At 67.2% G+C, this 55,719-nt stretch carries 52 protein-coding genes and 1 pseudogene (2 of these 53 cut by a window edge); 22 read left to right on the top strand and 31 right to left on the bottom strand.

Annotated elements, in window-relative coordinates:
• The 4 genes in view from NGK62_RS20890 to NGK62_RS20875 are tightly spaced (at most 28 nt apart) and all read left to right on the top strand, a layout consistent with a single transcriptional unit that may run on beyond the window.
• Nucleotides 1-1,184, top strand: partial view of a CaiB/BaiF CoA transferase family protein gene (locus tag NGK62_RS20890; protein WP_251880154.1) — the 3' portion only. 13 nt of this gene lie to the left of the window's left edge; only the last 1,184 of its 1,197 coding nucleotides appear in the window; its start codon lies beyond the left edge, outside the window; the stop codon is at nt 1,182-1,184.
• Nucleotides 1,181-1,966, top strand: coding sequence for an enoyl-CoA hydratase (locus NGK62_RS20885; RefSeq protein ID WP_251880152.1), 786 nt, complete (start codon nt 1,181-1,183; stop codon nt 1,964-1,966). The genes NGK62_RS20890 and NGK62_RS20885 overlap by 4 nt, the downstream gene beginning before the upstream one ends.
• Before the next feature lie 28 nt (nt 1,967-1,994).
• The gene (locus NGK62_RS20880; RefSeq protein WP_251880150.1) at nt 1,995-2,897 is read left to right on the top strand and encodes a polysaccharide deacetylase family protein; all 903 of its coding nucleotides are present in this window, start codon (nt 1,995-1,997) and stop codon (nt 2,895-2,897) included.
• On the top strand, nt 2,894-4,267 hold the full coding sequence (locus NGK62_RS20875) for an MmgE/PrpD family protein (protein WP_251880148.1): 1,374 nt from the start codon (nt 2,894-2,896) through the stop codon (nt 4,265-4,267). The genes NGK62_RS20880 and NGK62_RS20875 overlap by 4 nt, the downstream gene beginning before the upstream one ends.
• Before the next feature lie 23 nt (nt 4,268-4,290).
• On the opposite strand, the gene NGK62_RS20870 is transcribed toward NGK62_RS20875, so the two are convergent.
• Both NGK62_RS20870 and NGK62_RS20865 read right to left on the bottom strand, forming a co-directional pair.
• The gene (locus tag NGK62_RS20870) at nt 4,291-6,354 is read right to left on the bottom strand and encodes a TonB-dependent copper receptor (protein WP_118933067.1); all 2,064 of its coding nucleotides are present in this window, start codon (nt 6,352-6,354) and stop codon (nt 4,291-4,293) included.
• A 243-nt stretch (nt 6,355-6,597) separates the two neighbouring features.
• The gene (locus tag NGK62_RS20865; protein WP_059376135.1) at nt 6,598-7,005 is read right to left on the bottom strand and encodes a DUF2946 family protein; all 408 of its coding nucleotides are present in this window, start codon (nt 7,003-7,005) and stop codon (nt 6,598-6,600) included.
• A 228-nt stretch (nt 7,006-7,233) separates the two neighbouring features.
• On the opposite strand from NGK62_RS20865, the gene NGK62_RS20860 reads away from it, so the two are divergent.
• Together NGK62_RS20860 and NGK62_RS20855 are read left to right on the top strand one after the other, a co-directional pair.
• Nucleotides 7,234-7,860 carry a glutathione S-transferase family protein gene (locus NGK62_RS20860; protein ID WP_251880146.1) on the top strand — a complete coding sequence of 209 codons (627 nt, stop codon included), beginning with the start codon at nt 7,234-7,236 and terminating at the stop codon, nt 7,858-7,860.
• 226 nt (nt 7,861-8,086) lie between these two features.
• Nucleotides 8,087-8,677, top strand: a complete 591-nt coding sequence (locus tag NGK62_RS20855) for a YceI family protein (RefSeq protein ID WP_251880144.1) — start codon at nt 8,087-8,089, stop codon at nt 8,675-8,677.
• A 43-nt stretch (nt 8,678-8,720) separates the two neighbouring features.
• Here the strand turns inward: NGK62_RS20855 and NGK62_RS20850 are convergent, their stop codons facing one another.
• Both NGK62_RS20850 and NGK62_RS20845 read right to left on the bottom strand, forming a co-directional pair.
• Nucleotides 8,721-9,209: a DUF6644 family protein gene (locus tag NGK62_RS20850; protein WP_251880142.1), complete on the bottom strand. Its 489-nt coding sequence runs from the start codon at nt 9,207-9,209 to the stop codon at nt 8,721-8,723.
• 11 nt (nt 9,210-9,220) lie between these two features.
• Entirely contained in the window at nt 9,221-9,607 is a 387-nt protein-coding gene (locus tag NGK62_RS20845) for a DUF6152 family protein (protein WP_251880140.1), read from the bottom strand.
• 450 nt (nt 9,608-10,057) lie between these two features.
• On the opposite strand from NGK62_RS20845, the gene NGK62_RS20840 reads away from it, so the two are divergent.
• Together NGK62_RS20840 and NGK62_RS20835 are read left to right on the top strand one after the other, a co-directional pair.
• Entirely contained in the window at nt 10,058-11,356 is a 1,299-nt protein-coding gene (locus NGK62_RS20840; protein WP_059376220.1) for an APC family permease, read from the top strand.
• 61 nt (nt 11,357-11,417) lie between these two features.
• Nucleotides 11,418-12,281, top strand: coding sequence for an SAM-dependent methyltransferase (locus NGK62_RS20835; RefSeq protein WP_251880139.1), 864 nt, complete (start codon nt 11,418-11,420; stop codon nt 12,279-12,281).
• Nucleotides 12,282-12,297: 16 nt separating this feature from the next.
• On the opposite strand, the gene NGK62_RS20830 is transcribed toward NGK62_RS20835, so the two are convergent.
• The 10 genes from NGK62_RS20830 to NGK62_RS20785 all read right to left on the bottom strand — a co-directional run bounded on the left by NGK62_RS20830 (nt 12,298) and on the right by NGK62_RS20785 (nt 23,275).
• On the bottom strand, nt 12,298-13,602 hold the full coding sequence (locus tag NGK62_RS20830) for a type II toxin-antitoxin system HipA family toxin (protein WP_251880137.1): 1,305 nt from the start codon (nt 13,600-13,602) through the stop codon (nt 12,298-12,300).
• Nucleotides 13,603-13,615: 13 nt separating this feature from the next.
• A complete protein-coding gene (locus NGK62_RS20825) occupies nt 13,616-13,960 on the bottom strand; it encodes a helix-turn-helix transcriptional regulator (protein WP_059376116.1) in 345 nt (114 codons plus the stop codon).
• Between the two features lie 120 nt (nt 13,961-14,080).
• Nucleotides 14,081-15,022 carry a S66 peptidase family protein gene (locus NGK62_RS20820; protein WP_251880919.1) on the bottom strand — a complete coding sequence of 314 codons (942 nt, stop codon included), beginning with the start codon at nt 15,020-15,022 and terminating at the stop codon, nt 14,081-14,083.
• A 212-nt stretch (nt 15,023-15,234) separates the two neighbouring features.
• On the bottom strand, nt 15,235-15,960 hold the full coding sequence (locus tag NGK62_RS20815) for an RNA pseudouridine synthase (RefSeq protein ID WP_251880135.1): 726 nt from the start codon (nt 15,958-15,960) through the stop codon (nt 15,235-15,237).
• Nucleotides 15,957-16,106 carry a hypothetical protein gene (locus NGK62_RS20810; protein WP_251880133.1) on the bottom strand — a complete coding sequence of 50 codons (150 nt, stop codon included), beginning with the start codon at nt 16,104-16,106 and terminating at the stop codon, nt 15,957-15,959. Before NGK62_RS20810 ends, NGK62_RS20815 begins: the two co-directional genes overlap by 4 nt.
• Nucleotides 16,107-16,227: 121 nt before the next feature.
• Nucleotides 16,228-17,358, bottom strand: a complete 1,131-nt coding sequence (gene ydiK, locus NGK62_RS20805; protein WP_059376105.1) for an AI-2E family transporter YdiK — start codon at nt 17,356-17,358, stop codon at nt 16,228-16,230.
• Nucleotides 17,359-17,514: 156 nt separating this feature from the next.
• Entirely contained in the window at nt 17,515-18,963 is a 1,449-nt protein-coding gene (locus tag NGK62_RS20800) for an MltF family protein (protein ID WP_251880131.1), read from the bottom strand.
• A 174-nt stretch (nt 18,964-19,137) separates the two neighbouring features.
• A complete protein-coding gene (locus NGK62_RS20795; RefSeq protein ID WP_251880129.1) occupies nt 19,138-20,172 on the bottom strand; it encodes a DNA-binding protein in 1,035 nt (344 codons plus the stop codon).
• Between the two features lie 633 nt (nt 20,173-20,805).
• The gene (locus NGK62_RS20790) at nt 20,806-22,089 is read right to left on the bottom strand and encodes an MFS transporter (RefSeq protein WP_251880127.1); all 1,284 of its coding nucleotides are present in this window, start codon (nt 22,087-22,089) and stop codon (nt 20,806-20,808) included.
• 7 nt (nt 22,090-22,096) lie between these two features.
• Complete coding sequence (locus tag NGK62_RS20785) at nt 22,097-23,275, bottom strand: M20 aminoacylase family protein (RefSeq protein ID WP_251880125.1); 1,179 nt, start codon at nt 23,273-23,275, stop codon at nt 22,097-22,099.
• 376 nt (nt 23,276-23,651) lie between these two features.
• Between NGK62_RS20785 and NGK62_RS20780 the strand changes: the two genes are divergently transcribed.
• Genes NGK62_RS20780 through NGK62_RS20770 form a run of 3 tightly spaced genes read left to right on the top strand, consistent with a single transcriptional unit; the run spans nt 23,652 to nt 27,227 of the window.
• A complete protein-coding gene (locus NGK62_RS20780) occupies nt 23,652-24,602 on the top strand; it encodes a LysR family transcriptional regulator (RefSeq protein WP_251880123.1) in 951 nt (316 codons plus the stop codon).
• A complete protein-coding gene (locus tag NGK62_RS20775; protein ID WP_251880121.1) occupies nt 24,547-25,629 on the top strand; it encodes a site-specific integrase in 1,083 nt (360 codons plus the stop codon). The genes NGK62_RS20780 and NGK62_RS20775 overlap by 56 nt, the downstream gene beginning before the upstream one ends.
• A gap of 47 nt (nt 25,630-25,676) precedes the next feature.
• Nucleotides 25,677-27,227, top strand: coding sequence for a sensor domain-containing diguanylate cyclase (locus NGK62_RS20770; RefSeq protein WP_251880119.1), 1,551 nt, complete (start codon nt 25,677-25,679; stop codon nt 27,225-27,227).
• Between the two features lie 47 nt (nt 27,228-27,274).
• Here NGK62_RS20770 and NGK62_RS20765 read toward each other — a convergent pair whose 3' ends face one another.
• Nucleotides 27,275-27,412: a hypothetical protein gene (locus NGK62_RS20765; RefSeq protein ID WP_165867865.1), complete on the bottom strand. Its 138-nt coding sequence runs from the start codon at nt 27,410-27,412 to the stop codon at nt 27,275-27,277.
• 381 nt (nt 27,413-27,793) lie between these two features.
• Here NGK62_RS20765 and NGK62_RS20760 point away from each other — a divergent pair, with 381 nt between their 5' ends.
• The 3 genes from NGK62_RS20760 to NGK62_RS20750 all read left to right on the top strand — a co-directional run bounded on the left by NGK62_RS20760 (nt 27,794) and on the right by NGK62_RS20750 (nt 30,557).
• Nucleotides 27,794-28,306: a GFA family protein gene (locus NGK62_RS20760; RefSeq protein ID WP_059376095.1), complete on the top strand. Its 513-nt coding sequence runs from the start codon at nt 27,794-27,796 to the stop codon at nt 28,304-28,306.
• 250 nt (nt 28,307-28,556) lie between these two features.
• On the top strand, nt 28,557-29,027 hold the full coding sequence (locus NGK62_RS20755; RefSeq protein ID WP_059376093.1) for a tripartite tricarboxylate transporter TctB family protein: 471 nt from the start codon (nt 28,557-28,559) through the stop codon (nt 29,025-29,027).
• A gap of 3 nt (nt 29,028-29,030) precedes the next feature.
• Nucleotides 29,031-30,557 carry a tripartite tricarboxylate transporter permease gene (locus NGK62_RS20750; RefSeq protein ID WP_118933058.1) on the top strand — a complete coding sequence of 509 codons (1,527 nt, stop codon included), beginning with the start codon at nt 29,031-29,033 and terminating at the stop codon, nt 30,555-30,557.
• 55 nt (nt 30,558-30,612) lie between these two features.
• On the opposite strand, the gene NGK62_RS20745 is transcribed toward NGK62_RS20750, so the two are convergent.
• The gene (locus NGK62_RS20745; protein WP_059376089.1) at nt 30,613-30,933 is read right to left on the bottom strand and encodes an Rdx family protein; all 321 of its coding nucleotides are present in this window, start codon (nt 30,931-30,933) and stop codon (nt 30,613-30,615) included.
• A 73-nt stretch (nt 30,934-31,006) separates the two neighbouring features.
• Here NGK62_RS20745 and NGK62_RS20740 point away from each other — a divergent pair, with 73 nt between their 5' ends.
• Together NGK62_RS20740 and NGK62_RS20735 are read left to right on the top strand one after the other, a co-directional pair.
• A complete protein-coding gene (locus NGK62_RS20740; RefSeq protein WP_251880117.1) occupies nt 31,007-32,206 on the top strand; it encodes a multidrug effflux MFS transporter in 1,200 nt (399 codons plus the stop codon).
• A gap of 53 nt (nt 32,207-32,259) precedes the next feature.
• Nucleotides 32,260-33,054, top strand: a complete 795-nt coding sequence (locus tag NGK62_RS20735; protein WP_059376087.1) for an enoyl-CoA hydratase — start codon at nt 32,260-32,262, stop codon at nt 33,052-33,054.
• 34 nt (nt 33,055-33,088) lie between these two features.
• Here NGK62_RS20735 and chrA read toward each other — a convergent pair whose 3' ends face one another.
• Nucleotides 33,089-34,339 (bottom strand): chromate efflux transporter, encoded by a 1,251-nt coding sequence (chrA, locus tag NGK62_RS20730; RefSeq protein ID WP_059376209.1) that lies wholly within the window; start codon nt 34,337-34,339, stop codon nt 33,089-33,091.
• Between chrA and NGK62_RS32440 the strand changes: the two are divergent.
• The 3 genes and pseudogenes from NGK62_RS32440 to NGK62_RS20720 all read left to right on the top strand — a co-directional run.
• Nucleotides 34,338-35,330, top strand: a pseudogene (locus NGK62_RS32440) (HAMP domain-containing protein); the annotation flags it as partial. The gene chrA and the pseudogene NGK62_RS32440 sit on opposite strands and share 2 nt — an antisense overlap.
• Nucleotides 35,331-35,543: 213 nt before the next feature.
• Nucleotides 35,544-35,861, top strand: a complete 318-nt coding sequence (locus NGK62_RS32435) for an ATP-binding protein (protein WP_373429150.1) — start codon at nt 35,544-35,546, stop codon at nt 35,859-35,861.
• A gap of 109 nt (nt 35,862-35,970) precedes the next feature.
• Nucleotides 35,971-36,450 carry a carboxymuconolactone decarboxylase family protein gene (locus NGK62_RS20720; RefSeq protein WP_118933056.1) on the top strand — a complete coding sequence of 160 codons (480 nt, stop codon included), beginning with the start codon at nt 35,971-35,973 and terminating at the stop codon, nt 36,448-36,450.
• Here the strand turns inward: NGK62_RS20720 and pdxR are convergent.
• Nucleotides 36,447-37,877 carry a MocR-like pyridoxine biosynthesis transcription factor PdxR gene (gene pdxR, locus NGK62_RS20715; RefSeq protein ID WP_251880113.1) on the bottom strand — a complete coding sequence of 477 codons (1,431 nt, stop codon included), beginning with the start codon at nt 37,875-37,877 and terminating at the stop codon, nt 36,447-36,449. The genes NGK62_RS20720 and pdxR overlap by 4 nt on opposite strands.
• A 66-nt stretch (nt 37,878-37,943) precedes the next feature.
• Here pdxR and NGK62_RS20710 point away from each other — a divergent pair, with 66 nt between their 5' ends.
• From NGK62_RS20710 to NGK62_RS20700, 3 genes are all read left to right on the top strand, one after another.
• The gene (locus tag NGK62_RS20710; RefSeq protein WP_502802976.1) at nt 37,944-38,417 is read left to right on the top strand and encodes a GNAT family N-acetyltransferase; all 474 of its coding nucleotides are present in this window, start codon (nt 37,944-37,946) and stop codon (nt 38,415-38,417) included.
• Nucleotides 38,414-39,052, top strand: a complete 639-nt coding sequence (locus NGK62_RS20705; RefSeq protein WP_251880111.1) for an FMN-dependent NADH-azoreductase — start codon at nt 38,414-38,416, stop codon at nt 39,050-39,052. Before NGK62_RS20710 ends, NGK62_RS20705 begins: the two co-directional genes overlap by 4 nt.
• 218 nt (nt 39,053-39,270) lie before the next feature.
• Nucleotides 39,271-39,711, top strand: a complete 441-nt coding sequence (locus NGK62_RS20700; protein WP_251880109.1) for a hypothetical protein — start codon at nt 39,271-39,273, stop codon at nt 39,709-39,711.
• A gap of 44 nt (nt 39,712-39,755) precedes the next feature.
• On the opposite strand, the gene NGK62_RS20695 is transcribed toward NGK62_RS20700, so the two are convergent.
• From NGK62_RS20695 to NGK62_RS20635, 13 genes are all read right to left on the bottom strand, one after another.
• On the bottom strand, nt 39,756-42,311 hold the full coding sequence (locus tag NGK62_RS20695) for a fused MFS/spermidine synthase (protein WP_251880915.1): 2,556 nt from the start codon (nt 42,309-42,311) through the stop codon (nt 39,756-39,758).
• 74 nt (nt 42,312-42,385) lie between these two features.
• The gene (locus tag NGK62_RS20690) at nt 42,386-44,023 is read right to left on the bottom strand and encodes an arylsulfatase (protein WP_118933052.1); all 1,638 of its coding nucleotides are present in this window, start codon (nt 44,021-44,023) and stop codon (nt 42,386-42,388) included.
• 46 nt (nt 44,024-44,069) lie between these two features.
• Nucleotides 44,070-45,068 (bottom strand): HAD family hydrolase, encoded by a 999-nt coding sequence (locus NGK62_RS20685; protein ID WP_251880107.1) that lies wholly within the window; start codon nt 45,066-45,068, stop codon nt 44,070-44,072.
• Nucleotides 45,065-46,498, bottom strand: coding sequence for a hypothetical protein (locus NGK62_RS20680; RefSeq protein ID WP_251880105.1), 1,434 nt, complete (start codon nt 46,496-46,498; stop codon nt 45,065-45,067). The genes NGK62_RS20685 and NGK62_RS20680 overlap by 4 nt, the downstream gene beginning before the upstream one ends.
• Nucleotides 46,495-48,090: a VWA domain-containing protein gene (locus tag NGK62_RS20675; protein ID WP_251880102.1), complete on the bottom strand. Its 1,596-nt coding sequence runs from the start codon at nt 48,088-48,090 to the stop codon at nt 46,495-46,497. Before NGK62_RS20675 ends, NGK62_RS20680 begins: the two co-directional genes overlap by 4 nt.
• Nucleotides 48,075-49,097 carry a VWA domain-containing protein gene (locus NGK62_RS20670; RefSeq protein ID WP_251880100.1) on the bottom strand — a complete coding sequence of 341 codons (1,023 nt, stop codon included), beginning with the start codon at nt 49,095-49,097 and terminating at the stop codon, nt 48,075-48,077. Before NGK62_RS20670 ends, NGK62_RS20675 begins: the two co-directional genes overlap by 16 nt.
• Nucleotides 49,084-49,584 (bottom strand): DUF4381 domain-containing protein, encoded by a 501-nt coding sequence (locus NGK62_RS20665; RefSeq protein WP_251880098.1) that lies wholly within the window; start codon nt 49,582-49,584, stop codon nt 49,084-49,086. The genes NGK62_RS20670 and NGK62_RS20665 overlap by 14 nt, the downstream gene beginning before the upstream one ends.
• Nucleotides 49,581-50,540 (bottom strand): DUF58 domain-containing protein, encoded by a 960-nt coding sequence (locus NGK62_RS20660; RefSeq protein ID WP_251880096.1) that lies wholly within the window; start codon nt 50,538-50,540, stop codon nt 49,581-49,583. The genes NGK62_RS20665 and NGK62_RS20660 overlap by 4 nt, the downstream gene beginning before the upstream one ends.
• Nucleotides 50,541-50,547: 7 nt before the next feature.
• Nucleotides 50,548-51,519 carry an AAA family ATPase gene (locus NGK62_RS20655; RefSeq protein ID WP_251880913.1) on the bottom strand — a complete coding sequence of 324 codons (972 nt, stop codon included), beginning with the start codon at nt 51,517-51,519 and terminating at the stop codon, nt 50,548-50,550.
• 37 nt (nt 51,520-51,556) lie between these two features.
• Nucleotides 51,557-52,720, bottom strand: coding sequence for a formylglycine-generating enzyme family protein (locus NGK62_RS20650; RefSeq protein WP_251880094.1), 1,164 nt, complete (start codon nt 52,718-52,720; stop codon nt 51,557-51,559).
• A gap of 80 nt (nt 52,721-52,800) precedes the next feature.
• Nucleotides 52,801-53,766, bottom strand: coding sequence for a SphA family protein (locus NGK62_RS20645; RefSeq protein ID WP_251880092.1), 966 nt, complete (start codon nt 53,764-53,766; stop codon nt 52,801-52,803).
• A gap of 36 nt (nt 53,767-53,802) precedes the next feature.
• Entirely contained in the window at nt 53,803-54,570 is a 768-nt protein-coding gene (locus NGK62_RS20640; RefSeq protein WP_251880090.1) for a hypothetical protein, read from the bottom strand.
• A gap of 309 nt (nt 54,571-54,879) precedes the next feature.
• Nucleotides 54,880-55,719, bottom strand: the 3' portion of a protein-coding gene (locus NGK62_RS20635; RefSeq protein ID WP_059376066.1) for a TerC family protein. Its footprint extends 738 nt past the window's final position; the window shows 840 of its 1,578 coding nt (coding positions 739-1,578); its start codon lies beyond the right edge, outside the window — the gene reads right to left on this strand; its stop codon occupies nt 54,880-54,882.

Here is a 55,719-nt window from a genome sequence, read left to right as displayed (position 1 = left end):
ATGCCTCCCCCACTCTTGCGCGCTTTCGCGTGCTGGACCTCTCGCGCGTGCGCGCCGGCCCGACCTGCGTGCGCATCCTGGCTGATTTCGGCGCGGACGTGATCCGCATCGAACCGCCAGCCGGGATCGATCCCAATGAAGCCATGTTCGCCGCCGACCGTACCGGCGGCGACTTCCAGAACCTGAACCGCAACAAGCGGTCGATGACGCTGAACCTGAAGAAGCCCGAAGGCCTGGCCGTGTTCAAGCAGCTGGTGGCCACGGCCGACGTGGTGGTCGAGAACTGGCGCCCCGACGTCAAGACGCGCCTGGGCGTGGACTACGACGCCCTGCGCGCCATCAATCCCCGCATCATCCTGGCCAGCATTTCCGGCTTTGGGCAGGACGGCCCCTATGCGGACCGGCCGGGCTTTGACCAGATCATCCAGGGCATGGGCGGGCTCATGTCGGTCACGGGCTTTGCCGGCGGCGGTCCGCTGCGCGCCGGACTCGCGGTCGCCGATTGCGGCACGGGCATCTATGCCGCGGTCGGCATCCTGCTGGCCCTGCTGGAGCGTGAACACTCCGGCACGGGCCAATGGGTCCACAGTTCCCTGCTGCATACGCAGATCGCGCTGATGGACTTCCAGGCGGCGCGCTATCTGAACGACGGCGACACCCCGGTGCAGGCGGGCAACGACCATCCGACCAGCAGTCCGATGGGGTTGTTCGAGGCCAGCGACGGCGCGTTCAACCTGGGCGCGTCCGGCGAAGGCAACTGGCGCCGCCTGTGCGAGTGCCTGGACGCGCCGCAATGGCTGGAGGACCCGCGCTATGCGACCGAGAAGCTGCGCGTGGCCAACCGGGCCGCGCTCAACGCATCCCTGGCGCAGCGCTTCCGCCAGCAGGGCGTCGCGCACTGGGTCGGGCTGCTGAACCGCGCCGGCGTGCCGGCAGGCCCGGTCTACAGCATTCCGCAGGTATTCGAGGACGAACAGGTGCGCCATCTGGGCGTGGCGCAGAGGGTTGCGGACGAGACCGGGCACGAATACCGCGTGATCTCGCAGCCCGTGGCCTTGACGCGCACGCCCGCCCAGATCGCGAGGCCCGCCCCCGGCTGGGGCGAACACACCCGCGAGATGCTGGCGGAGTTGGGCTATGCCACGGGCGACGTCGAGCGCCTGTATGAAGAGGGCGTGGTATGAGCGGCGGCCAGATCCAGTTGGATTTCCAGGACGGCATCGCAACCCTGACGGTCTGCCATCCGGAACGGCGCAATGCGATGACGCTGGCCATGTGGCAGCAACTGGCCGCGGCGCTGCGTGAGCTCGAAGGCGCCGAGGTCCGGGTGCTGGCGCTGACCGGCGCCGGTACCCGGGCCTTCGTGTCCGGGGCCGACATCAGCGAGTTTGACCAGGCTCGCGACGGCGCGGCCGCGGTCGCCCGGTACAACCAGGCGGTGGCCGATGCGCAGCAGCTGCTGGCGGACTTCCCCGCGCCTACGGTCGCGCTGATACAAGGCGCCTGCATGGGCGGCGGCATCGGCCTGGCGCTGGCTTGCGACCTGCGCTATGCCAGCGCCAGCGCCCGCTTCCGCATGCCGGCGGCAAGACTGGGGCTGGGCTACTCCTATGCCGACATGCGCAGGCTGGCGGGCGTAGTGGGTGCGGTGTCCGCCTTCGATCTGTTCTATACCGCCCGCATCCTTGACGCCGAGCAGGCCGAACGCCGCGGCCTGGTCCACGAACGGTACGCCGACGACGATTTCGTTCGCCAGACGCAGGCCCGGGTGCGCGCCATTGCCGCCAATGCGCCCCTCTCCCTGCGCGCGGCAAAGGCGGCCATACTGGCGACCATGAATCCGCCCGCGCCCGCGCAGCTCGATGCGATCGACGCGCTGGTGGCCCAGTGCTTCGCCAGCGAGGACTACGCCGAAGGCCGGCGGGCGTTCGCCGAGAAACGCGATCCGGTCTTCCTTGGCCGCTGAGCCGTCTTTGAACCATGAGCAAGATGCCATGAACAATCCACGCATTCCTTTCATGCTTTCCAGCCAGCGCCCGCCCCTGGCGGCGCTGGACGGCCGGGCCATCCTGGTGCACCTGGTCGTCAATGTGGAGCATTGGCCGTTCGACCAGCCCATGCCCCGCACCCTGCTGACCGCGCCGCATGGGCGCGAGACGGTGCCGGACGTGCCCAACTACAGCTGGGCCGAGTACGGCCTGCGCTGCGGGCTGCCGCGGCTCATCGACGCCATCCGCGGCCGCGGCCTGCCTGCCTCGGCCAGCCTGAACGCCTCGGTCATCGATGCCTACCCCGAGGCGGCCCAGGCGCTGCTGGAGGCCGGCTGGGAATTCATCGGCCACGGCATCCACCAGCGCGCGCTGTCGCAAGAGGACGGCGACGGCCAGGCGCGCACCATCGCGGCGGCGCTGGACCGGATCGAGCGCTTCAGCGGCCGCCGGCCGCGCGGCTGGCTCTCGCCGGGCCTGCGCGAGACGCGGGATACGCCGGATCTCCTGGCCCAGGCCGGCATCGACTACCTGTTCGACTGGTGCCTGGACGATCTGCCCAACTGGATGCGGACCGCCGGCAGGCCCCTGCTGGCGTTGCCCTATGCGCTGGAGCTGAACGATTCGGTCATCCACGCCGTGGAAAAGCATGCCACCGGAGAGTTCGGCCGGCGCCTCGAGCGGACGCTGGACCTGTACGCCGACGAGGCCAGGACCGCCGGCCGTCCGCGCGTCCTCACGCTGGGACTGCATCCCCACCTGATGGGCGTGCCGCACCGCTACGCCGACCTGCTGGCCATGCTGGACCTGCTGCAAAAGCACCCCATGACCACCTTCGTCACCGGCGCCGCGATGCATGATTGGTACGCCCGCCAGGTTCCCGCCCAGCACGATGGAGCCGCCGCATGAATGCCATCGATACCCTGGTCGCGCATTTGCTGCGCACCCAATACGAGCACCTGCCGGCAACGGCGGTGGACGCGGCCAAGACTTTCATTCTGGATGCGGTCGGCGTCGGTCTGTCCGGCTCGCGCCATCCCCGCATGCCCTCGCTGCGCCAGGCGGCCCAGGCCCTGGGCCAGGGCGCGGAAGCAACCGTCTGGGGCAGCGGCGAGCAGCTGCCCCTTGCCAGCGCAGTCATGCTGAACGCATACCAGGTCTTCAATCAGGAGTTCGACGCGATCCACGACCAGGCCGTGGTGCACGCGTTTGCCTGCATCGTGCCGGCGGCGCTGGGCTACGCCGAACGCGAAGGCGGCGTCGACGGTCCCCGGCTGATCACCGCCGTCGCCGCCGGATTGGACTTCGCCATCTATGTCGCGCTGGCCCAGCGCGCACCCATGCGCTTTTTCCGGCCGGCCATGTGCGGCGGCCTGGGCGCCACGGCTACGCTGTGCAAGCTTGGCCGGCTGGATGAGAGCGCCACGCGCGATGCGCTGGGGCTGGCGTACAGCCATCTCTCCGGCACCATGCAGGCGCATATCGAAGGCTCTCCCGCGGTCGGCCTGCAGGTCGGCCTGAACGCCAGGGCGGCGGTTACGGCCTTCGAACTGGCGCGCGCGGGCTTCCCCGGTCCGCGCGACATCCTGGAAGGCCCATACGGCTACTTTGCGCTGTACGACGCCGGCCAGGCCGACTGGGACGCGGTCCGCGCGGACGTGGGCCGGGTGTTCCAGATCAGCCGCATGAGCCACAAGCCCTACCCGACCGGCCGGGCCACCCATAGCGGCATCGGCGCCGTGCTGGACCTCATGCGCGTTCATGCGCTGCAGCCGGGGGACGTGGACCGGATCACGGTTCGCGCGTCGTCGCTGATCGTGCGCCTGGTGGGACGGCCGGCCCACCCGGGCATGGATTCCGCCACCGCCCGGCTCTGCATGGGCTATGCCATCGCCACGGCCCTGCTGCGCGGCCGGGTCGGCATACCCGACTTCGATCCCGACGCGCTGGCCGAGGCCAGGACTTTCGAACTGGCCGCGCGCGTTCAGGTGCTGGATGACGGCAATCCGGACCCCAACGCCATGAGCCCCCAGCGCGTCGAATTGCGGCTGAAGGACGGCCGCGAATTCACGGTCGACATGCCGGCCTTTCCTGGCAGCCCGGAACGCCCCCTGGGCGTGGCGGAACAGGACGCCAAGTTCGAAGCCTGCTGCGCGTCCGCGCAGCCGCCCTTGCCCGCCGCCCAGGTGCGGGAGCTGGCGCGACGGCTGCGTGGACTGGAGGCCGAACAGGACCTGCGCGCCATCGTCCGCCTGCTGACGACTGGGCGTCCGTCCTAACCGCGTATGCCGGACTGGGCGCGTCAGTACTTGAAGCTCACGCGCGCCCAGACGGTGCGGCCCGGTTCATTGACTGCGGTGTTGGCGGCATAGCCGAAACCCGCATTTCCGGCCAGGTTCAAGTGTTCGCTGTAGGTCTTGTTGAACAGATTGTCCACACCCAGCGACAGGCGGACCTGCTTGTTGACCGCGTAGCCGCCGTTGACGGAGAAAACGCCGAAGCCCGCGCTTGGGCCGAAGTCCTTGCCCACGACGTTGCCCTCGTTCAAGGCGTAGCGCCTTTGCGCGGCCACGATGCGCCACAGCGCCCCGGCCGACCAGGTGCCGTCATCGTAGGCGGCGCTTAGCCTGGCCTCCAGCGGCGGCATCTGCGGCAGCGCCCTGCCGTCGCTGCGGTTCTCGCCCCAGGCATACGCGAGCGTGGCTCCCAGCTTCCACGCGGGCGCGGGCTTGTATGAGACGCCGAGTTCGCCGCCAGCAATGCGCGCATCGACATTGCTGGCCTGCGACGCCGGACCCATCATGCCGCCCGAGGTGTAGCTGAACAGGATGAAGTCATTGACGTAACCCGCGTAGCCTGAGAACCAGGCGTCCAGTGCTTCGGTCTTATACTGCGCGCCGAAATCCAGCTGGGTGGTTTTCTCGGGCTTCACCCCCTGGAAGGCGTTGACGGACCCGGCAGGCCCCTGGTCCGGAGAGAACAGTTCCCAGTAATCGGGGAAGCGCTCGACGTGGCCCAGGCCCACATAGACCGTGGCCGGCAGTGTGGCCAGATCCTGCTCATATCGTAGGAAGCCGCTGGGCAGCGTGTCCTTGCGGCGTTCATCCGCAGTGGGATTGGGCATGGGCATCATCATCGAGCCTGTGCCCTGGCGGAAGTCCTTGGCCGAGGCCCAGTCGATCCGCGCCCCGCCGATGACGCGGCTGTCCTGCGCGGCGCGCCAGGTCAGTTCGCCGAACAACCCGGTGTTGGAAAAGTCGGCGTCCTTGACCCAGCTCTGGCTGCTGTACGGCACCGTGTCGGTGCCGCTGCGCGAGCGATGGCGGCTCTGCTGGAAATCCAGGCCGGTGACCAGGCTGACATCCGGCGAAAGTTCCCAGGTGCCGGCGTAGCGGCCGCCCCAGGTCGCGCGGTCCACGTCGGCCGCCATGGCCATGGGCATGGCGCTCATGGGGTCCGGCGCGCGCAGCGTGTAGTTGTCCATCACATGGTCGGCGTAGTTGTAGTACAGCTGCGCTTCGACCTTGCCCAGCACGGGCCCCAGGTTGCGCTTCTCGAAACGCAGGCCGAAACTCTCGCGCTTGAACTGGGAGCCGTCCATGCCGCGGCCGGCATAGCGCGCTTCGCCATCGCCCGTGCCCGCGGTCAGTTCGTACAGCGTGTCGGCGTCAGGCGTGTAGCCCAGGGTCAGGTCGGCGTTCCACTTGTCCCAGCGCGAAGGCACGGTGTTGCCGTCGCCGTCCTTGTAGTCCTGGGAGTGGGAATGGTTGGCGGTGATGCGCGTGTAGACCTTGTCGTTGCCCAAGGTCAGATCGGCGGCCTGGTCGTTGCGGCCGAACGAGCCGCCCGTCAGGCTGCCGTCGAATCGCACGCCGGCCGCCGTGAAGCGAGGCGTGTCGCGGTCGAACTTGACCGTGCCGGCGGACGCGCCGGGTCCCCACAGCACCGTCTGCGGCCCCTTGATGACCGTGAGCTGGTCGAAGTTCTCGGGCGAGATATAGGAACTGGGCGCGTCCATGCGCGCCGGGCAGGCGCCTGGCATGGACGTGCCGTTGGTCAGCAGATTCAGGCGCGAGCCGAACATGCCCCGCAGCACGGGATCGCCGTTGGTGCCGCCATTGCGGATGGCCGAGAAGCCGGGAATCGTCTTCAGATAGTCGGTCCCGTCGCTGGCCGGCAGCGGCTGGCGCGGGATCTTGGGATCCGTGGTGAAGGTCAACGGCGCGCTGGGTTCTACGCCCGTGATGACCACGGGATCGGTGGTGTAGACGTCGGGCGTGCCGGCGGCTTGGGGCCAGGCGGGAAATGAGGCGGCCACTGCGGCGGCCAGGCAACTCAGGCGCAGGAATTCTTGGTTAATGGTCATGTCTGGTGTCTGTCGATCGGGAACGTGCGATGGCAGGCGCAGACGGGCGGCGCGGCCGTCTCCCCTTAAGGAAGGCGTGACAGGAGCGCGCAGTCTGCGCATGGGCGTGACGAAAGGGGGACCCTCCCCGCGCGGCGCAAAAGGACCATGGCCCGCTGCGCGCCGATGACGCTGGCGCAAGCGCTCAGACCCGCGGAAACACGGGCTGCGCGGATGGCATGTCGTTGAAGGCTGGGGAGAGGGTCAGGCGGATGGCGGCGGCGCGCGCGACCGTTGCGGCAGCCGGGTCAAGGCGCTTGCAATGTGGGGTTCGGCGGCCGGGGGATGGACTGCGGGGGCTGCGGCTGGCAGGAGCCAGGCCAGCAGGATGATTGCGGGCGGCAGCGCGTCGCTCAGCATGGCGCAGCCCGCGCTGCAGCAGTGCGGCAAAGCGCCGCTGTGCTGCTGCTGCGCACCCTGCTTTTGCCCATCGGCATCCAGCGTCACCACGCGCGGGCCGCTGGCCGTGCAGACGATGGTGGTGACGCCTGCCTGGCCCGTTCCGATGCCCGAGGCCGCCAGCGCCGAAGACGCGATTAGCGCCTGGAAGACGAACAGGGCCATCGCGACCAGCGCGACCCAACGTCTACGGGCATGGGCAGATGCGTGCATTCGGCGGTTCCTTATCGGTGCAGATGCTATCACGCAAGACGGAGCAGATGCCGTGGACGAATGGCAACGCGCAGCCAATTCGGATTGCCGCCTGATGTAGATCAGACAATGCCGCCGCTTCTTGCGCGTCGCCGCCAAACTTGGCGCAGGCAAGTGATCGGGCTACCCTGTAGCCGGCAGCCCGTTGCGGCGACTTGGCTTTTCAACCATAGAAAGTAGAGGATGCGGATGTCCCGTTGGACTTTTTACTCAGCCCCTGGCACCTGTGCGCTGGCGACGCATATCGCCCTGCATGAAGCGGGCGCCGATTTCGACCTGGTCAAGCTCGACATGGGCGCCGGGCAGCAGCAGAGCCCCGAGTACCTGCGCGTCAATCCCAAGGGCCGCGTGCCGGCGCTGGCGACCGAGCACGGCGTGCTGACCGAGACCCCTGCCCTGCTCGCCTTCGTGGCGCAGAGCTTTCCGGCCGCGCAGCTGGCGCCGGTCGACGATCCCTTCGCCTTCGCGCGCATGCAGGAGCTGGCGAGCTATCTGGCGTCCACCGCCCACGTGGCCCACGCGCACAAGCGCCGCGGCGCGCGCTGGGCCGACGATCCGGCCGCGCACGCCGCCATGCAGGCCAAGGTGCCGCAGACCATGACCACCTGCGCCGCCTATCTGGAATCGCAGATCGTCGGTCCCTGGGCGGCGGGCGAGCGCTACAGCGTGGTCGACGGCTATCTCTTTACGATAGGCAGCTGGTTGGAGGGCGACGGCGTCGACCTTGCGCAGTTCCCCAAGCTCGCGGCCTATCTGGCCCGGGTCGCGGCAAGACCCGCCGTGCAGCGCGCACGGGCCGAAGCCCAGGCTTCCTGAAGGCGGCGGGCTGGCCGGCGCGCGAGGCCCGGCCAGCACTGCCACTTATCGTATCGGTTTGATTGGCATCAAAACTGGAACGCTGCAGTCAGTTTCGGCGGACTAGCGCGGTATTGCATCCTTTCCTATCCTTCTTCCGTGCCGTTGCTGTCAGCGCGTTTTAAGCTGGCGAGCTGACGGAATGCGCGTCCTGGCTCCTCCAGACGCCGAACATACCGAGAATCGAATGAAGCACACCTACGCAGCATTTCTGGCCGCCTCGCTGCTGGCCTTGGGCAGCCTGCCGGCGCACGCCGCGCCCGTGGACTACCAGATCGACCCGGAACACACGGAAGTCGTGGTGACCTGGGACCACCTGGGTTTCTCCAAGCCCACCGCGCATGCCGGAGCCGTGACGGGCGTCATCCGCTACGACGCCGCTCAACCCGCGAAGTCGGCCGTCGACCTGCGCGTGCCGGTGGTGCGCCTGACGTCGCACGTGCCCAAGCTGGACGAAATGCTGCAAGGCGCCGAGTTCTTCCAGGCGGCCAAGTATCCGGAGATCCAGTTCAAGAGCACCTCGGTGGCCGACCACGGCAATGGCAATCTCAGCATCAGCGGCGTCCTGCGCATCAAGGACATCGAAAAGCCGGTGGTGTTGCAGGCGCGCCAGAACAAGCAAGGCATCCATCCGATGGCGCAGCGTCCGGCCATCGGCTTTGACGCCATGACGGTCGTCAAGCGCAGCGATTTCGGCGTGGATGCGTTCGCGCCAGGAGTGAGCGACGAGGTGCAACTGCGCATCACGGTCGAGGCCGTGGCCGACGCCGCGCGCTGAATTCCCGGGCGCTGCGATCGCCGCACGCGCAAGGCCCTGGCTGCTAAGACAGGAACCCGATCCAGCGCCCCGCCACCAGGCAGGCCAGCCATAGAAATAGCGAGGCGCCTGCGCGCACGCGCATGGCGCCCGTCGCCCTGCCTTCGCCCTGCACCGTCTGCCAGGCTTTGCTGCGGCGCGCGAGCACGGCATTGGCCGCGGCCGCGGTCAACAGGCCCATCTTGATTCCGAACGCGGGATTCGCCAGGTATTCCAGCGGCTGGACGCTGAAGAGCATGGCGCCCGTCAATACCGCCAGCGCCAAGCCCGCCGCCGCGGTTCTGGCGAACACGGGCGCCAGCACAGCCAGCGGTCCGGGCTTGAGCAGCCCCAGCAGGCGCAGGTCCAGCGGAACGATGGAGCCTATGAGCAGGCCGATGGCGCCGATGTGGGCGGCGTTCACCAGCAGATACAGCGTGCTCCACCGCCGCAGCCAGATCGACGGCGGCAGGGTCTCAAGCTGTTCGAGCGCAAGGCGCAGCAGCTCAGGCATGGCCCGGCCGGTCAGGGCTTCTTGATGCGGCTGGGATAAATGTCGTAGGTCTTGCCGCCCACCTTGATCTGGACGGCCTTCATGCGCTTGGCGTCCGACTCGCGGTCGCGGTTGCCGATGGCGGTGATGGCGTCGCCCGGCTTGGCGGAGCCGTCGACGAATCCGGCGTCCTTGGTCTGGGTGGGATTGCCCAGCTCCACGCGCCAGACGCCGTCGTCGGCGCGCACGTCCAGCCAGGGATGCGGGGGCGCAATCTGCACTTGCTGGACCGTGCCTTGCAGCGTCATCTGTTCGGATTCGGCCCAAGACCAGCCGTGATGCGCCATCGCGGCGGGCGCCAGGCCCATCAGTCCGGAAAGCGCCAGCGCTGCCGTGGCCACGCGTATGGATAGCTTCATGTCGCTGCTCCTGAATTACGGTTTGGCTCCCTTCCCTGCGCGGCGGCCGCTCGTGTGGCGCGCGTCCGGCGCAACCAGCATAACGCGGCAGGTCAGCCATATCGAGCGTGATTCAATGCTAAGAAATCACTTTAAATAAAGCACTTCAAGAACATAAATAATCATCTAAAAATCAAAGGCATAGAGAGTTATTTTTATAGTTTGGATGATGCTGAATCTACGCTGAATTCAAGAAATCAGCGATTGTTTCGGGAAAACCCGAAGAAACTTTCCCGCTTGCACACTGGTCGCAAATTGTTCAGGTGATTGTCAGGCACCGTCCCCAAATGGCGCCGTCTCCGCGCGCCCGCCGCGCCCAACCGAGAGCATCCGATGACACAGCCCACCCTGCGTTCGTCCGCGAATCCGGCCTTGTTGCTCCAGCCGCGCGCGTCGGCCGGTTTATCGGTGATGGATGCCACCATGGTGCTGGTAGGCGTGGTGATCGGGATCGGCATATTCGGCTTTCCGCCGCTGGTGGCGCAGCACGCGGGTTCCGAGGCGATGTACATCGCCTTATGGTGCGCGGGCGGCCTGGTGATGCTGGTTGGCGCGCTTTGCTACGGCGAGCTGGGTTCGGCCTATCCCGGCGCGGGCGGCGAATACCTGTATCTGACGCGGGCCTGGGGGCGGCAGGTGGGACTGATGTTCGCCTGGGCGCGTTGCTCTGTCATCCAGACCGGCGCCATCGCCGTGGTCGCCTATATCTATGGCGATTACGCACAACGGCTCGCGCCCCTCGGTCCGTACGGCCCTGCTCTGCACGCGGCGATATCGGTGGTGGCGCTGACCGCCTTGAACGTGGCGGGAACGCGCTATTCCAAGCGGCTGCAATGGGTGTTCACCGCGCTGACGGTGGCGGCCCTGGCGGCGGTGCTGATCGCCAGCCTGGCCGCCGCGGGAGACAGCCCGCTGCGCAGCGATGCCGAACCGATGCCTTTGACCGGCAATACCGCGGGCCTGCTGGGCATGGGCATGGTGTTCGTGCTGCTGACCTACGGCGGCTGGAACGAAGCCGCTTATCTCAGCGGCGAGCTGCGCGACCCGGGCCGCAACATGAGCCGGGTGCTGCTGATCGGCACGCTGCTGGTGACGGGCGCGTACGTGTTGACCAACCTGGCGTTGCTGGAGATCTTCGGCCTGCAGGGACTGCGCGATACGCCAGCGCTGGGGGCGGACGTGATGCAGCTGGCGGCCGGCCCCTACGCAGCCGCCCTGCTCAGCCTGACGATCTGCGCCACGGCGCTCAGCACCATCAACGGCACCATCATCACTGGGGCGCGGGTGTATTGCGCCCTGGGCCGCGACGTGCCGCGGCTGCGCGCGCTGGCGGCGTGGAACGCGCAAGGCGAGACGCCCGCTTCCGCGCTGCTGGTCCAGGGCGCGATCACGCTTGCGCTGATCGCGCTAGGCGCCTTCAGCCAGAACAGCGTGCAGACCCTGGTGGCCTACACCGCGCCGGTGTTCTGGATCTTCATGCTGCTGGTTGCGGCCTCGGTGTGGCGGCTGCGGCGCATCGATCCGGACCGGCCGCGCCCGTTCCGCGTGCCGCTCTATCCCTTGCCCCCGCTGCTGCTGGCGCTGACCTGCGCGGGCCTGGTGGTGTCCAGCGCCATGTATGCCGGCGCCGGCGCGCTGATCGGGCTGGCGGTGCTGGCGGCGGGCCTGCCGCTGCTGCGCCTGCTGGGTCCCGCGCAGCCGCGGGCCTGATCACTGTTTCCCCCGGGGCGGCGGTTCCGTCCGCATGCCTTACCTGCAAGGAGTCCACATCATGCACATCGCGATTCAATCCTTCGGATCCGCCGCCCGTACCGCCATGCCGCCGTTGCGCGGCGCCTTGATCGCGTCGGCAGCCGCGCTGGCGCTGGCATGCGCTCCGCTGCCGTCGCTGGCCGCCACCGCGCAGCCCTCGGAACAGAAAGAGTACGTGCCCGACGTCGGTCAGGACGGCAAGGACGTCATCTGGGTGCCTACGCCCCAGGCCCTGGTCGATACCATGCTGGACATGGCCAAGGTCACGCCCAAGGACAGATTGATGGACCTGGGCTCGGGCGATGGACGCACCGTCATTACCGCGGCCCAGCGCGGCCTGACGGCCCAGGGCATCGAGTACAACCCGGATCTGGTCGAACTGTCGCGCCGCAACGCGCAGCGCGCCGGCGTTGCCGACCGCGCCACCTTCGTGACGGCGGACCTGTTCGCCACCGATCTGTCGCAGGCGGACGTGATCACCATGTTCCTGCTGTCGACCATCAACGAAAAGCTGCGGCCCAAGCTGCTGGAACTGGCGCCGGGCACCCGCATCGTGTCGAACTCCTTCCGCATGGGCGATTGGGAGCCGGACGCCGAGGAAACCATCCGGCAGGACTGCAACACCTACTGCACGGCGCTCCTGTGGATCGTGCCCGCCAAGGTGGCGGGCAACTGGGAGGTGGACGGCCAGCCCCTGCAGCTGGAGCAGCGCTACCAGCGCCTGTCCGGCAAGCTGGGCGGCGCGCCGATTTCGGAGGCGCGGCTGAACGGCGCCGAGATCTCCTTTGTCGCCAACGGCGTGCGCTATACCGGGACGGTGAACGGCAAGCAGATGAACGGCAGCGCCGCCGGCGGGGGGAGCTGGTCGGCCAAGCGGGTGTAAGGCCGGCGCGGGCGTGTCATGCGGCGTGGCGCCAGGCCATCAAGGACGCTTCCACATACCCGATTTCCTGAGCCGTCATGCCTGCCATGCCGTAATAGCGCTGGCGCTGCGCCACCACCTCGCGCACGTGCTCCAGGATGCCGCGCGCGACGGCTTCCGAGCGCAGGCCGAAGCGCCGGTACTCGCTCAGGCAGTTCTGGAATGAGCTTTCGCGGCCGGCCGCGCCGATGTGCAGGTAGTGCCTGGCGGAGCCTTCCTGCGTGACCACGTCGAACAGGGGCGACAGCCGGTAGGTCTGCGCGCCCTCGTCCTTCACGAAGCCGACGTTCTTCAGGTGGTCGTCGGTATTGTGGACGGCCACGTTCAGGACCATGCGCGCGTACAGCTCTTTCAGGTCCTGCACCGGGTTGGACGAAATCCGGCGCGTGACGTCCGCCAGCCGCGCGTAGGAATACGTGGCCTTGCCGCGCGCCTCGTCGAGCTCGCGCTTGCCGATCTGCGCCGAGGGGCTGATCAGCGCTGCGCCGCTGAGGAAATGGCGGCGCGCGACGATCGGGGTTGCGCCCTGCCCGGCCGACAGCAGTTCGCGGTCGAAGCGGTGCGTCAGCAGGACCGCGCCCAGGTGCGTTTCAGCCAGGCGGATCTCGGGCACCGTCATGCCGATGGCGCGCGCCATCTGCAGGTTGGCGTACTCGACGCGCTGGCGGTCGTAGGAATCCCCCTTGCGCGGAAACTTGGCGATCCACATTTCGCCGCGCTCGTCGCGCACGATGGTCTTGGGGCGCGCGCCGCCGATGTCCCAGGAACTGCCCAGGATGTCGCGGTACAGGCCCTTGGGCTTGACGCCCTGGTCGATGTCGGCGAGCAGGTCGGCAAGCGATTCCACCTGGCTGAGTTCCGGCAGGCGGTAGGTCTTGCGCATGTTCGGCGTGAGCCGGCGGGCGCTGAAGAACAAGGCCCCCACGCCCATGCCGCGGCCCTTGAGCAGCACTTCGTCCTCGGTCACGCGAGCGCCGGCGTTGTCCACGCGCATGACGTTGCGGCCCCAGGCGTCGGGCGCGGCGTCAAAGATCGCGCCCAGCGTTTCGTAGCGGCTTTCGGTGCGGAAGGTGGTGCGCGCATCCACCAGCGGCAGGTTCAGCGGATCCAGCGCAAAGGCGCGCGGGTCGTTCACGTAGGACTGCACGTAGGTGAATTCGGCGTAGAAGCGGCTTTCGTCCGAATCGTCCAGCGTAAGCAGGCCGGCGAGCACGGCCTCGCCGCGGATGTCGACGTAGACATACAGCTCGCTCTCCACCGATTTGTGTTTTCTTGCTTTCACGTTTTGCGTGGCGCTACAGCTGGGTGGGATCGGCGCGGTGCGTGTTGGGCGTTTTGCCGCTGCCCCGGCTGGGCCGGCGCACCGCGTCCAGGCGTTTGCCTACGCCGTCCAGGTCGGGGTCGCCCAGGGCGTAGACCTGGTCCGCATAGCCGTACTGCAGCAAGGCTTCAATGGCCAGCGCCAGGGACACGCCGCCGTCGCCGCGTTCCAGGCGCGTGACCGTGGCGCGCGACACGCCCATGCGGGCAGCCAGCATGGACTCGGTTTCGGCGCGGCGCAACCGGGCGGTGCGGATGTTGGCGCCAAGGCGCGCAAGCGCCATGGCGGCATCGAAGCTGGGTTCGATCTTCTTTTTCATGAATCAATAATAGTGCGTTGTTTGGTAATTTGCACTATTAATGAGTCATTTTTGGATTTAAGAATGCTATTTTAATAAGGCATAGTCATATTTTATGCCTCATTAATGGATCATTCCAGGTCACACCACCACTGCTTGCTCCAGCCGCAATCCGCCACGCCCCGTGTCCAGCGTGACCTGTGCGCCCAGCGGCAAGGTCAGGTTCGGATCGCCATGGCCGCTGGGCCATCCGGCCAGCGCCGGAATGCCGCGCGAGCGGAACTGGTCGAGTATCAGCGGGTACAGCAGCCCCTGCGCCTGGGCATCGTCGCCCGGCACGCCCAGGATGCGCGTGAAGTTGCCGACCAGTACTCCCTTGAGGTCATCGAACTTGCCCGCCGCAGCCAACTGGCTCAACAGCCGGTCGATGCGAGGCAAGGCTTCGTTGACGTCCTCGATGAAAAGAACGGCGCCGCTGGTGTCGATTTCGCTATCGGACCCGATCAGTGCGCCGATCAGCGCGAGATTGCCGCCGATCAGCCGTCCGGTCGCCGTGCCCGGTATCAGTTCCGTGGCGGTGGCGTAAGGCGGCGGCATGATCCACGCCCCCTGCCCCACCTGGCCGCTGATCATGGACAGCAGGTTCGATTCGGTGGGTTCGCGCTTGCCGGCCAGCAGGTCCTGCGCCAGCATCGGCCCGTGGAACGTGACGAAACCGGCGCGGCGCTGCATGGCCAGGTGCAGGGCCGTGATATCGCTATAGCCGATGAAGGGCTTGGGGTGGCGGCGCAGCAGATCGAAGTCCAGCTGATCCAGCAGGCGCCAGGAACCAAAGCCGCCCTGCAGGCACCAGACGGCGCCGATATCGGGCGCGGCGAACGCCGCATGCAGGTCGGCCAACCGGTCGGCGTCCGATCCCGCCAGATAGTCATAGGGGGCGTCCAGCCGTGAACGCGCGGCCGGCATGACCTGCGGCACGTAGCCGCGCGCGGACAGCCATTCGGCCGCTTCGTCCGCGGCATCCAGCGCGGCGGACGCGGGCGCCACGATGGCGATGCGCGCGCCGGGTTTGAGCGCGGGCACGGGGGCTGCGGCGCTGCTGACAACCGGGGGCGCGCCGGAGCCGGGCTTGGCCGACTGCGGCGCGCGGCGCGGCGCAGGCTTGGGCGCCGCGCAGCCGGCCAAGGCGGCGGACAGGCACAGGGCGCCGGCATTGATCAAGAAACCCCGGCGTCCGGGATCGCGCTGTGGTCGCTGGCCTTGCGGCGCTTGTTCCATGGTCATCCCTGCTGCCGTCAGAAGCGTTCGTAGTCCAGGCGGTAGCGCCATTGCCCCAGGCCCAGGCCGGCCATCGGCAGGCGGCCGATGCGGATGCGGCGCAGGGCCTGCAGGCGCAATCCCGCCGCATCGCACACGTACTCGATGAAGCCGGGCGCGGGCGTCTTCAGGGCGAAGCGCAGATGGGTTTCGTTCTGCCAGCTGACCTTCATGGGCGTGGCGGCGCGGCCGTCGTAAGCCATGCCGCGCTGCAGGCGCGCCAGGTCGGGGGCGCTGAGCTGGCCGGACACCTGGGCCACGTACTCCTGCTCCACGTAGCGCCCCTCTTCCACCAGCTTGCGGGCGATCGGGTACTCCTGCGTGTAGACGACCAGGCCGCTGGCTGCGCGCTCCAGCGGCGTGACCAGCTTCAGGCCATTGAACATGCGCTTCAGGTAGCGCTGCCCGGAACGGTCGCCGGGCATCAGGTTCTCAGGCAGGATCAGGTCGCGCGCGGAGCCGGGTTCGTCATTGGCGTAAAGGCCGGCGGGCTTGTGCAGCAGTACGGTCACGGGACGCGCGTCTTCCAGGCGCGCGCCCGGCAACAGGCCCACGGACTGGCCGGGCGCCACCCGATAGCCCGGCTCCTCGACCTGCTTGCCATCCACGGCGGCCCAACCGCCCTCTATGTAGCGTTCCGCGTCGCCGCGCGAGCAGGACAGTTCGGCGGCCAGACGCTTGGCCAGGCGTACGTTTTCGCTCATTGCGCCACCGCCTTGTGCGGGAAAGCCGCGGGGCCGGGTGTGGAACCAGGCCGTGTATCGAGCCGTGCTTCGAGCCGTGCTTCGGGCAGGGCTTCGGACCAGGAAGAGTAGCCGCCTTGCAGCGGCGCCAGAGGGTGCATCGTCATGAGGTATTGCCGGGGTGTTGCCAGAAAAGCGGGCACTGCGCCCGCGACGTGAGGCAGATGTTACGCCCTTCCCCGGCAGGCTGCCCGGCGCGGCCTGGCTGGCAGCCGATGCCGGCGGCGTTCAGACCGGCGGAAATCCGGCGCGTTCCGCGGGCGTTGCGGCGGGCTCCGTTTCCGCGTCCAACGCGGCGGGCGGCGGCACTTCTTCGATCCAGGCGTTGAGCAGCGTATGGGTCACCGCCAGGATCACCGGGCCGATGAACAGGCCCACGATGCCGAAGGCAAACAGTCCGCCCAGCACGCCCACCAGGATCAGCAGCAAGGACAGGTTGACGCCGCGCTTGATGAGCAACGGCCGCAGCAGGTTGTCCAGCATCGCCACCAGCACCGCCCAGACCAGCAGGACCGCGGCCGCCAGCTTCATGTCGTTCTGGAACAGCCAGACCACGCCAGCCAGCATGGGCAGGAATGGCCCCAGCTGCGCCAGGCACAGCATCACCATCAGCGCGGTGAGGATGCCGGCAGCCGGCACGCCCGCGATCCACAGGCCTATCCCGCCCAGCCCGGACTGCACCACGGCGGTCACGACGATGCCCAGCGCCACGGCGCGTATCGCCTGCCCGGCAAGCTTGACGGCCGCCAGGCCGCGCTGGCCCGCCAGCCGGTTGAAGAAGCGCCGCACGAAATCGACCGCCACCTCGCCCTTGGTATAGAGGATGCCAGCCACGACCACGGTGATCAGCATGTGCATCATGAAGGCGCCGACGATGGCGGCATGCCCGAGCAGCCAGGCCGCGGCGCTTGTCAGATACGGTTCGAGCTTGGCCAGCAGGCCGCCGGCGCCGGCGTCCGACAGGGTCTGCCATTCCTGCGCGATCTTGGGGCCGACCAGTGGAATGCCGTGGACCCACGCGGGCGGCGCCAGCAGCGCGTAGTCGGGCAGGCTCTTGACCGCGGCCATGATCGAGCTGCTGTGCAAGGCCAGCGTCGAGATCACCTCGTAGAGCGGCAGCACGATGACGAACAGCAGGATGACCAGCATGGTCAGGGTACCCATCCAGCGCCGTCCGCCGCAATAGCGCTGGATCGCCAGCATGACCGGCCAGGTCGCCACGACGATCGTGGTGGCCCAGACCAGGCCGGGCAGGAACGGGCGCAGGATGTAGACGCTGCCTGCCATCAGGCCGGCCAGGATCACGATGACGAGGATGATGCGGGCGAGATCGACCGTCTGGCGTGGAAGAGGATTCAACCGCGGCTCCTGACAGGGCCGGCAGCCCTGATCTGTGGCGCATCGATGCCGGCGGGGCGTCTGCCGGATGGGTGCATGCGGATGCGCCTGTGGCGAATTTATCCGAAAAACCCGCGGACATACACCGTGGCGGCCCGCAAGCGGCGCCGCCTCCGGCTAGCGCGGCGTCCCCGCGCCGTCGCCCGCGCCCTGCGCGCGCACCAGCGTATAGGCGATGTAGTACTTGAAGATATTGCTCACGTATTGCACGGTTTCGCGCCCGATGCGCTCGGCCGCCACCCGCTCCACATTGTCGAACCAGACGTTCGGGTCCAGTCCGCTGGCGGCGGCTTCCTTGCGCAGCTGGTTGATCCGGGCGGGGCCGGCGTTATAGGAAGCGAAAGCGAACAATCCCTTGTTCAAGTCCGTCATGGGCTCTTTCGCGTAGTACTGGTCGATCATGAAGCGGATGTACTTGACGCCGGCGTGTATGTTGAACTCCTCGCGCCGGATATCGCCTACCTTCAGTTCCTTGCCGGTGGCCGGCATGATCTGCATGACGCCTATCGCCCCGACCGAGCTCTTGGCATCCTGGTCCAGCCGCGACTCCTGGTAGCCCTGGGCCATCATGAGCAGCCAGTCTATGTTGTATTCATCCCCGTACTTGCGGAAGAACTCCGCCAGGCGGTGGAATTTCTCGATTTCCTCGGGGTCGGTGGCGCCCTTCACCCATTTCACGGATTTCAGGTACTTGGTGAGCTGCTGGTTGCCGAAAGAGGTGCCGACGCGGTTCTTCTCCATGAAGGGGTTGAGCACCGCCGCGAGCTTGGGCGAGTTCTTGCGGAAGGCGAAGGCGATGTCGTTGCCCTTGTCGATCTCCAGGTTCGCGTAGACCTTGATCTGCGGGAAGATCTGCTTCCAGAAATTGGCCAGGTAGCGGTCGGCGACGGTGTACTTGACCAGATCCGCGCTGGCCATCTCCAGGATGTCATCGGTCTCGAAGTTGCCGGGCGCATCGCGGATGATGGCCGGCTTCAGGCCTCTGGCCTCCAGATCCGCGTTCAATGTCTTGACGCTGCCGTAGTAGCTGCTGACGGGGTTGATGAAGATTTCCTGTCCGGAAAGATCGTCCAGCGACTTGAGCTCGGGCGCGCCTGGCGAGGCCACGATCAGCTCCGGCACGCCCGACGCCAGCGGCGTGGAAAAATCGACCAGCTTCCGGCGTTCCTCGGTGACCGTCAGGTTGGCCGCGACGATGTCGCCCTTGCCCGCCAGCAGATCGGGAATCAGGCGTTCGCGCGAGGTCGGCAGAAGCACCACGTACACGCGGATGTTCTTGTTCTTGAGCTGCCGGTTCAGGTCGTTCTCGAACTCGGTCATCATCTCGGCGATGATGCCGCGCTGCGTGCCGCCCTTGTCCAGGAAATACAGGGTTTTGTTGTAAGGCACCAGCACGCGGACCTGCCGGCGCTTGACCATGCCGTCGAAATCCCCGGTCCAGGGCTTCATGTTGTAGGCCAGCGCCAGCGGGTCGCCTTTGCCCTTTGTCGCCTGGGTATACCCAGGCGATGGAGGCAGCCACAGCAACAGCGCGCAGAGCATCGAGGCAATCACGCGAAATGACATAGTTCCTCCGGCTGGCCGGGTTACTGCGTCGCTATATATATGTGCCGCGTGGCGGGGCGCGTTGCGCGCTTCGCCATTCCTATAACAATAATCCGAATCGGGTCGCCGGGGGCATGCCGCGCATCCTTTTGCCGCGAACCTCGAACCGTGATGCGCCAGGCGGCGCGCGCGGCGCTAGGACCCCGGAAGCTCCGGCCGCGCCTGCCCCGGATCCTGCCGCTGGACTTGCGCCAGCAGATGCCGGGTCAGTTCGCCCAGTTGCTCATCCTTCCCTTTCAACTGCGCGAGGTAGTCGGACGCGCGTTGCTCGGCCGCCGCCAGCCGGGATTCCAGCGCCATTTCGCGTTCACGCGCTGCCGCCCGTGCCGCGCTGGCCGCGGCCTGATCGGCTTGCTGGCGCGCTTGCAGGGCCTGGATCTCGCCGCCCGCAGCCTGCGCCTTATGTTCGGCCTGGCGGCGCAGCTCCTGTTCCTGCTCCAGCGCCTTGCGCGCCTGCGCCGCCTGCTGCTGGCTGGCGGTCTGCGCCTCGTCCAGCCGGGTCTGCAAGCGTTTGACGGCGCCGCGTTCGCTGTCCAGTTCGTTCAGCCAGCGGCGCTCGTGGGCAGTGTGGCGGGTTTCCAGCGCGTCGAGCGCCTGGGCATGCTGGGTGCGGATCTTCTCGCTTTCCGCCAGCGCCGCCTGCGTGGCGCCGCGTGCGTCTTCCAGCTGCAGCTGGTTGCGCCTGAGCAGTTCATCGCGTTGGCGCAACTGCTGTTCGGCCGCCAGCAGCCGTTCTTCGGCGGCGGCCAATTGGGAAGTGGCCACCCTCAGGGCTTCCTGCAGATCCTGTTCGCGATGCGCAAGCTGGGCTTCGCGCTGCTGCAGCTGTTCGGCGTCGGAGGCGAGCTGCTCCCCTTCCCGCGCCAGTTCTTCCCAGCGACCGCGATAGGCCTGTTCCTGCTGCGCGCGGGCCTCGGCCAAGGCGGCTTCCCAGAAGTGCGAGGCCGCCTGCGCTACCGGGTCGGGTACGGCCGCGGGCGCCGCGAACGCGCCCGGGTCCTTGATGCGCGCGCCCAGCGAACGGAACCAGGTTTCGAGATAGGGGCTGACGGTGTTGGGCGAACCCCGGCCGATCTTTTGCCGCACCCGTTCGATGGTGGGCCGCGCGCCCTCCAGCAGCAAGGCGTCGGCGGCGGTCCAGACGTCAGTTTCGGTAATTCCGGTGGCCATGCGCGTGCTCCGTGCCGGATTTGGCAACTGTAGGATAATTACCCACGATAATGGAACCTTATCGTTGGTAATTTCATATTTATGTTAGATATCATACATGACACATAAGAAATATAACATTCATTCAGGCTTGTCGACTCTTCTATGAAAGAAGTAGGCGAAAACGTGCGCCCCTCCCCCCTTGTGGGGGCCAGAGGCATAGGTGACAGGTGTATGAGGGCATGGGTAACACTCTTCCGGGATGGCTGCCCAGGAGAGTCCCATGCCTTGGCGGGCAGTTATCGTGAACTGTCAGAAGGCCGAGGTTTGCGGCGTTGGCGGGCGACCCGTGCCGATTGGAGTTCTCGCACACTATCGCCTGTCCAGGCCCATCAACACTGGTACAACGGCACGCGTTGGGCCGCCTCGGGCATGGGCACTCTGACGCGGTTGGCCGTCAGGTTGATTCGGCTCGGCGTCGAGCTCACACATCGCCGGCCCGCACGCCCCCAAAGCAACAGTAAGGATAAGCGGCTCCGCCGCTTCGTCGAGGCTGGGATCATGGACCAAAGCCGTGGCAGACGCGTCCATGCGATTACGCCACGGCGGATCCATTCGAGAGGGGGCCGCTTCAAGGCCCACCCAGGCCTCGTCCTAGCTAGAGGCAGGCGACCGCAGCGTTGTTTCCATGCGGCAGTCCAGATCCAGTCTTTTTCGTGTCTTCTCCGGATCTAGCACCATGAATGCCAGGATGCTCACCGCTAGCGCCATGCCGCCACACAGCGTGAAGAACTGATCGAAACCGGCGGAAGCGTCGCCGCCCATATCGGAGATCATGTAACCGATCAGGCCGGGGGTCACGATTCCTGCCAGCGTAACAATGCCGTTGTATATGGCCAGCACCGCGCCGCGTTGCGAGGCTCCGCACAAATGCGCAACGATCGCAAACGCGAACGGGGGCAGCAAGTTGGAGGCGACCGAAGCGATGAGGTACAGCGCTAACGTCATTGGCATATTCCCGCCGACGTAGCGCAGCCCTAGGTAGGCCGCGCCGCCAATCATGATGGCAAAGAGTGGAGGCCAGACCATCGCTTTTTGGAATGACGTACCGTTACGCAGCGCCCTCTTGCTGCCCGCCATCACCAGCAAGTTCACGAACATGAGCGTCAGGGCAAGACATACAAGGTAGAGGGACATTTGCCCCGAGTTCAACCCCACGCCCTCCTGCAGGAAGACGGCTAGCCAGCTGAAGCCGACGACGCTCGGAACACCGCCGATGAAGCCAAGCAACGAAATCATCACGAATGACTTGTTCAGCAAGGTCTGGCGGTAGGAACGCTTTGGACTCGTATCGACCGAGGCATGCGCATCAACAGTGCCTTCTCGACCGAATGGCAGCCAGAGCCCGACCCAACCGACGCTGGCAAGGCCGAGCAATAGATATGAGGTCCGCCAGCCCAAATGTTGAACCGCCAGCGGCAACACCGCACTGGCGACCAATCCGCCAATAATCACGCTGACATGTATCATGGTTGAGACGCCAAGTCGCTCGTTCGGGGCGTACCATTTGAACCCGGCATGCTGAGTTACTGCCGTTGCGGGTCCGGTTCCGGCGCCCAAGAGCAACCTGGCTGCAATCAGAGTGCCCAAGCTGCCCGCGAAGCCAACGGCAAACTGCGATACCGCCCATATCAGCGACATGCCAGTCAAGATCCATTTGGTCTGGACTCGGTTGGCAAGGAAGCCGACTGCCACGCCGGCGATGGAGTAAATAAAGAAGAATGCGCTTCCCGCCAGTCCAAACTCCAGAGGGCTCAGGTCCAAGTCACGAATGATGGACGGCCCAGCAAACGCGAAAATCAGCTTGTCAGCGGTGCAGATGATCGTAGCCATCATCAGCATAGCGAGGGTGAAGCGTTGATAGGGTTGGGTCATCATGGAAGCCTCATGCCCGGTTCAACGCCGTTTCCACCAGCTTGCACCAGTACGCGGCGCCAATGGGGATGAGTTCATCGTTGAAATCGTAGCCAGGGTTGTGGACCGAACAGCCGCCAGCGCTACCGACGCCATTTCCAATCGCGATGTAGCAGGATGGTCGAACTTCAGCCATGGCCGCGAAGTCTTCGCTGCCCAGATTGCCCTTGGAGTGAACGCTAATAACGTTTTCGGCCCCAAGCAGATCCGTGAGCACGCCGTGCGCGACGGAAGTCGGCCTTGGGTGGTTCACCAGCACGCCGATCTGGCGGTCAAACTCGATTGTCACCGTGACGTCGTGCGCTGCGCAAACGCCGGTGACCACTTCCTTTATGCGCTTTTCCAACAAGTCACGCATATCCGTAGTGCAGGCGCGCGTATTCACCTTGATAAGCGCACGGTCAGGGATGACATTGAAGCCCTCTCCAGCGTGAATAGCGCCAACGGTCACAACCGCACTTTCGCCAGGGGTGACATTGCGGGCAACGATGCTTTGCAATGCAACGACGACGGCGGCCGCAGCCAAGGCGGCGTCCTTGGTGAGGTGCGGCATGGCTCCGTGCCCCCCCTTGCCCTGGATGTTGACCAGGGCGACATCCGAAGAAGCCGTCACTGGACCCACCAGGCAGGCGACCTTGCCGACCGGCAGGCCAGGCAAGTTGTGAAGCGCATAGACTTCATCGCAGGGAAAGCGGTCGAACAGGCCGTCCTCGATCATCCGGCGTGCGCCGCTGAGCACTTCTTCCGCCGGCTGGAAAATCAGATTGACCGTGCCATCGAACTGTCCCGACTCGGCCAGATACTTGGCTGCACACAGTAAAATCGCGGTATGCCCATCATGGCCGCAAGCGTGCATTTTTCCTTCATGGATGCTGCGATACGAGAGGCTTTCGTTTTCATGTATAGGCAATGCGTCCATGTCGGCGCGGATGCCGATGGTGCGGGCCGAACGGCCCCGCTTGAGTACACCCACGACGCCGGTGCTGCCGACTCCCTCGGTTACTGTGTAGCCGTATTCGCGCAGCCGGTTGGCCACTAACGCGCTGGTCCCCTGCTCTTCGAATCCGAGTTCCGGGTGCTGATGAATCCAGCGGCGAACTTGGGTGAACTCCGTCGCCAGGGCGGCGAAGCTTGCAAAATCCTTGAACATACTGGTCTCCTCGGGAAATACTGCGGCCGCGTCTTAATTGCGTCCTATATGTATATTTTTTTGAATTCTCGGCTTTTTCTAATCGCTACTCGGTGTTTTTTGAAACATGCCCACAGGAGAAAATCACCCGCGCCGACAAAGCTTCCCGGCGCAATTCAAAGCGGCGGAGTTGACGCGAGTTCGTGCCTCCCGATGGATCATGGCAGTTTTGGCGAGCCCTCCCCACGACTTTTTTTTGATCGCACAACTTTTGGTTGTTGTCCGAACTCAACAAGAACGGCTTCCAGGAAAAAGGCACGCGTGGAAGTGGGATTTCCGTCCTGACCATTTGCCGCACTAAACTAGGATCCACGCGTTCAAATCGAGTGCAGGCAGTATGAAAATCAATCAATTGCGGGCCTTCCTGGCGGTGATCGAGACGGGAACTATCAATCGCGCGGCGGACAGGTTGAGCCTCACCCAATCGGCGGTGAGCAAGTCGCTGAGGGAGTTGGAAGCGGATCTGGAAATGCCGCTGCTGGTCCGGACCGGCAAAGGGATGACGCTGACGGAGGCCGGTGCAGTCATCGCGGACAGGGCGCGCTTGATCAATGCGGAAGTTGCGCGCGTTCGGCAGGACATTGCGGCGATCAAGGGGCGATCGTGCGGCGAATTGAGAATAGGCGTGAGTCCCGTAGCCGCCAGCGCCGACTTGGCAACAGCGATCTTGGCATTCAAAATGCGGCATTCCGGCACCCGGTTGACGATTATTGAAGAACGTCCGAGCAAGCTTCTGATGCTGATGCGGGATGGAACGCTCGATTTCGCAATTTCGTCTGAGATTCCCCTGGAATCCACGGGTTTTCCGGCGATTCAACTATCCGTTGTAAAAACGGTGATCGGCGTCCGGCCCGATCATCCAGCTCTGCACGCCACCAGTCTTGACGAGCTTCTGCCGTACGAATGGATTACCCCGGATCCAATCGATGACGAAACGGCGCCCCTGTTCAGGTGTTTTTCCATGCAAGGCCGCGCGCTCCCGGAGCGTATTGTCCACTGTGCGTCCATCGGGCTGTACTTGGAACTGGCAAAAAACTCGAATGCAATAAGCATCTGGTCCGCCACCCCGTTCAACCTGGCTGCCTTTCGGCAAGTGCTGTCGCCGCTCGCGCTGTCCGATAATATTCCTGGCCGCAATATCTGCTTGCTGAGCAGGGATTTTCATCTTCTGAGCAGACCCGCCAGGGCACTCATGAAGGAGATACGCGCCATTTTTTCTCGCTCTTCCGATCATGACACAGCTGAAATTGCAGGCGCCATTAATCGCGCTGGATCCGCTTACCCTTGACGCCCAGGCCGACGCTGCCGCCCGCGCCCTGATGCGCGAAGGCAGTTCGGCCAACACGGTCGCCAGCTACCGCGCCGCCATCCGCTACTGGAGCGCCTGGTTCGAGCTGCGCTACGCCCGTCCCTTTGCCCTGCCCTTGCCGGAAGCCGCCGTGGTCCAGTTCGTGGTCGACCATGCGCAGCGGTCCACCGAGCAAGGCCTGAAATGGGAATTGCCGCTGGCGTTGGACCAGGAACTGGTCCGGCTCAAAGCCAAAGGCAGGCTGGGTGCGCCCAGCCTCAACACGCTGCTGCAGCGCATCTCCGTGCTGTCCAAGGCGCACGAACTTCAAGGCCACCCCAACCCCTGCCGCGCGGCCGCGGTGCGCGAACTGCTTGCCAGGACGCGGCGCGCCTACGCCCGGCGCGGCGTGGCGCCCGCCAAGAAGGTGGCGCTGACGCGCGAACCGCTGGAGGCCATGCTGGCCACCTGCGACGACTCGCTGCGCGGGCTGCGCGACCGCGCCCTGCTGCTGTTCGCCTGGGCCAGCGGCGGGCGCAGGCGCTCCGAAGTCGTGCACGCCACGATGGAAAACACGCGGCGCACGGCCGAGGGCTTTCTGTACGCGCTGGCGTATTCCAAGACCAATCAGGCGGGCGCCCACCGCGCCAACGACCAGAAGCCCATCGTGGGCGTGGCTGCCCAGGCGCTCGATGCCTGGCTGCGCGCCAGCGGCATCACGCAAGGTCCGCTGTTCCGGCGCGTGCGGCGCGGCGACGTGCTGGGCGAGCCGCTGGCCGCGGCCGCAGTGCGGGACATCGTGCGGGAACGCTGCAAGCTGGCCGGCCTGGAAGGCGAGTTTTCGGCGCACAGCCTGCGATCCGGATTCGTGACCGAGGCCGGGCGGCGGAATGTACCGCTGGGCGACACCATGGCCATGACCGGGCATGCCAGCGTGGCCACCGTCATGGGCTACTTCCGCGCCGGGGCGGCGGCCGAATCGCCAGCGGCCCGGCTCTTGGACGAGCCGGACGCCCCGCGCGGGTAAAATCCCGCGCACTCGCCGCAACCTGAATCCTGCCCGACACGATCTTCATGCGAATCAACCTACGCGGGCTGGTGCTTGCGCTTACCGTATGCAGCGCCCTCGCCGCCACCGCCAACGCCCTGTACGCCAGTTATCGCGTGCAGCGCGAACAGCTCATCGCCAATACGCTGGAATCCAACCGGGTGTATGCCGCCAAGCTGGCCGAGAGCGCGGGCACTTTCCTGGAATCGGCCCTGCAGCAACTGGAGTACAGCGCCCGCCATGTCGCCTGGCGCTTCGATGCGCCGGAGGTCCTGAACGCGGAAGTCGCGCGCCTGCGGGAGCAGACGGACAGCTTCAACTCGGTCGCCATCATCCGCGCCGACGGCGTCATGGTGGCGGCCAGCCAGGCCATCCGCAGCTTCCAGGGAACGCGGGTCGACAACGCCGCCAGCCGCATGGCGCTGCAAACGCGCAAGCCCCTGATCAGCAAGCCCTATGTATCGGTCGCCGGTAACCTGTCGATCAACGTCTCGTATCCGATTCATTCGGAGAGCGGCGTCTACCTGGGCTATGTCTCTGGCACGATCTACCTGCGCAACGAAGGCGCCCTGCACAACCTGCTGGGCAAGCATCCGTATCAGGACGGCTCCTATCTGTACGTGGTGGATCACGAGGGGCGGCTGATCTATCACGCCGAGAACGGGCGCGTTGGCGAGGACGTCACCGGCAATCCCGTGGTGGCCGCGGTGATGCGCGGCGAAGACGGCGCGCAGCGCCTGATCAACACGCGCGGGGTGGACATGCTGGCCGGCTACGCGCATGTTTCGCGCAGCGGCTGGGGCGTGATCGCGCAGCGCCCCGCGCTGGCCACGCTGGAGCCCTTGCACGATCTCATCTGGGCGCTGATCCGCTACGCGGCGCCCTTCGCGCTGCTGTTCCTGCTGGCCATCTGGTGGTGCGCGCGCAAGATTTCGCAGCCGCTATCGCAACTGGCGACCAACGTCGAGCACCATGACATGGCGGTGGCCATGCAGCGGGTGCGCTCGGTGAAAGCCTGGTATTTCGAGGCGCAGCGCCTCAAGCGCGCAGTGATCCGCAGCTACACCAACCTGCAGGACAAGATCGGCCAGCTCAATCAGGCCAGCATCACCGATCCGCTGACCGGGCTGCGCAACCGCCGCGGCATGCGGCAGGCGGTGGACGCGCTGCAGGCGGCCGACACGCCCTTTGCCGTGATCGCCTTGGACATCGACCATTTCAAGCGGGTCAATGACACCTACGGCCATACGGCGGGCGATGAAGTGATACAGGGAATGGCGCAGTTGATGCGCGACTGTTCGCGCCCGACCGACATGCTCTGCCGCAACGGCGGCGAGGAGTTCCTGATCCTGCTGCCCGCGGCGGGTCCCAGGGAGGCCACGGGCATGGCCGAGCGCCTGCGCAAGGCGACGGAGATGCGCCGCTTGAGCGGCGCCCCGGAAATCACGGTGTCAGCCGGCGTGGCGCACTGGCCGGCGGGCGGCGCGGATGTGGAGCCGGTTTTTCAGGCGGCCGATGCCGCGCTGTACGCTGCCAAGCAGCAGGGGCGCAATCGCGTGGTGACGCACGCGGGCTGACGCCCCTGCCCGCCCGGCGGCTATTTCAGGGTTGTGGCAACGCCCGGTCAGGCGTCCTGGTCTTCGGCGGCATCGGCGTCCGCGGCAACGGTCTTGATGTCCGCGTCCTTATTGGTCTCGGGCGCCTTCCAGTCCAGGGGAGGAATCTCGAATTGCCACTTCTTGCCAACGAGTTGATGAGACATGAACGTTCTCCTGTTCAGGACGCATGGCTTTCCCCCGCGCAAAGCGCAATGCATGAGATTCGTGCGTGCCATGGATGCTGTTTCCAATGGATGCCATCGGGGCGCGGGGGGCATGCGCGCAGGCAACGCAAACGAAAATGGCGGCCGCGGCCGCCAGCGACTTTTTCGGCGCTTGGTTTATTGTAATTTTGCCGAAAGTTGATGTATTTTAGCATCACATTGCCTGCAAAAGCAATAGCATCACCGGCGGCCGCGATACCGGTCCCGCCGCCCTGCCCTGGTGACGTTGACGCAAATCCCCCCGCAGCGTGACGCGATCGCCACTGCCCGGCGGCCAGCGGCCTCAATACACTGGATGCGCACCTTCCCAGGAGACGCATCGTGACTCAGGCTCCCATCGAAGGCGGCTGCGATTGCGGCGCGGTCCGCTACCGCCTCGCCAGCCCGCCCATGTTTGTCCATTGCTGCCATTGCACCGTGTGCCAACGGCACTCCGGCACCGCCTTTGCGATGAACGCGGTGATCGAATCCGACCGCGTGCAGCGCCTGCGGGGCGAGGTGCGCCGCCATCCCGCGGACAAGAACGCCAATGATGGCGAGACCGTCGTGGTCGTGCGTTGCGCGGCCTGCCTCGGCCTGCTGTGGAGCCATCACCCGGGTTACGGCGAAACGGTGGCGCTGATCTACGCGGGCACGCTGGACCGCGCCGCCGACTTCCCGCCTGGTGCGCATTGCTTCGTGCGTTCCAGGCACCCATGGGTGGGCATACCGGACGACGTGCCGGCGGCCGAAGCGTTCTACGACATGGACGCCTGCTGGCCCCTGGCCGCCAGGCAGCGCCTGGACGTCGCGTTGGCCGGCAGCCCGCGCAAGCCCTGGACGCCCAAGGGCTGAGAACCCGCCGCCGCGGCGCGCGGCGCATAGCCGCAACAAACGCTTGCGCGCCGCGCATCGGCCCTGCCCGCCATTCTCGCGGGCTTAGGGATTTCCCCCGTTTTTGCCGAAAAAAGCGCCTGTTTGGCGCATTGCCCGTGCGCCTGAAAGGTGAACGGAAGTTTGAATTCCTAGACTTCCGCGTTCATTCAAAAGTCAGCTTTTGTTCAGAACGTAGTCAGGCAAAAGCACAACAACGGGAGGACTACAGATGCAATCCAAACGCAGCGCCGCGCGGCGCGAGGTCTGGGCAGCCGGCACGATGATCGTGCTGGGCCTGGGCGCCATCGCGCAGGCATCCACCTACAACATCGGCAGCCTGGCGCGCATGGGGCCGGGGATGTTCCCCGCGATCCTGGGCGTGCTGCTGGTGCTGTTGGGCCTGATGATCGCGCGCATGGCGGCGGCGCCCGCGGCACCCGATGAGGACGCCGAAGACGAGCCCCCGCCCGACTGGCGCGGCTGGGGCTGCATCATCGGCGGACTCATGACCTTCATCCTGCTGGGCAAGTATGGCGGCCTGGTGCCCGCGACCTTTGCGCTGGTCTTCATTTCCGCGATGGGCGACCGCCAGCACACGCCGCGCAGCGCGGCGCTGCTGGCCGCCGGCGTAACCGTGCTGGGCGTCGCCGTTTTCTCCTGGGCGCTGCAACTGCAGTTTCCGCTGTTCCGCTGGGGCTGATCGATGGAAATCTTCAACAACCTGATGCACGGGTTCTCCGTCGCCTTCGCGCTGGACAACCTCATGTGGGCCGTATTCGGCGTGTTCATGGGCAACCTTATCGGCGTGCTGCCGGGCATGGGCGTGCTGGCCGCGATCTCCATCCTGCTGCCGCTGACCTACACCATGACGCCCACGGCGGCGCTGGTGATGCTGTCGGGCATCTACTACGGGTCGCAGTACGGCGGCGGGATTACCTCCATCATGCTGAACCTGCCCGGCACCGCGTCGCACGCGGTGGCCTGCCTGGACGGCAATCCGCTGGCGCGCAACGGCAAGGCCGGCTCGGCGCTGTTCATGCTGATGTTCTCGTCGTTCTGCGGCGCGTCGGTCGGCATTCTGGCGATGATCCTGTTCTCCCCTATGCTGGTGGACGTGGCCTTCAAGTTCGGCCCCGCCGAGTACTTCTCCATGATGATGCTGGGCCTGCTGGCCGGCGCCACCTTGGCCAAGGGATCGGCGATCAAGGGCGTGGCGATGGTGGTGGTGGGTCTGCTGCTGGGCGTGGTGGGCACCGACGTCAACACCGGCACGATGCGCTTTCACTTCGGCATCCTGGAGTTGTCCGACGGCCTGCAGATCGTGGCGCTGGCCATGGGTCTGTTCGGCGTGGCGGACTTCCTGAAGAACATCAACCGCATCGGCGGCGACGCCAAGGTGACCACCGCCAAGATCAGCATGAAGTCGATGCGGCCCGAGGCCGGCGACATCAAGCAGTCGCGCGGCGCGCTGGTGCGCGGCACGGCCATCGGCGCGGCTTTTGGCATCCTGCCCGGCACCGGTCCCACCATCGCCTCGTTCATTTCGTATGCGACGGAAAAGAAGGTGGCGCGCGAGCCGCGCCGCTTCGGCCGCGGCGCCATCGAGGGCATCGCCGGACCGGAAGCGGCCACCAGCGCGTCGACCCAGACCAGCTTCATTCCCACCATGAGCCTGGGCATCCCCGGCGATCCGGTGATGGCGCTGATGCTGGGCGCGCTGATCATCCACGGCATCCAGCCGGGACCGCAGATGATGGTGGAGCACGCCGACATGTTCTGGGGGCTGATCGCCAGCTTCTGGGTGGGCAACGTGCTGTTGCTGCTCTTGAACCTGCCGCTGATCGGCATGTGGGTGCGGCTCCTGACGGTGCCGTTCCGCTACCTGTTCCCGGCGGCGCTGTTCTTTGTCTGCGTGGGCGTCTACAGCACCAACAACAATCTGTTCGACGTGGCCATGGTGACCTTGTTCGGCGCTGCGGGCTACGCGCTGATCCGCATGCGCTTCGAACCCGCGCCGCTGTTGCTGGGCTTCGTGCTCGGCCCCATGGTGGAAGAGAACTTCCGCCGCGCCCTGCTGCTGTCGCGCGGCGACCTGACGATCTTCGTCTCGCGGCCCATCAGCCTGGGCTTCGTGGTGGCGTGCGTGGGCTTGATTGCGCTGCTGGTGGTGTCGGCCATGCGCCAACGCAAGCAGCGCGCGGGCCTGGCGCAAGCGGAGTCTTCCGCCTGAAGCCTGCGGCTGCGTGGCAACGGGCCGGCTCTTGCGGGGCCGGTCCGCATGCGCTTCAGGCGTCGGGCGCGGCCAGCGGGCCGGCGGAGTGGCCGTCGATATGGCCCAGCGTGCGGCCGGGATCGAGGCGGTCGCGCACGCGCTGCTTCAGTTCCTTGGCCGAGGGGAAGCCGCCATCGCTCTTGCGGTCCCAGATCAGGTCGCCGTTGTAGGTGACCTGGAAGATCCCGCCGGTGCCAGGCTGCAGCACGACCTCGCCCAGATCGGTCGAAAACGTGGACAGGAGTTCCTGGGCCATCCAGCCGGCGCGCAGCAGCCACTGGCACTGCGTGCAGTAATGGATGACGATGCGGGGACGCAGGGCGGGTGTGTTCATAGCTGGAAGATTCTACGCCGGTTCATGGATAATATCGGGTTTTCCCGGGTCCGCAATGGACCCCGAGCCTGCCATGAAGTCTGCATTATCCCCTCGCGGCCAACGCTGGCTGATCGGTCTCCTGATGGGACTGGTCACGCTTACGCCCATGGGCATCGATATCTATCTGCCCTCCTTGCCCGTCATGGCGCAGGATTACGGCCAGCCAGTCACCGCGCTGCAAGCCAGCATCACCCTCTTCATCTTCGCCGTGGGCGTGGGCCAGGTGCTGATCGGTCCGCTGGCCGACCGCTATGGCCGGCGGCCCGTGGCGCTGGGCGGCGCGCTGGCCTATCTGCTGGGCTCGGCGCTGGGCGCCGCGGCCACGTCGCTGGACGTGTTCTATGTTGCCCGCGTGATCCAGGGGCTGGGCGCGTGCTCGGCCTCGCTGGTCGCCTTTGCCGCGGTCCGTGATTGCTTCAGCCCCGCAGTCGGCGCGCGCGTCTACAGCTATTTGAACGGCGCCTTGTGCACCGTGCCTGCGCTGGCGCCCATGGTGGGCGGCGCGCTGGCCGTGCACGCGGGCTGGCGCAGCACCTTCGTCTTCATGGTGCTGTTCGCCTTGACCCTTGCGGGATTCCTGGCGATCCGCTTCGAGGAAACCCGCGCCGCGCCGCCCAAGCCCCACGGCGCGCTCTACAGCCTGCGCCGCTATGCGCCGATCGCGGCCAGCGGCCGCTTTCTGTATTTCGCGGCGTTCGGCATGGCCGGCATGGCGATGATCCTGGTGTTCGTGTCCGCCGCGCCGGTAGTGCTGGTGCAGCAACTGGGCTATTCCGAACTGGGCTTCTCCGCCTGGTTCGGCGGCAACGCGGCGATCAATATCGGCGCCTTCTTCCTGGCCCCTGCCTTCATCGCGCGCTTTGGCCGCCACACCATGGTGCGCGTGGGCATGGCCGCCCTGCTTGCGGCCGCCGCCATGCACCTGGCCGCGTGGCTGTGGCTGCCCCTGTCGGCCTGGGTCTTCATGTTGCCGGTGGCGGTGTTGACCGTGGGCTTTTCGCTGGCGCTGGGGTCCGGGCTGAGCCTGGCGCTGGAGCCCTTCGCCGAGCGCGCCGGCACCGCGGCCGCGGTCTATGGCCTGTTCCAGATGAGCGGATCGGCCGTCATCGCCACTCTCCTGCTGGACAGCGGCATGGCGCCGCAAGCGGCGATGGCGCTGATCGGCGCGGTCATCGTCGGGCCGCTGCTGTTCCTGTCGCCGGGCATGGCGCGGCGTCTGGCGGCGGGCTGACGCCGATCGGCGTATGCCTCTACTATCCAGGGATAGCCCACCCTGGAGACGACATGAACAACGAAGCAGCGGCGCAAGAGCCGATCCTGGCGCGCCACGCCGAAGACGGCGTGGTGACGCTGCGCCTGAACCGCCCCGGGCAGTTCAACGCGCTGTCCGAAGGCCTGCTGGCCGCGCTGCAAGCGGAGATCGACGCGCTGTCGCGCGATGCCGGCGTGCGCTGCGTGGTGCTCGAATCCAGCGGCCGGGCGTTCTGCGCCGGCCACGACCTGCGCGAAATGCGCAGCCAGCCCTCGCTGGATTACTACCGCGACCTCTTCAGGAAATGCAGCGCCGTGATGCAGGGTTTGCAGGCCTTGCCGGTGCCGGTGATCGCCAAGGTGCACGGCATCGCCACCGCGGCAGGCTGCCAGCTGGTGGCCAGCTGCGACCTGGCCGTGGCGGCCGACACGGCGAAGTTCGCGGTATCCGGCATCAACGTCGGCCTGTTCTGCTCCACGCCCGCCGTCGCGCTCAGCCGCAATGTATCGGCCAAGCGCGCCTTTGAAATGCTGGTGACGGCGCGCTTCATCGATGCCGGCCAGGCCAGGGATTGGGGCCTGATCAACGACGCCGTGCCCGAGGCGCAGCTGGACCAGCGCGTGCGCGCGCTGGTCGACGACATCCTGGCCAAGAGTCCTGCTGCCATCCGTTACGGCAAGCGCATGTTCTACAAGCAGCGGCAGATGGCGCTGGCGGATGCCTATGACTACGCGGGCGACGTGATGGCGCGCAACATGATGGAAGCCGACGCCTGCGAAGGCATAGACGCCTTCCTGCAAAAACGCCCGCCGCGCTGGCAGTCCTGATTCAACGCCGCGGGGTTGTCTTGGGGCGGCTGCGCTAGGCCAACGCCCAGCCGCCGGCCGCGGCCAGCAGCACCACCCAGACGGGCGACCAGCGCGCATAGACCAGCAGGCCGAACAGCAGCAAGGCCAGCCCGAAGTCCGCGCGGTCGCGGATGGCGCTGATCCAGACCGGGTCGTACAGCGCCGACAGCAGGATGCCCACGACGCTCGCGTTCACGCCCGCGATCAGGTTGCGCACGCCCGCGCGCCGCCGCAGGCTTTCCCAGAACGGCAGCGCAGCCGCCACCAGCAAGGCGCCTGGCAGGAAGATGGCCGCCAGCAACACCAGTCCGCCAGCCCAGCCCGACAAGGGACCGGACGACATCGCGCCCAGGAAGGCGGCAAAAGCGAATAGCGGCCCCGGCATGGCTTGCGCCGCGCCGTAGCCTGCCAGGAAATCGGCGTTGGAAACCATGCCGCCGGCCACCGAGGCGGATTCCAGCAAGGGCAGCACCACGTGGCCGCCGCCAAACACCAGCGCGCCCGCGCGGTAGAAGCCCGACAGCTGCTGCGCCAGCGGCATGCCGCTGATCGCCGCCCAAGCCGGCAAGGCCGCCAACAGCAGCACGAACAGCGCCAATGCCGTGTATCCAGCGCGGCGCGAGATCTTCAGCGGCTGCACCGCCAGGGCCGGACGCGGCGGTACCTGCAGCGCGGCCATGCCGGCGATGGCGCCCAGCAGGATCGCGCTCAATTGCCCCAGGGTCGTCGGCATCAGGATGGTGATGAGCGCCGCAGCCACCGCCAGCCCCGCCCGCTCGCGGTCGGGACAGAGCGAGCGGCCCATGCCCCAGACCGCCTGCGCGATGATGGCCACCGCCGCGATCTTCAGTCCATGGATGGCGCCCGACGCGGACAGCCAGCCGAACTGCGCCAGGCCCAGCGCGAAGAGAATCAGCGCGACCGCCGTGGGCAGCGTGAACGCCACCCAGGCCGCCAGCATGCCGGCCCATCCGGCGCGCTTCAGGCCTATCGCCATGCCGACCTGGCTGCTGGCCGGCCCCGGCAGGAACTGGCACAGCGCCACCAGGTCGGAATACGCGTAGTCGTCCAGCCAGCGCCGGCGCTCCACGAATTCCGTGCGGAAGTACGCCAGATGCGCCACCGGCCCGCCGAACGACGTCAGCCCCAGGCGCAGGAAAACCAGGAAGACTTCCAGACAGGAGCCCTGGCCGGGCTGCTCGCGCGTGGCGGTGGCGGGCTTGCTGGCGACATGTTCGTCTTGGTGGGGAGGCAGCGGCGGCATGGGATTCGGCTTCATCGGCAGGCGGGGCATGAGGGTCCTGCCCCCGCCCCATGCTTATAGCCGGGCGCCGCGGCAGATTCAACCGCCTGAACGGGCCGGGCCATATGGCGGGTTTACCTCGCCCGCGCAGCCGCTACAAACAACTTTACAAATACCGTACAAATATCGGCGGACTGCCCGGCGGTATGCCTCTAGCATCGCGAGTCCTCATCCGGCCGTATCCCACATGTTCAAGTTCGCGATCCGCATCTTTGTCGTCGCCGCCATCGGTTATGTCGCGGGGTCGCAATTGGTGGAACGCAGCCTGATGTATCTGCTGGATTCGGTCAGCGCGGATCTGTCGTACCAGGCCGTCCGGGGACAGATGCATGTGCTGCGCAAGGAACTCGATGGCATTGCCCCGGTTGCGCGCGCCGAACACCTGCGCGACGACATCCAGCCGCTCTATGGACTGGGCCTGAGCCTGCTCTCCGACGAGAAGGTCACTCCCAGCGAATCGGAGCAGCGGCAACTGGCCGCGCTCGGCATGATCATGCGCGACGAGTACAACGTTTACCTCGTCCCATTGTCCGGCGAGCCCAGACAGTGGCTGGAAGTCCGCCTGCCGCGCGCGCCGGTGCTGGAGCGGTGGGTCACCGTCGGCGTCTGGGCCGCGCTAAGCCTGATCGTCGGCATCATCCTGCTGCTGCTCTGGGCGCTGCCCCTGTGGCGCGATCTGGACCGGCTGCGCAACGCCACGCTGCGCATGGGCCAGGGCGAACTCGGCGTGCGGGTGCGGCTGTCGCGGCTGGCCGGCATGCGGCACGTGGGCGAGAGCTTCAATCAGATGGCCGAGCGCATTTCGGCGCTGGTCGAAAACCAGCGCAGCCTGACCAACGCGGTCTCGCACGAATTGCGCACGCCGCTGGCGCGCCTGTCCTTCGAGGTCGCCCTGCTGGGCCAGGACCAGCACCAGCCCAAGCGGCATCAGATACTGCGCGACATGCAGGCCGACATCTGCGAACTGGAAACGCTGGTGGCCGAACTGCTGGTCTATGCGCGGCTGGAGCGTCCCAGCGACGACTCCGTCAGGCTGGAAACCGTGGACACCTGCGACTGGCTGGGCGAAGCGCTGGCCCAGGTGGCGCACCAGGCCGAGGCGCGTGCGATCCAGTGCCATGTGCATCGCGACTACCCGCCGCGCGTGCGGCTGCATCCGCGCTACATGAGCCGGGCCTTGCTGAACCTGGTGCAAAACGCTGTGCGCTATGCCAGCCGTCACGTGGAGGTCAAGCTCACCCAGTGTCCGGCGGGCGGCTTCGAGCTGATCGTGGACGACGATGGCGGCGGCATCGCGCCGGCCGACCGCGCGCGGGTGTTCGAACCCTTCATCCGCCTGGACGAAAGCCGGGACCGCGGCACCGGCGGCGCCGGCCTGGGCCTGGCCATCGTCTGGCGGGTAGCCGCCAGCCACGGCGGCGGCATCGAAATCCACGACAGCCCCCTGGGCGGCGCCCGCTTCGTGCTGCGCTGGCCGGCCTGAGCATGGCCCAGGCGAAAACTGCATTTATGGCACTACCTTCCTGGGCCAAACCGCAGCATCCTGTCAGCACGAGATTCTGCTCGGCAACACGCATCGAAAAGGTAGGAACATGAGCCAGCGTTTGAATTATTTCCAGGTGTCCGAGGAACAGTCCAGGAAGTACCTGGAATTCAGCATGTCGCTGAAGAAGACCCCCATCGTGCAAGAGGTCGGCGAACTGGTGGATATCCGCGCCTCGCAGATCAACGGCTGCGGCTTCTGCCTGGACATGCACGTCAAGCAGGCCCGCATCGCCGGCGAGCGCGAGCTGCGCCTGCATCACATCGCCATCTGGCGCGAGTCCACGCTGTTCTCGCCGCGCGAGCGCGCGGCGCTGGCCTGGACCGAGGCGGTTACCACCCTGTCGGCGCAGGGCGTATCGGATGCGGTCTATGACGAGGCGCGCGCGCAGCTTTCTGAGAAGGAGATCTCGGACCTCACCCTGCTGGTGGTCGGGATCAACGGCTGGAACCGGCTGAACGTGGCGTTCCGCACCGTGCCGGGTTCGGCCGATGCGGCCTACGGCCTGGACAAGTCCGGGCTGAACTAAGGCTGCATCAGCTGCAATATGCGCAGGCCCAGTTCGCGGGCCTGCGCCTGCGTGGCGATATTGGTGAAGCTGAGCAGCAGCGCGGATTGCGGCTGCGGCGCGGCGCACCAGCGCGACAGCGCGCCCGCATACATGCCCTGCTCTTCCATCCGCCCGGCCAACGCCACGTCGCTCTGGCCGGGTTCCAGACGCGCCACCAGATGCATGCCGCCGGGCTGCGGTTCGATCCGCAGGCGCTGCCCCAGCGCATCATGCAGGCCCGCCACCGCCGCCGCGCGCCGTTCCGCGTACAGCTTGCGCATGCGCTGGATGTGGCGGGCGAAATGGCCTTCGGCCATGAAGGCGCTAAATATCGCCTGGGTCAGGCCCGGCGCGGCGCCCGCCTGCAGGCGCGCCGATAGCGCGAAGCGCGCGGCCTGCGCCTCGGGCACCACCAGATAGGCCAGCCGCAGGCCGGGAAACAGCACCTTGCTGAAGGTGCCCGCGTACAGCACCCGCCCCTGCGTATCCAGGCTCTTCAGGGCAGGCAGCGGGCGGCCGACGTAGCGGTATTCGCCGTCGTAATCGTCTTCCACGATCCAGGCTCCGCAACGCTCGGCCCAGTCCAGCAGCGCCTGCCGGCGCGGCAATGACAAGGACATGCTCAAGGGGCTTTGATGGGCAGGCGTCACCACCGCGCCGCGCGCCCGTCCCGCCCGCTCGATGCCGGCGCCGACCATGATGCCGTCCTGGTCCACCGGCACAGGTACGGGTTTCAAGCGCGCCTGCTCCAGTAGCGCGCGGGTCGGGGGATAGCCTGGATCTTCCATCCAGACCTGGTCGCCGGCTTCGAACAGCGTCTGCAGGATCAGCGCCATCGTACTGTTGTAGCCGGCCGTGATGAACACCTGCGAGGGCTGGCAATGGATGCCGCGCGCGACCTGCAGATAGGCGGCGGTCGCGCCGCGCAGGGCCGGCAGGCCGCCATGGGGCGGATAGGCCAGGTCCGTGGCCTGCAGGCCGCGCAACTGCCTCGCGCCCAGGCGGGCCCAGAGCTTGCGGGGAAATTCATCCAGCGCCGGCAGGCCCATCTGGAACGGCCGCAAGCCCGAAGGCTCGCGCCAGCCCGGGCCGTCGCCGGGCGTCTCGGGCGGAATGGCCACGGCGGGCGGCGGCGCGTGCTGGGGCTGCAGGTCGGGCGCCACCACCGTGCCGGCCTGGCCGCGCGCCTGGATATAGCCTTCCGATGCCAGCAGCGAATACGCGACCTCCACCGTGCCGCGCGCCACGCCCATTTCCTTGGCCAGCGCCCGCGCCGACGGAATGCGGTCGCCCGGCTTGAGCGTGCCCTGCGCGATGGCGCCGCGAAAGCGCTCATAGACTTGGCGGTACAGGGGCTCGGCGCCGTCCGGCGGCGCCGGCGGGTCCTGTGGCTGCGGGCTGATCATGGCATAGTCCAGAATTCAATTTATGGCCCTTCTAATTATGGCATGCGGCTCCTAACATGACTGCACATGAACCCTGACACCGCTAGTGCATCCATGACCGAAGCCACCATGCAACACATCGAAAGCCCGCAGGATCTGCGGGCCTGCCTGCCGCTCATGCGCGAACTCAGGCCTCATCTGAAGGAAGACGCCGATTTCATCGAGCGCGTGAGCCGCATGCGCGCCGATGGCTACCGGCTGCTGGCCGCCATGGACCAGGGCCAAGCCGTCGCGCTGGCCGGCTACCGCCTGCAGGAAAACCTGATCTACGGCCGCTTTCTGTATGTGGACGACCTGGTGGTGGCCAACGGCCGCCGCGGCGAACGCTGGGGCGCCCGGCTGCTGCAAGCCCTGGACGCCGCCGCTCGCGACAACGGCTGCGCCCGCCTGGTGCTCGACACCGGCCTGGGCAACGCCCTGGCCCAGCGCTTCTACTTCCGCGCCGGTCTCTTGACCAGCGCCATCCGATTCAGCAAATCCCTGGAAACTTCCGCGTCATGAATATCCTGCGCATCATCTGCAGCCCGCGCGGCCGCGCCTCCGAAAGCTATCGCCTGTCGCAAGCCATCGTCGACCAGCTCACCGCCGCCGCCCCGGGCGCGGCCGTGATCGATGTGGACGCGACTGCCCTGCCCTTGGTCGACTCCGACTATGCGGCCGCGCTGAGCGCGCGCCAGGACCCCACGGACGGACGCGAGAATCGCGGCGCGCTGGGCCGCTCATCCGAACTGATCCAGTCCCTGCAGGCCGCCACCCATGTCGTCATCGCGACCCCGATGCACAACTTCACCGTGCCGGCATCGTTGAAAACCTGGATCGACCACGTGGTGCGGGTGCGCAGCACCTTCCAGATCACGGCCCGCGGCAAGGAAGGCAGCCTGGAGGACCGCCCGGTATACGTGGCGATCTCCTCGGGCGGCGACTTCGGCCGCGACGGGCAGAGCCAGCCGGACTTCCTTACGCCGTATCTGCAGCACGTGCTGGGTACGATGGGGCTGAAGAACGTGACCTTCTTCTCGGTGCAAGGCACCGCACGCGGCGCGGACGCGTTGCAGGCGGCCCGCGCGCAGGCGCAATCGGAGGTCGTCGCGCATCCGTTCGCGGCCGGATTGCATCCGGAGTTCGCGGCAGCTTGATCGCGCCGGGCTGGTGCCCGCGCATCATGGCGCGCGCACCAAGCCGCCTCATGCTTAGGAATAGCGCCGGCGCCCGGCCCGCGTCCGCAAGAAGTATTAGGCAATCGGGCTGCGTTGACACCCCCAAATAGCCGGCACTACGCTCTTGGCCAGAACCCTCTCGCCTGACCAGACTACGCCGTACATCCTCATTCGGGCATGAGTGCAGGAGGCGTGCAATGACACTGACCAGTCCCGGCATTTTCCTGGCCGCCGCGCTCGCGCTGTGGATCCTCGCCGCGCCGCGCGCCGAGGCGGCCTGCGCTGACAAGAAGATCCTGTCCATGGCCAACGACGGCCGCACGGTCAATGCCATCGCCAAGGCCTGCGGCATGCCGGCGGCCAAGGTCCGGGGCGTGATCGAGCGCGCCGATGCCGCCGACGACGCGCCGCCGCCCGCACCAACGCCCAAGGCCAAGGCCGAACGCGCCGCCGCGCCGGAGCCGCCTCGGAAGCTGCCTTCGGGCGCCGGACTGGCGCAATGCGATTGCCAGGGCATGGTGCCTTATGGAGAACGGGCGCCGGACCTGCGCTGCCAGAGCGGCATGTCGATGGCGACGCCCTGCGCGGGCTACTGCTCGCCCCATGGGGTCGCGCCATGGCGGCGCATATGTAGTTGAGACCCGCGGTCAGCGCCCGCCGTCAAGACTCGCACAGCCACACCCTACTGCCTGGCGCTCGGCATGAACCAGCGGTAGTAGGCGTTGTCGCCGTCGTCGCGCGCCAGCTTGTTCATTTCCCTGCCCCAGGTTTCACGATCCCCCACATAGGCCGCCAGCGAAGCCCGGTAGAACGTGTCCAGCCGCGCCCGCTCCAGCTGCATGTCGGCGCGCAGCGCGTCGGACGCGCCGACCAGCGGCGGTTCGCTGCGCAAGGCCAGCAGCGCGGGCAGGACGCGCGCCACTTCGCGCGGCCGGACCCAGGTCGCGTACTCGATGCCGGGGCGGTCGTCGGTCACGGCCGGGGTATCGCCGGCAAAGCGCGCCAGGCCGTCCCGGTCTGTGACCCAGGTGGACAACAAGGCCGCGGCCGATGGTACGCCCACTGCCCGCAACGCGGCGGCGGTATCGGGCTGGGCGTAGCGCGCCTGGATGCGGGCCGCGTCCAGCGTCAGCGGCTGCATCGAGCCCAACAGCAGCATTTCATGCAGTTCGCTGGTCCAGAGCTGGGCATGCGGAAAGACCTGGATGAAGCTGGCGATGAGCGCGCGGGTGTCGTCCTCGTTCTGCGTGGGCAGCGGCAGCCATTGCGCCACGATGCCTTGCGGCGCGAGCCGGCTTGCGGCCAGTTGGTAGAAGTCGCGGGAATACAGATTCACCACGCCCGCGGCCGAGGGTGGCGGCGGCTCCAGCGTAATCAGGTCCCAGCGTTCGGCGCTGGCCTGCAGCTCGCGGCGTCCGTCGCGCAGCCGTTTGTCCAGGCCCGGATCGGTGGCGGCCTGGAACGTGCCCTGGAAGTGCGGCGCGGCGCGCAGCACGGCCGGCAGCAGCTCGGCGACCGCGCGCTTTTCCAGCCCGCGGTACTGCGACAAGGCGCCGGCCGTGATGCCGGTGCCATAGCCCACCACCAGCGCGGACCTGGGTTCGCCCGCATGCACGATCAAGGGCAGCAGCGCCTGCAGCCGCATGTATCGCAGCGAAGGCATGGCGTCGCCCGAGTTCGATACGCCCTGGATGTAGAGCCGGTGGAAGCGATTGCCGTTGCCGGCGCGCTCGACCACGGCCACCGTGCCGCCATGGCTTTCCTCGTAGAACACCAGGCCCGCGCCGCTCGCCCCGGGCAGTAGCCGCGCAAACTGGTCTGCCGGCAGCATGGCGACCACCGCCAGCGTGGCGAGGCCCGCGATGCCGGTGGCCCAGCCGGTGGCGGCGCGGCCATCCGACCTTCCGCGCCAGGCCGCCACGGCGCCCACCGCCGCCGCGATGGCCGCCAGCACGCTCAGCGTGCGCACCAGCCCCAGGGCGGGCAACAGCAGGAATCCCGTCAACAAGGTGCCCGCGATGCCGCCCAGCGTGTTGCCGGCGAGTACGGCGCCGGCTTCCCGCCCCACCTGCCGATCGCCCACCGCGATGCGCAGCACGGCGGGAAACGCCGCGCCCAGCAGCAGCGTGGGCGCCAGCACCAGGCTGGCCGCCGCCACGGCGAAGCGCGCGCACATGCCCGCGAAGCCGCTGCCCGTCCATTGGTAGACCGCCGCTTCCGCCTGTGTCTGGGCCACGATCAGCCATTTGCCCAGCATGGCCACCTCCAGCACCGCGAGCAGGCCTGCGCCAGCGATCAGGAAACCGAACACCGGCCAGGGATTGCCCACACGATGGGCCCAGCGCGCATAAAGCGCGGCGCCGATGGCCAGCCCGGCCAGATAGGTGGCCAGCACGATGGCGAAGGTGAAGGCGCGCGTGCTCATGAACGGCACGATCATCTGCGACCAGATCACTTCGTAGCCCAGCGCCACAGCGCCAGCCACCGCATACAGCGCCACGGCCAGGCGCGCCTCGCCCGACAAGGGCGCCGCAGCGGACTGCGGACTGACGGCGGGAGCCGCGCTGTCGCCCGCCCTGCGGTCCAGCATCCAGGCGCCCAGCGCCGCCAGCAGGTTCAGCGAGGCCGCGGCCAGCGCCGCGCCCTGCACGCCGAAGCGCGGAATCAGGAAGAATGCGGGCAGCAAGGCGCCCAGGATGGCGCCGCAGGTATTCGCGGCGTACATCGCGCCGCCGGAGCGGCTTACGTCCGCGCCCTGCTGCCGGCTTACGGCGCGCAGCAGCACCGGCAAGGTGCCGCCCATCAAGAAGGCGGGGATGGCCAGCAGCAGCCCCACCGCCAGCCAGGCCGCCAGGCTGCTATGGGCCTCGACCGCGACGAAGGCGGCGGCGCTGCGCGCCAGCAGCCACGTCACCGCGACGCAGGACAGCGCCACGGCTGCTTCCAGCTTGGCGTAGAAGCGTACCGGGCGCCGCAGATGGTCCGCCTTGCGGCCCAATAGCCAGCCGCCCAGCGCCAGGCCCAGGAAGAATGCGCTGACCGCGCCCGCGATGGCGCTGACCTCCACGCCTACCACCAGCGACAACTGCTTGATCCACAGCACCTGGAACACCAGGGCCGCCGTTCCGGACAGGAACAGCAGCGCGGCCGGCCGGACCGCCGTCAGGGCGGGTCCTTGCGCCGCCTTGTCGTCCACATCATGTCCCTGCATCGCCGCCTCGCTTGCCCCCATGCCCATCATGCTGCTCCTTCGCGTTGCCGGGCGGCGTGACAGGCGCCGCCCGGTACCGTCCCGGCTTGCGCCGGGCGCAGTTACTTCGCCTTTTGCTTATCAAGCTGCTGGAAGTGTTCTTCCATGGCCTTGTTGACCTTCTCCTGAACTTGATCCACGCTGAACGTAGCGGGACGCTGGCTCGGCGGATACTTGAGGAACGTATCCAGGAACGCGGTGGCCTTCATGGTGGCGATGGCGGTCAGATAGGCGTTCTTGGCCAGCCAATCGTTGTACTGGTCCGACGTAATGTCGGCGCGCTCGTACGGGTCCATGCGCAGGTTGAAGATCTTCGGCAAGCGCAGGCAGACGAATGGGTCCTGCCAGATGTTGAGATTGCCGGGAGCCCGCTGCTCGCAGAACACCGCCTTCCAGTCGCCAAACCTCGCCCCGACCAGTACGCCGTCGTCATTGAAGTAGAAGAACTCGTCGCGCGCACTCTTGTCCTGCTTGCCGGTCAGATAGCCCAGCTGGTCGTAGCCGTCCAGATGCACCTTGAACTTGGTGCCGCCGGCCTGCGGCGCCCAGCCATCCAGCAGCCGTTCCTTGATGGTGGTGTCGCCCGTGGCCGCCATCAGGGTCGGGAACCAGTCCATGCCGGATACGATGCCGCGCTTGATTTCCCCGGCGGGGATCTTGCCCGGCCAACGCACCATGGCGGGCACGCGGAACGCACCTTCCCAGTTGGAGTCCTTCTCGCTGCGGAATGGCGTGGTGGCGGCGTCCGGCCAGGTGAAGGCATTGGGGCCGTTGTCGGTGGTATAGACGACGATGGTGTTGTCGGCGATGCCCATGTCGTCCAGCTTCTTCAGCAGCTTGCCCACGTCCTGGTCATGCTCCCACATGCCGTCGGCGTAGTCATTGCCGGGCATGCCGCTCTTGCCCTTGTGTTCGGGCCGGATATGCGTATAGATGTGCATGCGCGTGGTGTTCATCCACACGAAGAACGGCTTGTCTTCCTTGCCGTGCTTGTCGATGTAGTCGATCGCCGCGCCCACGGTCTCGTCGTCGATGGTTTCCATGCGCTTGGTGGTGAGCGCCCCGGTATCCTGCACCTTGCCGTCGGCCGTGGCCTTGATCACGCCGCGCGGAGAAAAGTTCTTCACGTAGGGATCGTTGGGGTCCTTGGGCCAGTACGGGCGTTCAGGCTCTTCTTCGGCGTTCAAGTGATAGAGGTTGCCGAAGAATTCGTCGAAGCCGTGGCGTGTCGGCAGGTACTCGTCACGGTCGCCCAGGTGGTTCTTGCCGAACTGGGCGGTGTTGTAGCCCTGCGACTTCAAGGCCTCGGCGATGGTGATGTCGCCCTTTTGCAGGCCGACTGTCGCGCCCGGCATGCCCACCTTGGACAGGCCGGTGCGCAGCGGCGACTGTCCCGTGATGAAGGACGAGCGACCTGCCGTGCAGCTGTTCTCGGCGTAGTAGTCCGTGAACAGGACGCCCTCCTTGGCGATCCGGTCGATGTTCGGCGTGGTGTATCCGACCACGCCATGCGTGTAGGCGCTGATGTTCGCCTGTCCGATGTCGTCGCCGAAGATCACCAGGATGTTCGGCTTCTTGCCCGATGCCGCCGCCTGGCCCTGATTGGCCGCCGGAGGCTGGGTCTGCGCTTGCGCGCCTGCCAGTGCCGTAAGGCCTGCTGCGGCGAAGAGCGCCGCGCTCAACAGTTTTCTTGCGTTCATCGCTTTCTCCTGACCCTTGCGGGCGGTTCCCAGTCACGTAAACGAATCACTGTGTTTCAAATGCGTATACCCTTCTCCACTCCTTTGCCATGTCCACGATTACCCAACCCTTTTGCTGCGCTTCATCCAGCGCACGGTCCAGTCTGCCGATCTTGGAATCCCGGTCGTAGGCCCATTCGCGCCGGGCGTCGGTGTGATGCACCAGGCCCGCGAAACGCTTGCCGCTGCCGGCCGCCGTCCATTGCAGCATCTGCAGGTCGCCGTCCGAATTGCCGAAGGCGAAAATGGGCTGGCGGCCGATGAACTTGTTGATGGCCACGGGCTTGCCCGGGCCGTCGTCGTTGAAGTCGAGCTTGGGCGTGCGCATCAGCACGGGCTTGCCGTCCTGCATCTGGAACTCGGTGACGAAGGTGGTGCCTATCACCTGCTCGGGCGGAATGCCGTAGACGTCCTGCGCCCAGGCCCGCATGAATTCCACTTCGCCGCCCGAGACGATGTAGGTCTTGAAGCCGTTGCCGCGCAGATAGTCCAGCAGCTCCAGCATCGGCGCATAGATCATGCTGGTGTAGGGCTGCTTGAAGCGCGGATGGCGGGCGGTCTTGATCCATTGCCGGACCTCCGCGCCGAAGGCCTGCGTCGTCATGTTGGCGTGGGTGGCGCCCACGATCTTCAGCAGCCCTTCGGTGCCCGAGGCGGCCAGCGCCTGGCGGTCGCCCTCGATCGCGGCCTTGTAGGGTTGCTCGGCCGCCCATTCGGGATGCTGGGGCGCCATGGCCTTGACCTGGTCCAGCGCGAAGATCAGCTGGAAGTACAAGGGCTGTTCGCTCCACAGCGTGCCGTCGTTGTCGAACACCGCGATGCGGTCGGCCGGCGCCACGTAGTCCGGGCTGCCTTCCGCGGTGACGGCTTGCACGAACCCAAGGATGGCCTGGCGCGAAGGCCCCTCGTTCCAGGACGGCAGCGGCGTCTGCGCGCGCGCCAGGCCGGCCAGCAACAACAGGAGCAGCAGCGCGAACCAGCGGCGGGCAAGCAAAGGCGTCGTCATGGGAGATCTCCGGGAAGTTCGCCGGGCGGCGTGTCCGCCAGTCCGCGCGACGACGCGGGCGGACGGGGATTCAGCGCAGGCAGGTCGGCCGTGCCGGCAGGCCGCGCCGCGGTGCGCAAGCTCCGACGCCAGCGCGGGAACATCTCGCGCAAGCCTTGCCAGCCCCGCGCCGCGTCCGGTTCGCGGCCATAGCAGGCCCGCAGGGCGTCGTCGCCCGATAGGCGCAGCGCCGGTTCCAGACTGGCCGTCCCCTGTGCCAGCGTGGCCGCGCCGCATGCGCAGCGCAGCCACGCGTATAGCGCGTCCATGCGCGGCTGGGGCTGCGCCAGCAGGCGGCGCAAGGTCATGGCCGCATAGGGTTCGGACGCGCGCCATTGTTCGCGCCGCGCCCGCAGTCCGGCCCGCATGCGGGCCAGCGTCCGCCGCAGCCAGGGCGCGCCCAGCCAGCAGGCCAGCGCCGCCAGCGCCACGCCCGCGGCCAACGCCAGCCATCCTCCCGGGATCCGCACCTGCACTTGCCGGCCCATGTCGCGCAGGTCCTGTTCGACCGAGAATGGCGCCTGGTAGGCGGCGCCCGCCTGCGCTTCGAAGCGTTGCGCCGGCAGCGTCACGCGCTCCTCCTTGTTGGCCGCGATGTTCCACCAGCGGATCTCGACCGCCGGCAGTTCGTAGGCGCCGCCGCGTTCGATCACATAGTCCAGGCGGTCGACGCGCTGTCCGCCGAGGAAGCCGCCGCGGCTGTCGGAGATCTGCGTCAACTGGGGCTCGGACGGGTACAGCTTCAGACCCGGAACTGCGGCTGCGGCGGCAGGCGGGATCAGCATGGCCTGCGCGCCCTGGGCCTGCACGGTGATGACGCGGCTGACGTGGTCGCCCACGGCGGGCGGCTCGGCCGAATAGCGGATCTGCTGGCTCGCCTGGACCGAGTTTGCCGCCAGGAGGCGGCCCGCAACTCCACCGGCTACCCCGCCCGGCGGTCCGGCGGCGCGCACCTCGAGCGGGCGCGTCTGCGCAACGAGGGGCGCCGTCGCCTGCCCCACCTGCGCGCTGACCTGGATGGCCGGCACGCGCAAGGCGCCCGCCGCCTCGGGACTGACCAGATAGGTGTAGCGCAGTCCGTTGTAGGCGACGCCGCCAATGGTGGCGCGGATGATGGTGGCCTGTCCCGACGGCCCCGACACCAGCGCGCCCGGAATGTCCAGGGCCGGCATCTGCGGGGGCTGGGTGAACCAGGTCGAAGTCAGCACGTCCACCTGCAGGATGGCGGTGGCGCCGGCCGTCAGGTCGCCGGGAGTCGCCATGCGCGCCTCGGCGTGCAGCTGCGGCCCGGCTTCCGCCTGCTGGGCGCGCGCCACGCCTGCGCACAGCCCCAGGTGCAGCAACAGCAGCAGGCCCAGGCAACGCAGCAGCGCGGCATGGCGGCGGATCATGGCTGTTTCCCCTGCGCCGGCGCGGCCTTGCGTGCGTCTTCGATGGCGAATTTCTGCTTCAGGAAGCCGGCCGGTGACAGGCTCAGGTTGCGCAGCCAGACCTCGTCGGACGCGGCTTGCGGCGTCTCGGTGCGCATCATCTTGCCCGCGCCTTTGTCGCTGTCCACGCGGGTCTCGTCCGGCTTCTCCGAATCGTCGTCCTGTTGCTCGCTTTCGGCGGCGGCGATCAATCTGGCGACCAGCTCGCGGTTTGCGCGCGCTTCGGGAAAATCCGGCCGCAGGCGCAGCGCCTGATCGTATGCCGCGAGCGCCGCTTCGTAGCTGCGCAGGCGGACCTGGGTATTGCCCAGATAGAAGTCGCCTTCGGGCGTGTCCAGTTTGGCGAATGCGGCCAGCGCCGCCTGGTAGTCGCCCGCGTCGTAGGCGGCTCGGCCTTTCCAGTAAGGATCGGCGTACAAGGCCGCGGCCTCGGCATAGCGCTTGTGTTCGTAGGCCCAGCGGCCCTGCTGGTCGGGCGTGAAGAAGGCGTCGGCCAGCGCGCCTGCTTCCGCGCGCGGCGCATGCAGCGCGGCCGTGACGGCGAGCAGCAGGCAGGCCGTCCAGTTGATGTTCCAGCCGCGCCGCAGCGCCAGCAATGCCAGCAGCGCCAGCGGCCAGCACAGCCAATAGCCCGCGTCCTTCCAGTGCAGCGGCTTGTCCGCGTCCTGCACCTCCTGGAAATGCCGCTCGGCATGCAGTGTTACCCAGTCCAGGTCGTCGTCGTTCAGGGTCAGGCTGCCCAGGGGCGCGCGGGCGGCTTGCGCCAGCTGTTTCAGCGCATCCTCGTCGAAACTGCCCAGCAAGGGCCGGCCTTGCGCGTCGATGCGCGGCTGGCCGCGGGCGTCGCGCACCACGCCGCCATCGCGCGTGCCCGCCGCCCACACCAGGACCTGGAAGGAATTGGCTCGCGCCAGGCGCTCGACCTCGGCCAGTTGGCGGGTGTCCGCGCCGTCCGTCACCAACAATAGGGTGCCGCCCGCCTCGCCCGATTGCAGCAGGCTGGCGGCCAGCGCGATCGCGCCCGCCGCGTCCTTGCCGGGCGCGGCGATGAGCCCGGTGGACAGGGCCTGCACGAACATGTCGGGCAAGGCGGGATCGTCGGTCGGCGGCAGCACCAGATGCGCCGAGCCGGCGTAGGCGATCAGGCCGGTCTTGGCGCCTGCGCGCCGCTTCAGCAGATCGCGCAGCTTGCGTTTGGCAGCCTCCAGCCGGCTGGGCGGCAGATCCGCTGCATCCATCGAAGGCGACAGGTCGACCGCCGCGATCAGGGGCGCCAGATTGTCCAGGAAGGCCGGGCGGTCCTGTTGCCACGTCGGTCCCGCGGCGGCGAGGCCGCCCAGCGCCAGCAAGGCGGCCAGTAATTGCACCGGCCGCGGTCCGCGGCTGCCTTGCGTGCGCACGGTCAGGTGTGGCAGCAGCGCCGGCGCAATGTTGCTGCGCCAGCCGAGCCGGCCGTCCTCGCCGCGCCGCCGCCAGAGCAGCAAGGCCGCGGCCACGACCGCCAGCAGCCACCAGGGGCGCAGGAAATGGAAGGCGCTCAGGTCGATTTCCATCCGCCCTCCTCCACGCCGCTCTTGCCCTGCGCCCCGGCGCCATGACGCCAACCGCGCAGCGCGGCGCCCAGGTGCCAGCCAGCCAGCAGCAACAGCGCCAGGCCCAGCGGCACCCAGAAGAAATCCTGCTTGGGCTGGTGGCGCAATTCGCGCACTTCATGCGGCGTGATGCGGTCCAGTTCGGCGTAGACCTGCCGCAGCGAGGCCTGGTCCTGCGCCGGGAAAAAGCGGCCGCCGGTCTTGGCGGCGATCGCGCGCAAGGCGTCGAAATCGACCTTCTCCTCGCCCTGCGCCTGCGGATCGCCTATGCCCACCGTATGCACGACGATGTGGCGCGCGGCCGCCATGGCCGCGGCGCGGTCCGGCGGCACGGCGCTGCCGGTGTCGTTGCCGTCGGTCAGCAGGATCAGGACCTGATCGTGTTCGCCGGCATGCTCGAACTGCTTGATCGCCACGCCGATGGCGTCGCCGATGGCGGTATTGGGACCAGCCATGCGCGTGCTTACCTGCCCCAGCAGCAGCTTGAGCGTGGCGTGGTCCTGGGTCAGCGGCGCCTGCGGATAGGCCGCGGTGCCGAACACGATCAGTCCAAGCCGGTCGTCCTTGCGGCGGTCGATGAAGTCGGCCACCACGGCCTTGACGCCGCTCAAGCGGTCCTCGCGGCGGCCGTTCGGCGCGACGAAGTCCTCGGTCTCCATCGATTGCGAGATATCGATGGCCAACAGCAGGTCGCGCACCGGCTGGCGGTGCTCCAGCGGCGGCTCGACTCGCTCTGGCCGCGCCAGCGCCAGGACCAGCAGCAGCCATACCAGCGCGTTCAAGGCCAGCTGCCAGCGGTCGCCGCGCACCCCGGGGCGCCGCGGCGTCTGGCCGGTGCTGCGCGCCACCGATTCAAAGAACGGAATCCGTACGGCGCTGCGCCGCTGCACATACGGCGGCAGATAGCGGTACGCCAGCCAGCCCAGCGGCAGCAGCGCCAGCAGCCACGGATATTCAAGCCGCCACATGATGACGCTCCATCCATTGCCGGCTGGCGGCGAACAAGGTCCGCACGCGCGCGGGGTCTATGGCCCGCAAGGTTTCGGGCGGCGCATAGGCAAGCGCCCTCAGCAGCACGGCGGCGTCGGGCGGAAACACGGCTGCGCCGCCATCCATGAAAGCGACCCACTCCGCGCCTTGCAGCGCGCCCACCCGGTTGCGGTCGGCGGCCGCCACCGACGACAGGCCGACGCGTTTGAGCAGGTCCGGCAAGGCCCGCGCGGCCAGCGGATCCGCCTGCGTTTCGCGCCGCAGCGCTTCCAGCATGCGCAGGCCCGCGCGGCGGTAGCCATTGCGCCGGTGGCGGCGCGCCATCCGCCACGCGGCCCATGCGGCCAGCGCCAGCGCCACTGCCAGCAGGACCAGCCAGCCCCAGGTCTGCGGCCAGTAGCTGACTGGCTCGGGCAGCGGCAGCTGCCGCAGCTGTTCGATGGACGGGGCGGCGTCGGCGTTCATGCCCGGCCCCGGGTTTGCGCAACACTGGCCTCGCGGCCGAGTTCGCGGCGCAACTGCGCCACGGTGTCGTCCGCCGTGTCGATGGACAGCAGCGGCACGCGGCTGCGGCGCAGCAAGTCGGCCACGTCCTGCAGGCGCCCGGAAAAGAACGCCGACAACGGCTCGCGCACCTGCTTGCGATCCGCCGCGACCTCGACCTGCAGCTCGCCCTGCGTCACCACCAGCCGGCCGCTCAAGGGAATGCGCAACGCCAGCGGGTCGTACACCAGCGTTGCGACCACGTCATTGTGCGCGGCCAGCGTGCGCAGCAGGCGCAAGGTAGCGCTGTCGGCGCCGGCAAAGTCGCTGATCAGGCAGACCAGGCAATCATGCGGCGCGTGCGCCAGCGCCCCTTGCAGCGCTTCGTTCAGCCGTCCGGATGCGTCCACGTCGGGCTGGTCCGCGCCCATGGACTGGCTGCGCCGCGCAATGGCCGCGAACAGCGCCTGGATGCGTTCGCGGCTGCGCAGCGGGCGCACGCTGTCGATGCCCGCATCGCTGAACACCAGGCCGCCCACGCGGTCTCCCGCCAGATAGGCCATCCAGGCGGACAGCGCCGCGACGCGCGCGGCCACCACCGACTTGAAGCTGCGCACCGAGCCGAAATACATGCCCATGCGCTGGTCCACCACCACCAGCGCCGGCCGGTCGCGTTCCTCGCTGTAGGTGCGCACATAGGGCTTGCCCAGCCGCTGCGAGGCGCGCCAGTCCAGCTGGCGCAGATCGTCGCCGGGCAGATAGCGGCGCAGTTCCTCGAAGTCCAGGCCGCGCCCGCGCAGGCGTGAGCCATGCTGGCCGGCCAGGATGCTGCGCACCGGCTGGCGGCTGAAGAACCCCAGGCCGCGCGCGGCGGGTTCCAGCGCCATCAGGTCCGTGATGCGGACCTGGACTTCAGGGGAAGGAGCGGCGGACGGCATGGCGCACTCAGACTGGCACGGCGACCGTGTCGAGCAGCCTGCCTATCACCTGGTCCGCCGACACGCCGTCGGCGACCGCGTCATAGGACAGGTGCAGGCGATGCCGCAGCACCGGCCGGGCCACGCTGCGCACATCATCGGGCGAGGCATAGTCCTGCCCCGCCAGCCAGGCGTGGGCGCGCGCCACCTTGTCCAGCGCGATCGCGCCGCGCGGGCTGGCGCCGACCTGGATCCAGCGCGCCAGGTCGGCGTCATGCCCGGCCGGGCTGCGGGTGGCGTTGACCAGGTCCACCAGGTACTGGTCCAGCGCCTCGGACACGTGCACCCGGTCGACCTCGGCGCGGCACGCGAACAGGTCTTCCTGGCTGAGCGGCGCGGCGGCGGGTTCCGCGTCCTGGCGCGATTCGCCGCGCAGCATGGCCAGCATCTGCCTTTCGCTGGCGGGGTCGGGATAGTCCAGCACGATCTTCATGATGAAGCGGTCCATCTGCGCTTCGGGCAAGGGATAGGTGCCCTCCTGCTCGATCGGGTTCTGGGTCGCCAGCACCATGAACAGCTGCGGCATGCGGTGGGTCTTGCCGGCCACGGTGATCTGGCGTTCCTCCATGGCTTCCAGCAGCGCGGCCTGGACCTTGGCGGGCGCGCGGTTGATCTCGTCGGCCAGGATCAGGTTGCCGAACAGCGGCCCCTGCTGGAACTGGATGCGGCTGGCGCCCTGCGCGTCCTGTTGCAGCACCTCTGCGCCGGTGATGTCCGAAGGCAGCAGGTCGGGCGTGAACTGGATGCGGCTCATGGCCGCGGCCAGATGCTGGGCCAGCGTCTTGACGGTGCGGGTCTTGGCCAGCCCCGGCAGACTTTCCAGCAGCAGGTGGCCGTCGGCCAGCAGGCCCAGCAGCACTTCGCGGATGACGGCGCCCTGCCCCAGCACGGCGCGCGCGATGGCGCGTTCCAGTTCCAGAATGCTGTCGCGGTTGCTCATCGGCATACCCTCTCCTGCGTGATCGATGGTTTGCCGGCTAGCGGCTGGCGACGCCGTTCCTGGCGGTCTGGGCCAGTTTCCATTGTTCGGGCGTCATGACGGTGCGGAAACCCAGGTGCGACATGCCGTTCATGGGGTCCGTGCCGCGCCGGGCGCTGGTGCGGTAGCTGATGCAATAGGTGTCGCTGCACAGGAACGAGCCGCCTCGCGTCACGCGTTTGGGCGCGGCGGGCGGAACGATGCCGTCGTCGGGGTCGTAGCTGTCGGCCGGCCCCGCGGGATCCGCGGGCGGCTGGCGGTACTGCGCCTGGATCTTGAAGGCGTCGGCGCGGTACCAGTCGGCGGTCCATTGCCAGACGTTGCCGGCCATGTCGTACAGCCCATAGCCATTGGGCGAGAAGCTGCCCACCGGCATGGTGCCGACCTGCACCTTTTCGTCCTTCACCACGGGAAACGGCTGCTGTTGCTGCGTGTCCCAGATATTGGCCATGGCCTTGCCCTGCGGCAGCAACTCCTCGCCCCAGGCATAGGTGGCCTGTTCCAGCCCGCCGCGCGCGGCCATTTCCCATTCGGATTCCGTCGGCAGGCGCTTGCCTGCCCATTTGGCATAGGCCGTGGCGTCCTGGTACGACACCTGCACCACGGGGTGGTCGTCCTTGCCGGCGATGGAACTGCCCGGGCCTTGCGGATGACGCCAGTTCGCGCCGGGTACATAGCGCCACCAGCGCGAATAGTCGCGCAGGGACACCTCGCTCTCGGTGCCGACGAACACCATGGCGCCGGGCACCAGCAGGCTGTCGTCCGGACGCGGCGTGCCGGGCGGCAGCTGCACCTTCAAGTCGTCCCATCGAGGCTTTTGCTCGGCCGTCGTGACGTAGCCGGTGGCCTCGACGAAACGGCGGAACTGCGCGTTGGTCACGTCGTTCACGTCCATCCAGAAGCCGCTGACGGATACCTTGTGCGCCGGCATTTCATTGGGCTGGGCCAGTTTGTGGCTGCTGCCCATCAGGAACTCGCGTCCCGGCACCCAGGCCATGCCCGCCGGGCCGCTCTTGCCGTCGCCCAGCACCACCTTCACCGCTTCGGGCGGCCCGTTCTTGCCCATGACCACGTAGGCCGTGCTGGCGCCCGCGCCCAGCACCACGCCGGCCAGCAGCAATGCGCTGGCGTAGCGTGTCTTTCCCTTTGTCTGGTTTGCCATTGCTATCACCCCAAAGCTGATGGTTCAGGTGCGGCCGTGCCGCGCCCGGGGCTGGCAGCCCCTTGAAATCGTGCTGACGTTCAGAACACCAGCGTCGCGGTCGCCATGACCGTGTCGTTGCTGTCCAGACGCTTCGTGCTGCTGATCGTGGGTACCCAGCGCAGGCTCAGGGACAGGGAACGTTTGTCCGCCAGCTTCGTGTCATAGGTCACGATCGGGCCCAGCGCCCAGTCGCGCCCCTTGAAGCCGTTGAGCCGGTCGGCCGTCGGCCCCGAATCGCTGCCCAATTGCTGGATGGTGCCCAGGATCAGGCCCGCGCTCACCCCGTTGCTGAAGATCTTGCGGCCCATCACGTCCATGCTGAACAGCGGCGCGTTGCGATAGTCCGTGGCGTTGTTGCGGGTGTAGAACTGGACGCCGGCCACGGTGTCCAGTTGAAAGCCGGATTCCGGAAATATCTTGGTGTAGGCCACCTGGGGAATGAAGGTCCAGTTGTTCAGGCTGGGGTTGGCCATGTCGTTGGCGTTGTACTTGCCGGTGGGCGCCCAGATGTTCAGGCTGAGCGCCATATGGGAGGTTTCGGAAAAGTGATAGCCCGCGATGATGGGCGAGAAATACAGGTCGAACAGGTTCGAGGCAGTGTCGCTCTGCTCCACGTTGCGCCCGCCCGGCCCCGTGACCGTGGAATTCACCTTGTTCCAGACATAGGGCAAGGTGAAGCTGGAAGCGAAGTTCCAGCGGCCGGGGCCGGTGTCCCAGGTCTTGAGCACGGTGGCCAGGGTGAACGCGACTTTCGCGTCCAGGCCCAGCGAAGTGCGGCCCCCTACCGGCACTTCGCGGCTGCCGCCCACGCTGCCGTCCAGGTAGATCTGCGACAGGTTGACGGCCCAGATGGGCTCGGGAGAAACGATGCCGGCATTGGGCTGCACGTTGGTGCCGGTGATCTGGCGTCCCAGCGCCCCTTCGGTGGCCCAGGCGGACGACGGCAGGACCAGTCCGGCCAGCACCGCCAAGCACCCAGCAACTGCCGCAATCGCGTTCTGCATGCCTACACTCCGCAAGATCGGAAAAAGCTGACGGGATCAATTCCCGAAGGTGATGTTCAAACCGGCGAACAACGTGAATTGGGGCAGGCCCTCTCCCTTGTGCGCAACCGTCCATTGCGGCTCCGCGAACGCGTTGAAGATGTTCTTCCCGACACGCCAGGCCTTGCCCGCGCCCAGCCCCACGGGAATGTAGTAGTCGTTCTTCTGCAGATCGAAGGTCCAGGTTGCGGTGGACCTCAGGTACCAGCCTTGCGGCAGGTTGCGTATCAAGAACGGCTGGAAGGTGGCGGTGTGCACGGTGTCGCGCGCGGCCTGGCCGGCGAATGAATGCTGCCATTGCACCAGCGCGCCCAGCAGCCCTTCCTTGCTGGAGTGCACCGCCACGCCGGCCAGTCCGGCGGACCATTTGCCCGCGCCCAGCTCGCTGCCGGTCGCGCTGGGCATGGTCAGCATCGGTCCCACGCCCAGATCCACCGCGCCCTGCTGCAACAGGAAAATGTCGAACACATTGATGTCGCCCAGGCCAGTCTTGTAGCTGCCGTCGGCCTGCGGGCGCGTACTGACGGGGGCCGTGATGCGGAATATCTGCGGCACGCCGACCAACTCGCCGGGCGCAACAGGAATGGTCGGCCTGATCAGGAAGTCGTTGGTGTGAGCGTTGCTGCCGAACAACTTCGGCGTGTAGTAATTCTGGAAATTCAACGACGCCGCCAGGTTCAGCGGGTTGTTGCTTTTGTTGGCGTCATCCGCCGACTGGGACTGGGCGTGCGCAAGCTGCGCAAAGCACAGCGGCGCAGCCATCATCAGCCACGCCGCGATTCCTCTTCCACCTATTTCCTTGTATGCAGACTGCGTACTGCCCATGCGATGTACCCCGGAGAGAGATAACAAAATGCAAAGACGCGCCGTGCGGAAATGCTGATCTCGGCAAGCCGTGCCGAGATCCAAAGTCGTGAAATCTGTCGCAATCTTCGCACAGAGTTTTACTTTCACCAATACTCGCCATAGGCCGTAACCGATTGCGTTCAGGATGAAGAAAGGTTATTGCGCAGACAAAAAAACGGGGATGCCCTCAGGCATCCCCGTCGTGGCGCTGGCGCCGGCCTTGCAACATCAGCCGGCCTGCGGCGCCTCCTGCCGCATCAGGCTGGCGCGCACCTGATCGATGCGCAGGCCGTCGCGGCGGGTGACCTCGAAGCGCCAATCGCGCCACTCGATCGCGTCCCCGGCTTCGGGGATCCGGCCGCCGGCGCGCAGCAGGCAGCCCGCCAGCGTGGCATCCGGGTACTCCTCGGCCAGGTCCGGCGCGTCCAGCAGGCGCGCGGCTTCCGCAACGGCCAGGCGGCCTTCCAGCAGCCAGGTTCCGTCCGCCAGCTGCAAGGCTTCGGGCTGGTCTTCCTGATGCTCGGGCAGGTCGCCCGCGACGGCGGTCAGCACGTCCATGGGCGTGATCAGGCCTTCGCACACGCCGTGCTCGTCGACCACGATCAGCATGTGCTCGCGCGAACCGCGCAGCTCATCCAGCACCTTGAGCACCGGCATGGTTTCCATCACATAGCGCGGTTCGCGCGCCAGCTCCACCAGATCGATCGGGCCAGGGTTCTGCAACAGCGGCAATACGTCCTTGAAGTGCAGCACGCCCAACACATTGGACGGATCGCCCGCGCAAAGCGGCAGGCGCGAGTGGCCGCTGCCGAACTTGCGCACGATGATCTCCGGCGTATCGGCCACGTCCAGCCAGACCATGTCGCCGCGCGCCACCATGATGGAACGCACGTCCCGCCCGCCGATCGACAGCACGCGTTCGATCATGGTGCTTTCCTCGGGCGCAAAGGCCGGTTCGCCGTCCGCGCCGTCGACCAGCGCGGCCACCTCGTCGGCCTGGCCGGCGGCCTGTCCCGCACGGCCGGCGCGCAGCAGGCGCAGCACGGCCTGCGCGGTGCGCTGGCGGCG

The organism is Achromobacter sp. Marseille-Q4954, from assembly GCF_943737025.1.
GTDB lineage: Bacteria > Pseudomonadota > Gammaproteobacteria > Burkholderiales > Burkholderiaceae_B > Achromobacter > Achromobacter bronchisepticus_A.
Note: the sequence above shows the minus strand (reverse complement) of the source record. Positions and strands in the feature narration are given on the sequence as shown.

Bases quoted from the DNA above. Each gene is read 5' to 3' on its own strand.
- NGK62_RS20825 (WP_059376116.1), bottom strand. From the start codon at position 13,960: ATGAAAAAGAAGATCGAACCCAGCTTCGATGCCGCCATGGCGCTTGCG.
- NGK62_RS20660 (WP_251880096.1), bottom strand. From the start codon at position 50,540: ATGCCGTCCGCCGCTCCTTCCCCTGAAGTCCAGGTCCGCATCACGGAC.
- NGK62_RS20750 (WP_118933058.1), top strand. From the start codon at position 29,031: ATGGAAATCTTCAACAACCTGATGCACGGGTTCTCCGTCGCCTTCGCG.
- NGK62_RS20785 (WP_251880125.1), bottom strand. From the start codon at position 23,275: ATGTTCAAGGATTTTGCAAGCTTCGCCGCCCTGGCGACGGAGTTCACC.
- pdxR (WP_251880113.1), bottom strand. From the start codon at position 37,877: ATGATCAGCCCGCAGCCACAGGACCCGCCGGCGCCGCCGGACGGCGCC.
- NGK62_RS20655 (WP_251880913.1), bottom strand. From the start codon at position 51,519: ATGAGCAACCGCGACAGCATTCTGGAACTGGAACGCGCCATCGCGCGC.
- NGK62_RS20700 (WP_251880109.1), top strand. From the start codon at position 39,271: ATGACACTGACCAGTCCCGGCATTTTCCTGGCCGCCGCGCTCGCGCTG.
- NGK62_RS20740 (WP_251880117.1), top strand. From the start codon at position 31,007: ATGAAGTCTGCATTATCCCCTCGCGGCCAACGCTGGCTGATCGGTCTC.
- NGK62_RS20640 (WP_251880090.1), bottom strand. From the start codon at position 54,570: ATGATGGCTGCGCCGCTGTGCTTTGCGCAGCTTGCGCACGCCCAGTCC.
- NGK62_RS20675 (WP_251880102.1), bottom strand. From the start codon at position 48,090: ATGGAAATCGACCTGAGCGCCTTCCATTTCCTGCGCCCCTGGTGGCTG.
- NGK62_RS32435 (WP_373429150.1), top strand. From the start codon at position 35,544: ATGAGCCGGGCCTTGCTGAACCTGGTGCAAAACGCTGTGCGCTATGCC.
- NGK62_RS20745 (WP_059376089.1), bottom strand. From the start codon at position 30,933: ATGAACACACCCGCCCTGCGTCCCCGCATCGTCATCCATTACTGCACG.
- NGK62_RS20800 (WP_251880131.1), bottom strand. From the start codon at position 18,963: ATGTCATTTCGCGTGATTGCCTCGATGCTCTGCGCGCTGTTGCTGTGG.
- NGK62_RS20775 (WP_251880121.1), top strand. From the start codon at position 24,547: ATGACACAGCTGAAATTGCAGGCGCCATTAATCGCGCTGGATCCGCTT.
- NGK62_RS20850 (WP_251880142.1), bottom strand. From the start codon at position 9,209: ATGCCTGAGCTGCTGCGCCTTGCGCTCGAACAGCTTGAGACCCTGCCG.
- NGK62_RS20860 (WP_251880146.1), top strand. From the start codon at position 7,234: ATGTCCCGTTGGACTTTTTACTCAGCCCCTGGCACCTGTGCGCTGGCG.
- NGK62_RS20665 (WP_251880098.1), bottom strand. From the start codon at position 49,584: ATGAACGCCGACGCCGCCCCGTCCATCGAACAGCTGCGGCAGCTGCCG.
- NGK62_RS20680 (WP_251880105.1), bottom strand. From the start codon at position 46,498: ATGATCCGCCGCCATGCCGCGCTGCTGCGTTGCCTGGGCCTGCTGCTG.
- NGK62_RS20810 (WP_251880133.1), bottom strand. From the start codon at position 16,106: ATGACGATGCACCCTCTGGCGCCGCTGCAAGGCGGCTACTCTTCCTGG.
- NGK62_RS20710 (WP_502802976.1), top strand. From the start codon at position 37,944: ATGAACCCTGACACCGCTAGTGCATCCATGACCGAAGCCACCATGCAA.
- NGK62_RS20735 (WP_059376087.1), top strand. From the start codon at position 32,260: ATGAACAACGAAGCAGCGGCGCAAGAGCCGATCCTGGCGCGCCACGCC.
- NGK62_RS20865 (WP_059376135.1), bottom strand. From the start codon at position 7,005: ATGCACGCATCTGCCCATGCCCGTAGACGTTGGGTCGCGCTGGTCGCG.
- NGK62_RS20795 (WP_251880129.1), bottom strand. From the start codon at position 20,172: ATGGCCACCGGAATTACCGAAACTGACGTCTGGACCGCCGCCGACGCC.
- NGK62_RS20885 (WP_251880152.1), top strand. From the start codon at position 1,181: ATGAGCGGCGGCCAGATCCAGTTGGATTTCCAGGACGGCATCGCAACC.
- NGK62_RS20650 (WP_251880094.1), bottom strand. From the start codon at position 52,720: ATGGCAAACCAGACAAAGGGAAAGACACGCTACGCCAGCGCATTGCTG.
- NGK62_RS20720 (WP_118933056.1), top strand. From the start codon at position 35,971: ATGAGCCAGCGTTTGAATTATTTCCAGGTGTCCGAGGAACAGTCCAGG.
- NGK62_RS20840 (WP_059376220.1), top strand. From the start codon at position 10,058: ATGGATGCCACCATGGTGCTGGTAGGCGTGGTGATCGGGATCGGCATA.
- NGK62_RS20690 (WP_118933052.1), bottom strand. From the start codon at position 44,023: ATGAACGCAAGAAAACTGTTGAGCGCGGCGCTCTTCGCCGCAGCAGGC.
- NGK62_RS20695 (WP_251880915.1), bottom strand. From the start codon at position 42,311: ATGGGCATGGGGGCAAGCGAGGCGGCGATGCAGGGACATGATGTGGAC.
- NGK62_RS20765 (WP_165867865.1), bottom strand. From the start codon at position 27,412: ATGTCTCATCAACTCGTTGGCAAGAAGTGGCAATTCGAGATTCCTCCC.
- NGK62_RS20705 (WP_251880111.1), top strand. From the start codon at position 38,414: ATGAATATCCTGCGCATCATCTGCAGCCCGCGCGGCCGCGCCTCCGAA.
- NGK62_RS20870 (WP_118933067.1), bottom strand. From the start codon at position 6,354: ATGACCATTAACCAAGAATTCCTGCGCCTGAGTTGCCTGGCCGCCGCA.
- NGK62_RS20770 (WP_251880119.1), top strand. From the start codon at position 25,677: ATGCGAATCAACCTACGCGGGCTGGTGCTTGCGCTTACCGTATGCAGC.
- NGK62_RS20780 (WP_251880123.1), top strand. From the start codon at position 23,652: ATGAAAATCAATCAATTGCGGGCCTTCCTGGCGGTGATCGAGACGGGA.
- NGK62_RS20855 (WP_251880144.1), top strand. From the start codon at position 8,087: ATGAAGCACACCTACGCAGCATTTCTGGCCGCCTCGCTGCTGGCCTTG.
- NGK62_RS20685 (WP_251880107.1), bottom strand. From the start codon at position 45,068: ATGACGACGCCTTTGCTTGCCCGCCGCTGGTTCGCGCTGCTGCTCCTG.
- NGK62_RS20670 (WP_251880100.1), bottom strand. From the start codon at position 49,097: ATGTGGCGGCTTGAATATCCGTGGCTGCTGGCGCTGCTGCCGCTGGGC.
- NGK62_RS20790 (WP_251880127.1), bottom strand. From the start codon at position 22,089: ATGATGACCCAACCCTATCAACGCTTCACCCTCGCTATGCTGATGATG.
- chrA (WP_059376209.1), bottom strand. From the start codon at position 34,339: ATGCCGCCGCTGCCTCCCCACCAAGACGAACATGTCGCCAGCAAGCCC.
- NGK62_RS20755 (WP_059376093.1), top strand. From the start codon at position 28,557: ATGCAATCCAAACGCAGCGCCGCGCGGCGCGAGGTCTGGGCAGCCGGC.
- NGK62_RS20875 (WP_251880148.1), top strand. From the start codon at position 2,894: ATGAATGCCATCGATACCCTGGTCGCGCATTTGCTGCGCACCCAATAC.
- NGK62_RS20845 (WP_251880140.1), bottom strand. From the start codon at position 9,607: ATGAAGCTATCCATACGCGTGGCCACGGCAGCGCTGGCGCTTTCCGGA.
- NGK62_RS20645 (WP_251880092.1), bottom strand. From the start codon at position 53,766: ATGCAGAACGCGATTGCGGCAGTTGCTGGGTGCTTGGCGGTGCTGGCC.
- NGK62_RS20880 (WP_251880150.1), top strand. From the start codon at position 1,995: ATGAACAATCCACGCATTCCTTTCATGCTTTCCAGCCAGCGCCCGCCC.
- NGK62_RS20835 (WP_251880139.1), top strand. From the start codon at position 11,418: ATGCACATCGCGATTCAATCCTTCGGATCCGCCGCCCGTACCGCCATG.
- NGK62_RS20815 (WP_251880135.1), bottom strand. From the start codon at position 15,960: ATGAGCGAAAACGTACGCCTGGCCAAGCGTCTGGCCGCCGAACTGTCC.